At 69.6% G+C, this 57,245-nt stretch carries 13 protein-coding genes and 1 pseudogene; 6 read left to right on the plus strand and 8 right to left on the minus strand.

Features of this window, described 5'->3' with window-relative positions; translation table 11 throughout:
* Both ACFV4K_RS06905 and ACFV4K_RS06910 read right to left on the minus strand, forming a co-directional pair.
* The coding region (locus tag ACFV4K_RS06905; protein ID WP_379272731.1) for a type I polyketide synthase at positions 1-6,061 on the minus strand (6,061 nt) is incomplete at its 3' end.
* A gap of 9 nt (positions 6,062-6,070) precedes the next feature.
* Positions 6,071-6,250, minus strand: a pseudogene (locus ACFV4K_RS06910) (hypothetical protein); the annotation flags it as partial.
* Here ACFV4K_RS06910 and ACFV4K_RS06915 point away from each other — a divergent pair.
* Positions 6,237-7,661: an RNA-guided endonuclease TnpB family protein gene (locus ACFV4K_RS06915; protein ID WP_379272712.1), complete on the plus strand. Its 1,425-nt coding sequence runs from the start codon at positions 6,237-6,239 to the stop codon at positions 7,659-7,661. The pseudogene ACFV4K_RS06910 and the gene ACFV4K_RS06915 overlap by 14 nt on opposite strands.
* Before the next feature lie 50 nt (positions 7,662-7,711).
* On the opposite strand, the gene ACFV4K_RS06920 is transcribed toward ACFV4K_RS06915, so the two are convergent.
* Genes ACFV4K_RS06920 through ACFV4K_RS06930 form a run of 3 tightly spaced genes read right to left on the minus strand, consistent with a single transcriptional unit; the run spans position 7,712 to position 47,883 of the window.
* Positions 7,712-23,542 carry a type I polyketide synthase gene (locus ACFV4K_RS06920; RefSeq protein WP_379272713.1) on the minus strand — a complete coding sequence of 5,277 codons (15,831 nt, stop codon included), beginning with the start codon at positions 23,540-23,542 and terminating at the stop codon, positions 7,712-7,714.
* Positions 23,539-34,311, minus strand: a complete 10,773-nt coding sequence (locus tag ACFV4K_RS06925) for an SDR family NAD(P)-dependent oxidoreductase (RefSeq protein ID WP_379272715.1) — start codon at positions 34,309-34,311, stop codon at positions 23,539-23,541. Before ACFV4K_RS06925 ends, ACFV4K_RS06920 begins: the two co-directional genes overlap by 4 nt.
* A gap of 24 nt (positions 34,312-34,335) precedes the next feature.
* A complete protein-coding gene (locus ACFV4K_RS06930) occupies positions 34,336-47,883 on the minus strand; it encodes an SDR family NAD(P)-dependent oxidoreductase (RefSeq protein WP_379272717.1) in 13,548 nt (4,515 codons plus the stop codon).
* Positions 47,884-48,737: 854 nt separating this feature from the next.
* Here ACFV4K_RS06930 and ACFV4K_RS06935 point away from each other — a divergent pair.
* From ACFV4K_RS06935 to ACFV4K_RS06955, 5 genes are all read left to right on the plus strand, one after another.
* Positions 48,738-50,117: an FAD-dependent oxidoreductase gene (locus ACFV4K_RS06935; protein WP_379272718.1), complete on the plus strand. Its 1,380-nt coding sequence runs from the start codon at positions 48,738-48,740 to the stop codon at positions 50,115-50,117.
* 66 nt (positions 50,118-50,183) lie between these two features.
* Positions 50,184-50,570, plus strand: a complete 387-nt coding sequence (locus ACFV4K_RS06940; RefSeq protein ID WP_379272720.1) for a hypothetical protein — start codon at positions 50,184-50,186, stop codon at positions 50,568-50,570.
* A 166-nt stretch (positions 50,571-50,736) separates the two neighbouring features.
* On the plus strand, positions 50,737-51,393 hold the full coding sequence (locus tag ACFV4K_RS06945) for a TetR/AcrR family transcriptional regulator (RefSeq protein WP_379272721.1): 657 nt from the start codon (positions 50,737-50,739) through the stop codon (positions 51,391-51,393).
* The gene (locus tag ACFV4K_RS06950; RefSeq protein WP_379272723.1) at positions 51,390-52,295 is read left to right on the plus strand and encodes an SDR family NAD(P)-dependent oxidoreductase; all 906 of its coding nucleotides are present in this window, start codon (positions 51,390-51,392) and stop codon (positions 52,293-52,295) included. The genes ACFV4K_RS06945 and ACFV4K_RS06950 overlap by 4 nt, the downstream gene beginning before the upstream one ends.
* The gene (locus tag ACFV4K_RS06955) at positions 52,292-53,911 is read left to right on the plus strand and encodes an AMP-binding protein (protein ID WP_379272725.1); all 1,620 of its coding nucleotides are present in this window, start codon (positions 52,292-52,294) and stop codon (positions 53,909-53,911) included. The genes ACFV4K_RS06950 and ACFV4K_RS06955 overlap by 4 nt, the downstream gene beginning before the upstream one ends.
* A 25-nt stretch (positions 53,912-53,936) precedes the next feature.
* Here ACFV4K_RS06955 and ACFV4K_RS06960 read toward each other — a convergent pair whose 3' ends face one another.
* The 3 genes from ACFV4K_RS06960 to ACFV4K_RS06970 all read right to left on the minus strand — a co-directional run bounded on the left by ACFV4K_RS06960 (position 53,937) and on the right by ACFV4K_RS06970 (position 56,691).
* Complete coding sequence (locus tag ACFV4K_RS06960) at positions 53,937-54,827, minus strand: DUF5995 family protein (protein WP_379272726.1); 891 nt, start codon at positions 54,825-54,827, stop codon at positions 53,937-53,939.
* 66 nt (positions 54,828-54,893) lie between these two features.
* The gene (locus ACFV4K_RS06965; RefSeq protein ID WP_379272728.1) at positions 54,894-55,778 is read right to left on the minus strand and encodes a helix-turn-helix domain-containing protein; all 885 of its coding nucleotides are present in this window, start codon (positions 55,776-55,778) and stop codon (positions 54,894-54,896) included.
* A gap of 244 nt (positions 55,779-56,022) precedes the next feature.
* Positions 56,023-56,691, minus strand: coding sequence for a hypothetical protein (locus tag ACFV4K_RS06970; RefSeq protein WP_379272730.1), 669 nt, complete (start codon positions 56,689-56,691; stop codon positions 56,023-56,025).
* Positions 56,692-57,245: the final 554 nt, after the last annotated feature.

Raw genomic sequence — 57,245 nt, forward strand, 5'->3', positions numbered from 1 at the left:
CTTCCAGCCAATCGTCGACCGCCGCGGCGACCTGATCCGAGCCCTCGTGCAGCATGGCGAAGTGGTTGGCATCCACCTGGACCACGTGATGGCTCTCGTCCCACGGCTGGGCCTGCCACGCCATGAAGTCCTCGGGGACTCCGGGAATCCGCTGTGCGCACTGGAGGAACAGGGTGGGCGCGGTGATCTTCCCGGGCGCGATTCCGCGGAGCACCTGAATGTACTGGCCCATGGCGGTCAACCGGGCGGGGTCGAATCGATCGAAGGCGGCCTCGTTGGTCACCATGTTCTCGGCGACCGGCTTGAGAATCCACTCACTGCCTTCGCCCTCGCCCACCCGGTAGCTGTCCACCAGCACCACTCCCATCGGCGCGGGTCCGCCGAGAGCTTCCAGCCGTTCGGCGACGCTGTAGGCCAGGACCCCGCCGGAGGAATATCCGAACAGGATGAACGGCCGGCCCTCGGCGGCGTCGAGGATGGGCTGGAGCAACGCCTTGGTGGCCGCGGCGTAGTCGGTGGGCACCGGCTGGCCCGCATGGGACCCCATCGGTGCGAGGCCGACCACGTCGCGGGCGGTCCGCAGTTTGCTTGCCATTCTGGCGTATTGGCGCACACCGCCGGCCGCCATCGGCGGGGCGATGCAGATGATGCGCGGCGTGGCGGCGCCGTCGGTCAATCGGATGAGCTCCGGTTCGACGTCCAGCTCGTCGTTGGCGGTGAACTGGTCACGCATCTGCGCCGCCAGGTGCAGGAGCAGGAAGGCGACCGAATACTGTTCCCGCCCCACCGCGGTGCGGAACATTCCGTACAGCGAGTCGTCGGCGACACCCTCCTGGCGATCTCGTTCGGCGGCCGCGTTGACAGCGTTCGCGAGGGCGCCGGCGCCTTCCGCCAATTTCTCGTCCAGTTGTTTGGCGAGAATCTGGGGCGTCGGATAGTCGAAGACGAGGGTGCCGGGCAACTGCACGCCGGTAGCGTCGCGGAGCGCGTTTCGGAATTCGACCGCGGTGATCGAGTCGAATCCCATTTCGCCGAACACATTGTCGACCTCGATGAGGTCGACATCCGCGTAGCCGAGCGTCGCGGCAGCCTGCTTGCGCACGAACTCCACGAGCAGCGGAAGCCGCTCGGCGGACGGCAGGCCGACCAGATCCAGCAGCGGTGACGGCTTCTCGCGCTGTGCCGAGATCGGTACCAGCCCGCGGACCAGGGCGGGTACGTGCTCGGCGCGCGTGCGGAGCACGGCTCGGTCGACAGGTAGCGCGGCCAGCTGGGCGATGCCGGAGGTAACGGCGGCATCGAACAGCGCCAGTCCGTCGGATTCGGACAGCGCCGGAAAGCCCTGTCGCCGCATCCGTTCGAAATCCTCGTCCGACAGTTCCGTGCCCAGACCGGTCGATCGTTCCCACAGGCTGTAATCGATCGACGTGGCCGTCCACCCGGCCGCCCGGCGATAGGTGGCGAGGGCGTCGAGGTACACGTTGGCCGCCGCGTAGTTGGCCTGCCCGGCGGCCAGCACCAACCCACCGGCGGAGGACACCAGGACGAACAGCGACAGCGGCTGGTCACTCGTGAGCTCGTGCAGATGCCACGCGGCGTCGGCTTTGGGCGCGAACACGGCATCGATGCGGCCGCTCGTCATCGATTCGATCAGGCCGTTGTCGGCGACGCCCGCCGCGTGCACGACACCGGTCAGCGGGTGTTCGGACCCGATCTCGTCGAGCAGTGCTTTCAGCGCGTCTCGATCGGAGACGTCGCAGGCGGCGACAGTCACCTGCGCACCGAGTTCGGTCAATTGGGCGCACAACGCGTCGGCGCCGGGAGCTTGCGGCCCCCGCCGGGACGTCAGCACCAGCCGCCGCGCACCGTATTCGGTGACCAGGTGCCGGGCGAACAGCGCCCCCAGCCCACCGGTGCCGCCGGTGATCAGCACGGTGCCGGTGTCCAAGGGCTCGACCGGCTCGCGGCTCGTCTCGGTGAGCTGATGCGGAACCAGGCGCGGCACCAGGATTTTCGCGCCGCGCCGCGCGCCCTCCGGCTCCGTCGCCAGGGCCGCGGCGGCGGTGACGACGGCGGCCGGATCGTGGTCGGCGGCACCATCGAGGTCCAAGAGCTGGAACCGGTGCGGATGTTCGGCCTGGGCCGCGCGCACCAAACCCCAGACCGGCGCCTGCGCCGGGCGCACCTGCTCGTACTCGCTGGTGGTTACCGCGTCGCTGGTCAGGATCACCAGGCGGGCCTCGGCGAATCGGGGGTCTCCCAGCCACTGTTGGACGGTGGCCAGCACACCGTTCAATGCCTCGCGGGCGGCGTACGACGACGCGTCGCCGGTATCGGCGCAATGGAGCAATACGAGCTCGGGGACAACAGCTTCGGCGGCCGCGTCGAGTTCGGCGATCAGCGTCGTGAGATCGGGGTAGCCGGGTACCTCCGCCGAACCCGGCGCACCGATGACCGCTGTGCGGGCCGGGGCGGCCGAACCGGCGGCGGCCGACGTCGCGGCGATCCACTCCACCGTGAACAAGGCATCGGCCGCCCGGTCGGCGCGCAGCCGGTCCGCGGACACCTGACGGGTGTCCAGCGAGTCGACCGACAACACCGGGCTGCCGGTGCTGTCGGCCAGCCACAGCGTGAAACGGTTGTCGTGCACCCGGATTCGGACCCGGGCGGCACTGCATCCGGCCGCGTGCAGTGCGACGCCACGCCAGCTGAACGGCAGTGCGGGCGCGTCGTTGCCGCCAGCGCGCATGCGATCCACGATGAGGGCGTGCATCGCCGCGTCGAACAGTGCGGGGTGGAGGCCATAGCCTTCGGCGGCCTCCGGATCCGGCAGGGCCACCTCGGCGAACAGCTCGTGACCATCGGCGCCGTGCTCGCCGCGTCGCCACATCGCCCGCATGCCCTGGAAAACGGGGCCGTATCCGTACCCGGCATCCAGCATCTCGGTGTACGCGTCGGCGACGTCGATCGCCTCGGCGTCGACCGGAGGCCAGACGGCGAGATCGAAATCGGGCCGGACGTCGTCGGCGGTGAGGTCGCCCTCCGCGTGCAACGTCCATGCGACGGCATCCGGCTGGCGCGAGTGAATCGTGATGCGCCGTCGACCGGAATCATTCGCCGCGCCGACCACCACCTGCACCGAAACTCCGTCGTGGGTGGGCAGTGTCAACGGCGCGTGCAGGATCAGCTCGTCCACTCGCGCGTGACCGAGCAATCCGCCCACATGGGTCGCCAACTCGACGAAACCGGTGCCCGGCAGCAGTGCCGTACCGAGCACGCTGTGATCGGCCAACCATCCGATCGAGTCCACCGACCATCGGCCGACGAAGCTCACCCCACCCGAATCGGGCTGCGGGACAACAACTCCCAGTAGAGGATGGGAGACGGGATCCAATCCTGCGGCATCGGCTTCGGCGGCCAGCCACGTCGTCGACAGATACCGCTTCGCATCGAGCCAGAACCGCTCGCGTTGAAACGCGTAGGTGGGCAGGTCGATCGGTTGCGCGCCGGGATGGAACGCGGGCCAATCCGCCTCCGCGCCCGACACGAACAACTTCGCGACCGCGGCCGTCACCGTGGCGGTCGAGGCCTCCTCACGGCGCGCCACCGCGACCGCGACGGCGCCTTCGGCGTCCACGGTGCCCGCCACCATCGGCGTGAGGACCGCGTCCGGCCCGATCTCGGCGAAGCGCACCACACCCGCGTCCGCCATCGTGGTCACCGCGTCGGCGAACCGCACCGTGGCGCGGACCTGACGCACCCAGTACGCGGGGTCCGACATCTCATCGGTCACCCGAGCGCCGGTCACGGTCGATACCAGCGGAATGGTCGGCCGGGCGAAGCTCAAGCCCTCGACCACCGCGGCGAACTCCGCCGACATCGGATCCATCAATCCGGAATGGAAAGCGTGCGACACCCGTAGACGGCTTGTCCGCCAAGACTTCTCGGCGAACACCTCGATCAGCGCGTCCACCTCGGTCTCGACGCCGGAGACCACCACCGAGGTGGGGCTGTTCACCGCCGCGATCGATACGCCGCCGGTCAACAGTGCGGCCACGGCGGATTCCGGCGCTCCCACCGCGACCATCGCGCCACCCGCGGGGAGCGCCTGCATCAACCGGCCGCGTGCGGCCACCAAGGCACAGGCGTCCGGGAGCGACAGCACTCCGGCGATGTGCGCGGCGGCGATTTCGCCGATCGAGTGGCCCGCCACCAGGTTGGGGCGCAGACCCCACGCCTCGAGCAGGCGATACAGTGCGACCTCGAAGGCGAACAGTCCGGCTTGCGCGAAGACCGTCTGGTTGATCAGATCCGTCGCGGTCAACGCCTCCACGAGCGAAACCGGCTGGTCGAGAAGCGGATTCAGCTCGGCGACGACCTCGTCGAACGTCGCCGCGAAAACCGGGTGCGTACGCAGCTGCTCGGCCATACCGGCCCACTGCGCACCCTGACCCGAGAAGACGAACCCCGTCGAACCCGAAGCCGCGCGTCCCGACACCACACCGGGTACGGAGTCTCCGCGCCCCAATGCCTCGATACCCGACAGCAGTTCGTCGCGATCGGCGCCGAGGACCACCGCTCGATGGCCGAGCGTGGCGCGGGTGGCGGCCAGGGAGTATCCGACATCGTGTGCTGCGACGGCGTTTTCGCGGACATACGACCGCAAGCGAACGGCCTGTTCGCCGAGCGCACGGGCACTGGCGGCGGACAGCACCCAGGGCATGACCGCCCCGGCGGGCTCGGCCGGAGTCGTCGCGGCGGCGGGCGCCTGTTCGAGGGCGGGAGCCTGTTCGAGGATGACGTGTGCGTTGGTGCCGCTGATGCCGAATGACGACACGCCCGCGCGGCGTGGGCGATCGAGCAGCGGCCACGGCACCGGTTCGGTCAGCAGCCGCACCTCACCCGCGGACCAGTCGACCTTGGTCGATGGCCGGTCCACGTGCAGCGTGCGCGGCAGTGTTCCGTGCCGCATCGCCATCACCATCTTGATCACGCCGCCCACGCCCGCGGCGGCCTGCGCGTGTCCGATGTTCGACTTCAGCGACCCGAGCCACAGCGGCCGTTCCGGGCCGCGATCGCGGCCGTAGATGGCCAGCAGCGCCTGCGCCTCGATCGGGTCGCCCAACGTCGTTCCGGTGCCGTGTCCTTCGACCGCGTCGACGTCGGCGGCGGAGATTCCGGCATTGGAAAGTGCCTGCTCGATGACGCGCCGCTGCGCGGGGCCGTTGGGCGCGGTCAGCCCATTGGACGCGCCGTCGGAGTTCACCGCCGAACCGGCCAGCACGGCGAGAATCCGGTGGCCGTTGCGCTGCGCGTCGGACAGTCGTTCCAGCACCAGCACACCGGCGCCCTCCGCCCAGCCGACGCCGTCGGCGCTGTCGGAGAACGACTTACAGCGGCCGTCGATGGCCAGTCCGCGTTGCCGGCTGAACTCCACCAACGTGTCCGGGCCCGCCATCACGGTCACACCGCCCGCCAGGGCCAGCTCGCACTCGCCCGAGCGCAGTGCGGCGGCGGCCGAATGCATGGCCACCAGCGAGGACGAACATGCGGTGTCGACGGTGACCGACGGTCCCTGGAGTCCGAAGGTGTAGGAGATCCGGCCCGACGCCAGCGATCCCGCGTTCGCGTTGGCCGGGTAGTCGTGGTACATCATGCCGACCCAGACGCCGGTCGCGCTGCCGCGCAGGGTCGCCGGGTCGATTCCGGCGCGTTCGAATGCCTCCCAGGAGGTTTCGAGCAGGAGGAACTGCTGCGGATCCATGGTGGCCGCTTCGTTCGGGCTGATCCCGAAGAACGCGGGGTCGAAATCGCCTGCGGTGTGCAGGAATCCGCCGGATCGGGTGTGGGAACGGCCGGGTTGTTCGCCGGTCGGGTCGTAGATGCGTTCGATATCCCAGCCGCGGTTGGCGGGGAGGTCGGTGGTGGCGTCGACGCCGTCGGAGACCAGTCGCCACAGGTCTTCCGGTGACTCGACACCGCCGGGGTATCGGCAGGCCATGCCCACGATCGCGATCGGCTCCCGCAGCGCGGCGTCGAGCTTACGATTGTGCGCCCGCAACCGACTGGTTTCCTTCAGAGAGGCCCGGAGCGCATCAGCGAGTTTTGCGGTGCTGTCGTCGAAATTCGTCATATCGCGTTCAACCTGTCTATGAACTGATCGTTGGTGCTGGCAGGTTCGGGTCGGTGACGGGGTCACCGGTTTCTGTCGGTGGCCTGTGCCACACTCGCCGGTGATGAGCAGGCACATCACCTTCCGCTACTGCCTCGACGCCACTGTCGAGCAGCAACAGGCGCTTACCCGGCACGCCGGGGCAGCGAGATTCGCTTACAACCAGTGCCTGGATATGGTGAAAACCGCGCTGGCACAGAGGAAAATCGAGCCTGCCCATCCGGTGCCGTTCACCGCGTTCAGCCTCATCAACGCCTTCAACGCGTGGAAGAAGTCCGAAGACGCTGGGCGGGTATTCGTCGTCGACCCCGCCGGGGACATCGAGGTGATCGTGACCGGGCTGCGGTGGCGGGACCAGGTCTACCAGCAGGTGTTCGAAGAAGCCGCCGTGAACTGTGGGCGCGGCTTGGCCGCTTGGTCGGACTCGCGGTCCGGGAAACGCACCGGTCCGTGGGTGGGGTTTCCACGGTTCACATCCAAAAGCGGTGCCATCCCATCGTTTCGGCTGCGAAACAGACACCCACGCGGTGGCCGGGCAGCGATCCGTGTCGGTGACGATGCCACGCCCCGGTCGGTGACCCTGCCCGGAATCGGCACGATTCGGGTGCGCGAGGACACCCGCCGCCTGCGGCGGATGCTCGCTGGCGGGCGGGCGAAGATCCTCAATGCCACCATCACCCGGCGGGCGGGTCGCTGGCAGGTCAGCTTGTCGTGTGAGGCCGCCGATCTGCACCCGGCCCGCCAACATCGGACCCGCGCTGTTGATGACCTCGACGGGTGGGTGGGCATCGATCGGGGGTTGTCGGCGTTCGTTGTCGCCGCCACAGCCGACGGCCACGAGGTAGCCCGCATCACCGCACCCACACCGCTGAAGAACGGATTGCCACGCCTGCGGCGGTTGTCGAAAGCGTTGTCCCGTAAGGAGAAAGGATCGGTCAACCGCGCCCGGGCGGCTGCCCGCCTTGGGCGGCATCATCATCGGATCGCCAATACCCGTCGCCATTTTCTGCATGGTGTGGTCAACGAGCTGGTCAAGACCCACGACCGGCTCGTTGTCGAGGACCTGCATGTGGCGGGGATGCTGCGCAACCGTAGGTTGTCGCGGGAGATCAGCGACGCCGGGTGGGGCGAGTTCGCTCGCATCCTGGACTACAAGCTCAGCTGGCGCGGCGGAGAAGTCATCACCGCCGACCGCTGGTTCGCGTCCAGCAAGACCTGTTCGGCGTGCGGCGGCCTCAACACCACGCTCACGCTGGCCGATCGAATCTTCACCTGCGGGTGCGGGTTTCGCGCTGATCGGGATGTGAATGCGGCGATCAACCTCGCCCTGTGGGCGCGCGCACGAGACCCTCATCGATCCCCGGACCCCCAAGCAGGAGGCCGGGCTACCAACGCTCGCCGACGGGAAGGCGCTGGCCGGCACCCTTGTGGTGTCGGTGAAACCGTCCCGGTAGGCGCGGGAACCGACGCTCACGCCCTGGTGGTGTGAGCCGACGACGCCCGAGAAGGGCGCTGTGGGAATATCTGACATGGGTCTACTCACAGGCTGTCGGAGTTGTAAGCCAGATTGATCAAGTCGTCGAGATCGAGTTCATCGATGGACTCGTCCGCGCTGTGCGCTGCTGTCTCGCCGGGGCCGTCGGGCCGCTGCGCGAGTCGCATGAGCGCCTCCAGCAATCCGGCTTCGCGGAGGCGGGTCAGCGAAATCGTCTGGAGCGCACTGCGGATCTCGTCGTCGGACGCGTCTGCCGACGCGTCGGGGTGGTGCTCGTCGATGAACTCTTCGGCCAGGTATTCGGCCAGCGCCTCCGGTGACGGATAGTCGAAGACCAGCGTCGCCGGCAAGGGCAGCCCGGTAGCGGTTTTGAGGGCGTTGCGGAATTCGATGGCGGTGATCGAATCGAAGCCCAGCTCGCTGAAGGCCCGGTCGGCCGCGATGGCCTTCGCGTTCCGGTGCCCCAGCACCGCGGCCACCTGATCGCGAACCAGGTCGACGAGCACACCGAGGCGTTCGCCCGCGGGTGTGTCGGCCAGCCGGGCGCGCAGTGCGGCCGGGGCGGCCGATACCGGGCGAGTGGGGACGAGACCGGACAGCAGGGCCGTCGCGAACCCCGCACCGCGGAGTCCCTCCCGGTCCAGCCTGGCGAGAACAGGTGCCGCCGTGTCGATGTCGGCGGCGGCGTCGAACAACGCCAACCCCTGCTCCGCCGACAGCGGCAGCATCCCCGAACGGGCCATGCGACGCCGGTCGACGTCACCGAGCTCGGCGCCCATGCCGCCGTCGCCGCTCCACAGCCCCCACGCGAGGGACTGCCCGCGCCGCCCGGATGCCCGGCGGTGCGCCGCGACCGCGTCCAGACAGGCATTGGCCGCGGCATAGTTGCCCTGCCCCGGACTGCCGAACGCTCCGGCCACCGAGCTGAACAGCACGAACGCCTTCAGCGGCAGCTCGGCGGTCAGCTCGTGCAGGTGCAGGGCCGCATCGACCTTGGGCCGCAACACCGCATCCATCCGATCCGGGGTCAGCGAGGTGACGGCGCCATCGTCGAGCACACCGGCCGTGTGGAAGACGCCGGTGAGCGGACGGCTCGCGGGGATGGCGGACAGTACCTCGGTGAGCGCGGCACGATCGGCGACATCGCAAGCGACGAAGTCGATGTCGGCGCCGGCACCGCGTAGCTCGGCCGCCAGCTCGGCGGCACTGGGCGCCGACTCGCCACGCCGGCTCAGCAGCAGCAGGTGCCGCACACCGCGGGTGTTCACCAGGTGCCTCGCGAACAATCCGCCCAGGAAGCCACTAGCGCCGGTGATGAGCACGGTCTCGTCCGGACCGAAAGCGACGCTCGGGGCCGACCTGGTCGTCGCCGGGGTCGTCGCTCGGACCAGTCGCGCGCTGTGCACTCGCCCGCCGCGCACGACCACCTGCGGTTCCCCGGAGGCCAGGATTCCGCCCAACGGCTCGGCGACCTCGGAATCGGTGTCCACCAGGATGATTCGCCCCGAACTCTCCGCCTGAGCGGAGCGGACCAGGCCGGCCACCGCGGCACCGGCGAGATTCGTCATGTCCTCCCCGGCAACCGAAACCGCGCCGCCGGTCCGAATCACCAGTGCCGCCTGGCTGGATCGGCGGTCGGCGATCCAGGTTTGCAGCACGTGCAGCACCGCGTGAGTCGCGGTGCGAACGGCGTCGGGATCATTCCCCGCCGGGGCATCCAGTACGACCGCGGCCGGAACCTCGTCACCGAGATCCGCCCACGACACGGTGTGTACCTCGCTGTCGGACACCGACATCGGAGTCCATTCGACCCGGTACAGCGCGTTGTCGACCGTGGATGTCATCGCCGCGAGCTGCGCGGCGTCGATCGGCCGGGCGGCCAGTCGGCGCACCGTCGCCACCGGAGCGCCGGTCGGATCCGTGAGATCCACCCGCACCGTCCGGTCGCCGACGCGGGTCGCGCGAACGCGCAGGGCGCCGGCTCCCGTCGCGTGCACGGTGACCCCGGACCATTCGAACGGCAACGCGGGCCCGGTCTCGTCAGCGCGCCCCGAGTCGCCGATGAGCAGGGCGTGCAGGGCGGAGTCGAGCAGTGCGGGATGGAGTCCGTATTCCGCGGCTTCCCGTGGGTCGGGCAGCGCGACCTCGGCGAACACTTCGTCGCCGCGCTGCCATGCCGCCCGCAAACCCTGGAAGGAGGGCCCGTACTCGTACCCACCGGCGCGGAGGTCGTCATAGACACCGCCGACCGGCAGCGGCTGCGCTCCGATCGGAGGCCACGCCGTGAGGTCGGCGGCCTCGGCCGCGTCACCGGCGGTGAGCGCGCCTTCGGCGTGCAGCGTCCACGACGATGCCGCGTCGCTCTCGCCTTCGGGGCAGGAGTAGATCCGCACCGCGCGATGACCCGTCTCGTCCTCGGCGCCGACGACGCTGCGCACCGCGACCCCGCCCGCTTCCGGCAGTACCAGCGGCGCGTGCAGGACGAAGTCCGCCAGCGTCGAAAGGCCCACCTGGCTGCCGGCTCGCAGGGCGAGTTCGACCAGACCGGCGCCGGGGAACAGCACGGTGCCGAGCACGCCGTGATCGGCCAGCCAGGGATGCGACTGGACCGACAGACGCCCGGTCAGGATCACACCGCCGGTGTCCGGTTGCGCGATCACCGTGGGAACCAGCGGGTGTCCGGTGGTGGCGAGGCCCATCGATCGGGCATCACCCCTACCGGTGGATCCCTCGGGCATCCAATACCGGTGACGCTGAAAGGCATAGGTGGGCAGGGGGATTCGGCGGGCTCCGGTGCCGTCGTACCACGCGGCCCAGTCGAGGTCGGCGCCGGAGACGAACAATCCGGCCGCGCCGTTCGACACCGACACGGCGTCGGCTTTACCGCGGCGCGCCAGCGGCACCACCGTGGCGGCCGGGTGCTCGCCGTCGAGGGTTTGGACGATCATCGGGGTCAATACCGCGTCGGGCCCGATCTCGGCGAACCTGGAAACACCCGAATCCGCCATCGCGGCAACAGCATCCGCGAACCGCACCGTCTCCCGAACCTGACCGACCCAGTACGACGGATCGCACATGTCGTCGCCGACCCGCGCGCCGGTCACCGTCGACACCAAGGCGATACTCGGTTGCTCGAACGTCAAGTTCTCGATCGTCGTGGCGAATTCGGCCAGCATCGGTTCCATCAATGCCGAATGGAACGCATGCGACACCCGCAGACGATTTGTCCGCCAACCCTTCTCGGCGCACACGTCGGCAACGGCCACGACCGCGTCCGCGGCACCGGCGATCACCACCGACGACGGACCGTTCACCGCCGCCACCGACACCTCGCCCGACAGCAACGGCAGCACATCGCTCTCGGCGGCGCCGATCGCGACCATCGCCCCACCGGCGGGCAGGGCTTGCATCAACCGGCCTCGCGCCGCCACCAGCACACACGCGTCGGTCAGCGACAGCACTCCGGCCACATGTGCCGCGGCGACCTCACCGATGGAGTGACCGGCCACCACATCGGCACGCAGACCCCAGGATTCGAGCAGCCGGAACAACGCCACCTCGAACGCGAACAACCCGGCCTGCGCGAACACCGTCCGGTCGACGAGTTCCTCGGACGTCAACGCCGCATCCAGCGAAACCGGCTGTGCCAGCATCGGATTCAGCTCGTCCACGATGGCGTCGAAATGGTCGGCGAACACCGGATACGCCTTGCGCAAGTCGGTCGCCATCGCGGCCCACTGCGCGCCCTGCCCCGAGAACACCATCGCCGTCGAGCCCGCCACCGCGCGGCCCGCCACCACGCCGGGCGCGTCCGTGCCCGCGGCCAGTGCGCGCACGCCCGCCGTCAGGTCCGCACGGCCCTCGGCCAGTACGACGGCCCGATGGGTGAACACGCTGCGCGTCGAAGCCAGCGAGAAGCCGACATCGATCGGATCATGCTCTGTCACCGGCGATGTCGGACCATCTACCTGCGCGGAGAGCCGGGCCGCCTGGCCGGCCAGTGCCGTGCCACCGCGCGCCGAGAGCACCCACGGCAGCAGTCCACCCGCCGGAATCGCCCGCGCCGGGGGCTGTTCCGCCGCGGGTTCGGGCTTCGGAGCCTGTTCGATGATGACGTGCGCATTGGTGCCGCTGATGCCGAACGACGACACGCCCGCACGCCGCGCCCGACCGGCCTCCGGCCACGGCACCGCCTGGGTCAGCAACCGCACGTGGCCCTCGGTCCAGTCGACCTTGGTGCTGGGGTGATCCGCGTGCAGCGTCCGCGGCAGCAGCCCGTGCCGCATCGCCATCACCATCTTGATCACGCCGCCCACACCCGCCGCGGCCTGAGCGTGACCGATGTTCGACTTCAGCGATCCCAACCACAGCGGACGGTCCGCGGCGCGCTCCTGTCCGTAAGTGGCCAGCAGCGCTTGGGCTTCGATCGGATCGCCCAGCGTGGTGCCGGTGCCGTGCGCCTCCACCGCGTCGACGTCGACGGGTGCGAGACCGGCATTGGCCAGGGCTTGGCGGATCACCCGCCGCTGCGACGGACCGTTCGGCGCGGCCAGACCATTCGACGCGCCATCCTGGTTCACCGCCGAACCGGCGATGACCGCGAGGACTTCATGACCGTTGCGGCGGGCATCGGACAACCGCTCCAGCACCAGGACGCCGACGCCTTCGGCCCAGCCCACCCCGTCGGCATCGTCGGAGAACGACTTACACCGCCCATCCGGCGACAACCCGCGCTGGCGACCGAACTCGAGGAACATATCCGGCGTCCCCATGACCGCGGCGCCACCGGCCAGGGCCAGATCGCACTCGCCCGTGCGCAGGGACTGCCCGGCCAGGTGCAGGGCCACCAGCGACGACGAACACGCGGTGTCCACGGTGACCGACGGCCCCTCCAGACCGAACACATACGACACCCGGCCCGAGACCAGACTGCCCGCGGAGCCGCTGCCGGTCCCGGTGGCCCGCGCGTAGTCGTGATACATCAGACCGGTGAACACGCCCGTCGAGCTGCCGCGCAGCGCCGCCGGATCCAGGCCGGCGCGTTCGAACGCCTCCCAGGAGACCTCCAGCAGCAACCGCTGCTGGGGGTCCATCATCGTGGCCTCGTTCGGGCTGATCCCGAAGAAGTCGGCATCGAATTCCGCTGCGGAGTACAGGAATCCACCGCTGCGCGTATAGGTCTTACCCGCCCTGCCGGGTTCGGGATCGTAGATGCCCTCGAGGTCCCAGCCTCGATCCACCGGCATGTCCCCGGTGGTGTCGCCGCCCTCGAGGACCAGTTGCCACAGGTCCTCCGGCGACGCGACCCCGCCCGGATAACGGCAGGCCATCGCCACCACGGCGATCGGCTCGTCGTCGGCGCGAACGTGGCGCACCGCCCGTTGCTCGACAGCGCCGGTGCCGAGGAGTTGTGCGCCGATGAATTCGGCGACGGCCTGTGGGGTCGGGTAATCGAAGATCAGCGTGGCCGGGAGTTGCAGTCCGGTCGCGGTATTGAGCTTGTTGCGGAACTCGATGGCGCTCAACGAGTCGAACCCGAGCTGCTGGAAGGCCTGCTGCGGTGCGACGGCCTCGGGGGAGGCGTGGCCGAGGATCCCGGCCGCCACGGCGCGGACGAAGTCGACCAGCGCGCTGTCGCGATCGGCTGCCGAGAGGCCCGCCAGCCGTTGCAGGAGTGCCTGACTCGCCGGGGTCCGGTCGACCCGGCGCGCCGGTGCCGGGACGAGGCCCCGGACCAGGGACGGAATCTGCTCGCCCCGGGTGCGCAGCACCGCCGGATCGATCCGCAACGCCACCACTTGCGGACGCTCGGCAGCCACCGCCGCGTCGAACAGTGCCAGCCCCTCGGACTCGGACAGCGGGGGGAAGCCCTGCCTGCGCATCCGATCGAAGTCATCCTCGGACAGCTCCGCACCGAGTCCGCTCGACCGCTCCCACATGCCGTAGTCGAGAGCGGTCGCGGGCAATCCCAGGGCGTGCCGATGCGCGGCGAGGGCGTCCAGGAAGACGTTCGCCGCCGCGTAATTCGCCTGCCCCGCGGCCAGTACCAGCCCGCCCGCGGAGGACAACAGCACGAACAACGACAGCGACTTGTCCCGCGTGAGCTCGTGCAGATGCCAGGCGGCATCCACCTTGGGGCGGAACACGGTGTCGATGCGATCCGCCGACATCGATGCGATCACGCCGTTATCGGCGATTCCCGCCGCGTGCACCACGCCGACCAATGGGTGCTCATCGGAGATGCCCGCCAGCAGAGCCGTCAACGCCGACCGATCCGACACGTCGCACGCCGCCACGGTGACCTCGGCGCCGAGCTCGGTCAGTTCGTCACGCAATGCGGCGGCGCCGGGAGCCTGCAGGCCACGCCGGGACGTCAGAAGCAGTTGGCGCACGCCGTATTCGGTCACCAGATGGCGGGCGATCACCGCACCGAGACCGCCGGTGCCACCGGTCACCAGCACCGTGCCGGGCTCGATCGGCCCGGTACTCGTGCCCGGTGTCCGGCGGGTCAACCGCGGCACCAGCACGGTCGAGCCGCGCAACGCGGCCTCGGGTTCCCCGGCCAGGGCCGCCACGGTGTCCGCGGCGACAGCGCCGCCGCCCTGCTCCACATCCACTAGCTGGAATCGACCCGGATATTCGGCCTGCGCGGCACGCAGCAGACCCCATGCCGGCGCTTGTTCCAGGCCGACGAGCTCGGAATCGTCGACTGCCACAGCTCGTTCGGTGATCACTACCAAACGTGAGCTGGCGAAGCGGGTTTCGATTACCCACCGTTGCACGGTGTCGAGCACGCCGCGCAGCACCTCCCGCGCCGCGTCTGTCGGCGAGCCGTCGTGGCGCGGGCATTCGAGCAGCACGAGATCGGGAACGACCGGATTCGTGGCCTCGTCCAGATCGGTGATCAAGGCCGCGAGGTCGCGGTCGGCACCGAGAATCGCGATGCGGTCCGGTTCGACCCTGTCCGACGACAACGGCGCCGCAACCCATTCCACGGTGAACAAGGCGTCCGGCACCCTGCCTGCGTTCAGGCGTTCGACCGGCACCGGCCGAGATACCAACGCGCCCACCGACACGACGGGTCGACCCTGCTCATCGGCGATCTGCACGCCGAAGTCCTCGCCCACGGGAACGCTGCGCACCCGCACGGTGGCGGCGCCGGTCGAGTGCAGCACCACCCGGTTCCAGGCGAACGGCAACACCGCCTCACCGGCCTTGCGGCCGTGCAGGATCCCGGCATGCAGGGCCGCGTCGAACAGCGCGGGATGGATCCCGAACCCACTGGCGTCCTGCGGATCCGGCAGCGCGACCTCGGCGAACAGTTCATCGCCGCGTCGCCACGCCGCCCGCAGCCCCTGGAAGAACGGACCGTACCCGTAGCCGAGTGCGAGCAGCTCGTCATAGGCGCCGTCGACGTCCAGCGGCTGCGCGCCGACCGGAGGCCAGGTGGCCAGGTCGACATCGGCGGCCACGTCATGAGATACCGCGTCCACGGCGAGGACGCCCTCGGCGTGCAGCAGCCACGGACCCTCGGCCGCCTGTCGGGAATGCACGCGCAGCCGTCGCCGACCGGCGTCGTCCGCGTCGGCCACCACGACCTGCACCGCGACGCTGCCCTCGCCCGGCAGGGTCAGCGGGGTGTGCAGGACGAGTTCGTCGACGACGTCACAGCCCAGCAGGCCGCCGACGTGGGCGGCCAGTTCGACGAATCCGGTACCCGGCAGCAGCACCGTGCCGTGCACGCTGTGATCGGCCAGCCATTCCACCGAGTCCAGCGACCACCGGCCGGTGAAGCTCACCTGACCCGAATCCGGATGCGGCACGACAGCGCCCAGCAGCGGATGGTCCACCGTGTCCAGTCCGGCGTCGGTCAGTCCGCCCAGCTCGGCGCCCATCCACGACTGCGCGAGCAGTTTCCGGGCATCGAGCCAGTACCTCTCGTACTGGAAGGCATAGGTGGGCAGGTCGATTCGCTGCGCGGAGGTACCGGCATAGAACCCGGCCCAGTCCACCTCGGCACCGGACACGAACAATCCCGCCACTCCGGTCAGCAGGGTGGCCGAATCGGCACGGTCTCGCCGTACCAGCGCCACCGCGACCTCCGCGACCTGCGCGACCATCGGGGTCAGTACCGCGTCGGGACCGACCTCGGCGAACCTCGACACACCCGAATCCACCATCGCGGCAACAGCATCGGCGAACCGCACCGTGTCGCGGACTTGACCCACCCAGTACCGGGGATCGGTCATCTCGCCGGTGACGGCCGCACCGGTCACGGTCGACACCAGTGGAATCATCGGCTTCGCGAAGGTCAAACCCTCGATCGCCGAGGCGAATTCGGCCAGCATGGGCTCCATCAGCGCCGAATGGAAGGCGTGCGAGACCCGCAAGCGATGTGCGCGCCAGCCACGTTCGACGCACGTCTCGACGACGGCGAGGACCTCGTCCTCGATACCGGAGAGCACCACCGACGACGGTCCGTTCACCGCCGCGACCGCGACCCCTGCGGTCAGCAGGGGCGCCACATCAGCCCGCGAGGCACCGACGGCGACCATCGCGCCTCCGCCGGACAGGTCCTGCATCAACCGGCCGCGCGCGGCCACCAGCACACACGCGTCGGTCAGCGACAGCACCCCCGCCACATGCGCGGCGGCCACCTCACCGATCGAGTGGCCCGCGACCATATCGGGCCGCACGCCCCACGATTCGAGCAATCGGTAGAGCGCGACCTCGAAGGCGAACAACCCGGCCTGCGCGTACACCGTCCGATCGACGAGGTCCTCGGATGTCAGCGCGACTTTCAACGAATCCGGCTGCCCCAGTAGCGGATCGATGTCGGCGACGATCGCATCGAAATGGTCGGCGAACACCGGATACGCCTGACACAACTCGGTCGCCATCCCGGCCCACTGCGCACCCTGACCGGAGAACACCAGCCCGGTCGAACCCGGAACCACGCGACCGGACACCACACCCGCGGACTGCGCGCCCTCGGCGAGCGCCCGTGTCCCCGACAGCAGCGCACTTCGGTCGTCCCCGAGGACGACAGCGCGATGCTCGAAGACGCCGCGCGTGGCGGCCAGCGAGAAACCGACATCCGCCGGATCCCGATCGTGCTCGACCACAGCCGAGACCAGCCGTCCGGCCTGACCGGCGAGCGCCGCACCGCTGCGCGCCGAGACCACCCACGGCAGCACCTCGCCGACCGGAACGGCCTCGCCTCGGCCCGAGGTCCGAGCCGGTTCCGTCGCCTGTTCGATGACGACGTGCGCATTGGTGCCGCTGATGCCGAAGGACGACACCCCGGCCCGCCGTGGCCGATCCACGTCCGGCCACGCCACCGGCTCGGTCAGCAATTCGACCCGCCCCGCGGACCAATCCACCTTGCTCGACGGCCGGTCCACATGCAGCGTCCGCGGCAGTACCCCGTGCCGCATCGCCATCACCATCTTGATGACGCCACCCACACCCGCCGCGGCCTGCGCGTGCCCGATATTGGATTTCAACGACCCCAACCACAACGGCCGGTCCGCGGCGCGCTCCTGACCGTAGGTGTCCAGCAGCGCTTGGGCCTCGATCGGGTCACCCAGCGTGGTGCCGGTGCCGTGCGCCTCCACCGCGTCGACGTCGCTCGGCGCGATCCCCGCATTCGCGAGCGCCTGCCGGATCACCCGCCGCTGCGAGGGACCGTTCGGCGCCGTCAGACCATTCGACGCACCATCCTGATTCACCGCCGAACCGGTGATCACCGCGAGCACTTCGTGCCCGTTGCGCCGGGCGTCGGACAACCGCTCCAACACCAGCACACCAGCGCCCTCGGACCATGCCACACCGTCGGCGGCGTCGGCGAACGACTTGCTCCGCCCGTCCGGGGCCAACCCCCGCTGGCGACTGAATTCCACGAAGACCTCCGGCGTCGCCATCACGGCCACACCGCCCGCCAGGGCCAGGTCGGACTCGCCCGACCGCAGGGACTGCCCGGCCAGGTGCATGGCCACCAGCGACGACGAACACGCCGTGTCCACGGTGACCGACGGCCCTTCCAGCCCGAGCACATACGAAACTCGGCCGGAGGCAATGGATCCCGAGTTCGCATTCGCCGGATAGTCGTGATACATCATGCCCGCGAACACTCCGGTGGCACTGCCCCGCAGCACGCCCGGATCGATGCCGGCCCGTTCGAGGGCCTCCCATGAGGTCTCCAGCAGCAGGAACTGCTGCGGGTCCATCGACGCGGCCTCATTGGGGCTGATCCCGAAGAACGCCGGATCGAATTCGCCCGCGGAGTGCAGGAATCCACCCGCACGGGTGTAGGTGGTGTTGGGCCGCTCGCCGGTGGGATCGTAGATCCGCTCGGTGTCCCACCCACGATTACCCGGGAACTGCGAGGTCGCGTCGACGCCGTCGAAGACCAATGTCCAGAGGTCTTCGGGCGAGGTGACGCCACCGGGGTACCGGCACGCCATGCCGACGATCGCGATCGGCTCGTCGGCGACGACTTTCGCGGTGACCGCGATGTCCTTCGCCGTGCCGGTCAACTCGTCGGCCAGGTGCTCGGCGAGCGCCTGCGGTGTGGGGTAGTCGAAGATGACGGCGGCGGGCAGCGACAGTCCGGTGGCGGACTTGAGACGATTACGCAGTTCGACGGCGCTCAGCGAGTCGAAACCCAGGTCCTGGAACGTGCGGCCGGGCTCGATCGCGGACGCGCCGTCGCTGCCGCGCACGGCCGCGATCTGGGTGCGCACGGTATCGAAGACCAGCTGCCGCTGCCGCTCGATCTCCAGTCCCGAAAGTCGCTGCCGCAGACCGGAAACCGGCGACGATACCACTGCGCGGTGGCGGGCCGCCGGAGCCAGTTCCCGCAGCACGGCGGGTAGCAGCCCGGTGTCGGCCCGAGCGCGGAGCGCGGCGGTGTCGAGGGTCGCGATCACCGTGTGCGGCGCGCCCCGTCGCAGTGCCGCCGCCCAACCGCCCAACGCCTGCTCGTCGGTGAGCGCGGTGAATCCGCCCCGGCTCATCCGCGCCACGTCGGACTCCTGCAGGTGCGCGGTCATGCCGCGAGACCGGGCCCACGGGCCCCACGCCAGGGATTGACCGGCGAGCCCGCGGGCACGGCGGTGGGCCGCCAGCGCGTCGAGGAAGGTATTCGCGGCCGCGTAATTGCCCTGCCCGGGACCACCTAGGGTGCCCGATACCGACGAGAACAATACGAAAGCAGCGAGATTCAAGTCCGCGGTCGCTTCGTGCAGATACCAGGCGGCGTCGGCCTTCGGCGCCAGCACCGCATTCATCCGCCGCGGAGTCAAGGACGCGATGGTCCCGTCGTCCAGCACACCCGCGGCATGGACGACACCGGTCAGGGGCCACTGGGCCGGTACTTCGTCGATCAGCTCGGCTACCGCCGCGGCGTCCGCGACGTCACAGGCCACGACGGTCACCTGGGCGCCCAGCTGCTCGAGTTCGGCGCGCAGGGCTGCCGCTCCCTCGGCCCGCGGGCCGCTGCGACTGGCCAGCAGCAACGACCGCACGCCGTGCTCGACCACCACGTGCCGGGCCAGCACCGCGCCCAAACCGCCGGTGCCGCCGGTGATCAACACCGTCCCCGCGCCGAACGCGGCCACCTCGTCGGTGCTGTCCGTGCGTTCATCCGCGGGCCGAACCAGGCGAGCGGTGTGGATGATGCCGCCGCGTACAACCACCTGCGGTTCGCCCACCGCCACGACGGCGGACGCGAGGTGCTCGTCGATGCCGGTGTCGTTGTCCACCAGGATGATTCGGCCCGGTTCCTCGGCCTGGGCGGCACGTGCCAAACCCCACACCGCCGCACCGGGGAGGTCGGTGAGCTCCTCATCGGGCAGGGCGACCGCGCCGCGGGTGGCGATCAGCAGCGTGCTGGCCGCGAACCGGTCCTGGGCCGTCCATTCCTGCAATACCGCGAGGACTCGCGCGATTTCGTCGTGGGTGGCGGTCACTACGTCGGCGCCGTCGGTGTCGTTCCGCCCGGCACCGGCTTCGAGGAGCACCACCGGAGGTACCTGCGCAGCGCCATCCAGCTGGTCCCAGAGCCCGATCTCGGCGTCTATCGCGGGCTGCTCGGCAGTGGCCGGTGACCACACGAGTTCCAGGACCGGGTCGGCCACGCCACCCGACGCGGCCGCGACGAGCTGCTCGAGCGGCATCGGCCGTGCCGCAACCGATCCCGACAGGACCGGTTGCCCGTATTCGTCGGCCACCCGCACCGATACCGAGGATCCGGCCGGGGTCAGCCGCACCCGCAGCACGGCGGCTTCCGCGGCGTGCAGTTCCACCGAGTCCCACGCGAACGGCAGTGCGACCTGCCCGGCCGGGACCGTGAACGGCGACTCCGGCTGTCCCGCATCCCCTTCGAGCGCACCGGCCAGGTACCCGGCGTGCAAGGCGGCGTCCAGCAGCGCCGGATGGATTCCGAAACCTTCGACGCGCACCCTGGTGTCGGCGTCGGCCGCGATCTCGGCGAACACCTCATCGCCACGCCGCCACAGCGCCCGCACACGCTGAAAGGCCGGGCCGTACTCGTAACCACGGGCGAACAAGCTCGAATACGCCGCGGCGACCTCGATTTCGGTCGCCAAGGTCGGCGGCCACGCCTCGATCGGAGGTTCGGCCGCACCGTCGGCGACGGTCAGCGCGCCTCGCGCATGCAATACCCACTCGTCGTCATGGTCGTGTTCACCACGGGAGTAGACGGCTACCGGCCGTTGCCCCTGCTCGTGCCCGCCGACGACGACCTGGATCTGCACGCCGCCCGCCGCGGGCAGCAGCAGCGGAGCCTGCAGGGTCAGCTCCTCGATCACCGGGCAGCCGACCTCGATTCCGGCCCGTAGCACCAGCTCCGCGAAACCGGTTCCCGGCAATAGTGCCGCGCCACCGATCACGTGATCGGCGAGCCACGGCTGGGTCGCGAGCGACAGCCGCCCGGTCAACAGGACCTCACCCGACTCCGGTGCCGACACCACCGCGCCCAGCAGCGGATGCTCGACCGTACCCAAACCCGCGGCTTCGACCCCGGCGTTACCTGCGACCGGGTCGACCCAGTAGCGGCGACGCTGGAACGCATAGGTGGGCAACGGGACTCGCGCGACCGGGCGTCCAGTGAACAGCGCCGTCCATTCGACATCGACGCCGACGGCATGCGCCTGCGCGAGGCAGGTCACGAACTGCTCGACCTCGGCCCGCCCGCGGCGGGCTCCGGCCAGCACCGCCGCCTGTGCTTCGACCTTCTCCGGCAGACACTGCCGGGTCATCGCGGTCAGCACGGCGTCGGGGCCGATCTCGAGGAATCGGCGCATCCCCGCGGCCACCAGGGTGTCCACGCCGCGAGCGAACCGAACGGCCTCGCGTACCTGCCGGACCCAGTAGGCGGGCTCGAGCACCTCATCACCGGCGATTCGGCCGGAAAGGTTCGATGCCAGTGGAATGCTCGGGCGTCGATAGGTCAACGACCTTGCGACGGCGGTGAATTCGGCCAGCATCGGATCCATCAGGTGGGAATGGAACGCATGCGACACCCGCAGCCGCGAGGTCTGCCAGCCACGCTCCGCACACCGCTGCGCGAGCGCCGTCACCGCCTCCTCGTCGCCCGAGACAACCACGGCCACCGGCGAATTCACGGCGGCGATGGCCAACCCCTCGTCAGCGAGCAGCGGGGAGACCGCGTCTTCACTCGCCGCTATCGCGAGCATCGCGCCCCCGGCCGGCAGCCTGCCCATGAGCCGACCGCGCGCCGCGACCAGGCGGCACGCGTCCGGCAGCGACCACACACCGGCGAGGTGCGCTGCGGCCAGTTCGCCGATCGAATGCCCGATCAGCGCGTCCGGCGTCACCCCGAAGGATTCGAGGAGCCGGTACAGCGCGACTTCATACGCGAACAGCGCGGGCTGGGTGAACTCCGTCCGGTGGAGGGTCTCCGCGTCCTCGGGAGCGTCGCCGACCGCTCGGCCGGTGAACATCAGCTGCCCCAGCGAAGTGCCCAGCAGCGGGTCGAACTGCGCGCAGATCTCGTCCAGCGCGGCCGCGAACACCGGAAACGCCTCGTACAGTTCACGACCCATACCGGCCCGCTGCGCGCCCTGTCCGGTGCACAGGAAGGCGGTCTTGCGCGTCACCGCCCGGCCCGTGACGACATCGCGTGCCGATCCGTGCTCCGCGAGCTCCGCCAGTCCGGCGAGCATGGCGTCCCGGCCGCTTGCCACCACAGCGGCCCGCCATTCCAATCGGGCGCGGCCGGTGACGAGTGAATAGCCGATATCGCCGATCGTCAGGTCGGGACGTTCGCGCACCCACTCCAGCAGTTTGGCCGCCTGTGCACGCACACCGTCCTCGGTCTTCGAGGAGAGCGGCAACGCGGCGATCCCGGAGACAACCGGTGCGATCTCGGCGACCACCGCACGCGCACCGGCCTCGTTCGCCGGAGCGGCCGTGGCCTCCACCGGTGCGGGCGCCTCTTCCAAGATCACGTGAGTATTGGTGCCGCTGGCGCCGAAGGACGACACACCGGCCCGCCGCACCCGCTCGCCCGCCGGCCACGGCTCGGCCGAGGTCAGTAGCCGCACGTTGCCCGCGGACCAGTCCACGTGTGGTGTCGGGGTATCGACATGCAGTGTGGCGGGCAGTGTTTCGTGCCGCATGGCCTGCACCATCTTGATCACGCCACCGACGCCGGCCGCGGCGGAGGTGTGCCCGATGTTCGATTTGAGCGATCCGATCCGCAACGGCTCGCCGCCGCGATCGCGACCGTAGGTGGCGATCAATGCCCGCGCCTCGATCGGGTCGCCGAGCTGGGTGCCGGTGCCGTGTGCCTCGACCGCGTCGATATCGGCGGGGGTCAGACCGGCATTGGCGAGCGCCTGCGCGATCACCTTCTCCTGCGAGGGGCCGTTCGGCGCGGTCAGCCGACTGCTGGTGCCGTCCTGGTTCACCGCGCTGCCGCGCACCACCGCGAGGACGGGGTGGCCGAGTCGGTGTGCGTCCGACAGCCGTTCGACCACGAGCATGCCGAGACCATCGGAGAAGCCGGTCCCGTTGGCCGCCGCCCCGAACGCCCGGCACCGGCCGTCCGGGGACAGCGCGCGCTGCCGTGCGAAGCTGATGAGCTGGGCGGGATCCGACATCACGGTGACACCGCCGACCAGGGCGAGCGACGTCTCGCCCTGGCGCAGGGCCTGGCAGGCGAGATGCAGGGCCACCAGCGACGACGAGCACGCGGTGTCCACCGACAGCGCCGGACCCTTGAAACCGAGGCTGAACGACACCCGCCCGGACAGGATGCTGGCCGAAACACCCGGGTGCGCATTGCCTTCGGATTCGGCGCTGTGACCGGGCGCGCCGACGCGGCGGCCGTAGTCGAAGTGCATCACACCGGCGTAGACACCGGTATCGCTGTCGCGCAACGACTCCGGATCGATGCCGGCGTTTTCCAAAGCCTCCCAGGACGCTTCGAGGAACAGTCGCTGCTGTGGATCCATCGCCTCCGCCGTGCGGGGTCCGAGGCCGAAGAACCCGGCATCGAAATCACCTGCGCCGTCGAGGAATCCGCCCTCCCGGGTATACACGGTCCCGGGCACGTCCGGGTCGGTGTCGAAAAGCCGTTCGAGATCCCAGCCGCGGTCGGTGGGGAACGGGCCGATCGCGTCGGTACCGGAGGCGACCAATTCCCACAGCCGGTCCGGAGTGTCGACACCGCCCGGGTACCGGCAGCTCATGCCGACGATCGCGAGTGGCTCGCCGGCCTTTTCCTCCAGCTGCTGGATTCGCTTGTTGGCGGTGCGGAGATCCCCGGTGACCTTCCGCAGATACCGGCTGAGGCGTTCCTCGTTGCTGCTGCTCGGATTGGTCATGCTGGGCCGAACTCCTCGTCGATCAGATTAAAAAGTTCATCGTCGGAATGGGATTCGAGGTCGTCGTAGACCTCGGTGTCCCCGTAGACCTCGAGGTCCTGGTAGTCGCTGTCGGACCACGCGTCACCCAGATGGGCGTGCAGACGGTCGGTGATGCCCCGCAATGCCGCGATGGTCGCGTCGGTGTTGCCGCCGTAGGCGATGATCCGCTCGACCATCGCCTCGAGTTGTGCGACTTCGGGCGGCGCCGCGGCCGATGGCGTGGGTGCGGCCGCCGGCGCGGGTGTCTCCGCCAGGGCCTGCTCCAGCAGGTAGCCCGCCAGATCTCGCGCGGTGGGGTAGTCGAACACCAGGGTCGAGGGCAGCGACAGCCCCACGACCTTCGACAGCCGGTTGCGGAACTCGACGCCGCCGAGCGAATCGAAGCCCAGTTCGTCGAAGCCGCGATCGGAACCTATGTCGTCGAGCGACTCGTAACCCAGCACCGTGGCCGCGTGTTCGCGCACCAGGTCGAGGACGACGCCGTGACGCTTGGCCTCCGCCACCCCGTGCAGTCGCTCCCCGAGCGAGGGTCCGTCACTCACCCGCGCAACAGTCCGGCCGCCCGCGCGCACGAATCCGCGCAGCACCGCCGGAACCGACCCGGTGTGTGCTTCGACGCGCAGCTTGTCGGTGTCGAGATGCAGCAGCGCCGGCACGGGCTCGGCCATGGTCAAGGATTCGTCGAACATCCGCAGGCCGTCTTCGTGGTCCAACGGCGTCAGGCCCAGTCGGTCCAATCGGCTCATGGCGGTGCGATCCAAGGTGCCGGTCATGCCGAGGTCCTGTCGCCACGGACCCCAGGCGAGCGCGAGCCCCGGCAGTTCTTCGGCACGGCGGCGCAGCGCGAGCGCGTCCAGGAAGCCGTTGGCGGCGACGTAATTCGCCTGTCCGGCCGAACCGATCATGCCCGCGATCGAGGAGAACAGGACGAACGCCGACAGGTTCATCTCCCGGGTGAGCACGTGCAGGTGCCACGCCGCCTCGGCCTTCGGAGCGAACACCTGGTCGATCCGGTCGGTCGTGAGGCCGTCGAAGGTGCCGTCCGCGAGCACACCGGCGGCGTGCACGACGGCGGTGAGCGGGCGCTCGTCCGGCAGGTCAGCCAGCAGTTCCCGCAGGGCGTCGCGGTCGGTGACATCGCAGGCGGCGATACGCACGTGTGCGCCGTGCCCGGACAGTTCCGCCGCGAGTTCTGGTGCACCGTCGGCGCGTTCACCGCGACGCGAGACCAGCAGCAGCCGATCGACACCGTGCGCGGTGACCAGGTGCCGGGCCAGCAGCGCACCCAATCCACCGGTTCCGCCCGTGATCAGGACGGTCCCGGTGCCGAAGGAAATCGGTTCACCCGCAGCGGATGTCACCGGCTCCAGCCGCGGCGCCAGGACGCTGTCGCCCCGCACCGCCACCTGTGGCTCGCCGACCGCGAGAGCGGCTCGAATCACGTCGGCCGAAAGTTGGCGCATACCAACGGATCGGTCCACGTCGAGCAGCACGATTCGATCCGGATATTCGGCCTGAGCGCTGCGGATCATCCCCGAGACGGCGGCAGCCGCCGGATCCGGTCCGGAATCGGGCAAGGTCGCCCCGCCTTCGGTCACCACAACCAGCTGCGATCGTCCGAACCGTTCATCGGTCAGCCAGCCCCGGACCAGATCCCATGCGGCATGGACGCGAGCACGCGCGGACTGCGGGGAAGCACCCTGTAGTCCGGCGGATTCGGGCCAGACCACGAGGTCCGGAACGGTCGGGGTGGCGGCCAGCGCCGCCAGATCCGGGTACCGCTCCTCGATTCCGGTCACGACCGCCGCTCCGAGCACGGCCGCGCTCCCGATCGCGGCGGGTGTGTCCGGTATGTCGACCGGCGCCCAACGTAACCCGTACCGGCCCGCGCCTCCTCCCGACAGTGTGGCGCGGAACTGGTCGACGTCGTAGGAACGCATGACGACTTCGTCGATGGACACCACCGGGTTGCCATCCTGGTCCACGGCCACGACGGCGATCGCCTCGCTGTTGCGCCGTACGGCCATCACCCGCATCGAGGTGACCGGGGAAGTCGTGTGGAATTGCGTGGCACCCCAGCGGAACAGGAGTTTGCCCTCGGCCGGGTTGCTGTCGAGGTCCGACCAGATCAAGCTGACCAGCCCGGCATGCATCACCATGTCGAACAGGCCCGGATGCAGCTGGAACCCGTCGCCGGGCACCTCCGGGTTCAGGGTGATCTCGGAGAACGCCGTGTCATCGCTGTGCCAGGCGGCGCCGATTCCGCGGAACGAAGGTCCGTACGCCAGCCCGGCGACCCGCGTCGCATGGCCCGGAATCCATTCGGTGTCAACCGGTTCGGCGCCGACCGGCGGCCATGGCGTACTGCGCAGCATCTCCATCAGGCCGAGGTCGATCAGCTGTCGACCACTCAGTACCCCGCTGGCGTTTCGCGCCCACTCGCCGTCGGGGAGGCGGTAGTGGAACGTGAAGGACCGGCGTCCCGCGGTATCCGGTTCCCGCACCAGCACTTGGAGCTCGACCTCGCCGTCCGCCGGCGGCAGGATCGGCCGTTCGAGGATGAGTTCGTCGACGACGTCGCAGCCGATGCGCCGACCGGCGACCAGCAGCATCTCCATCAGCGCGGCGCTGGGGACGACCACCACACCGTAGGTGGTGTGGTCGGTGATCCACGGGTGCGTGCGCAGCGAGAATCGACCCGTGAACATCCACTCGTCCCGATCGGCCACCCGCACCACATCGGTGAGCAGGGGGTGCTCCGAGGCGTCGGACCGCCGCTCCCCGAGACCGGGTTCGAGCCAATAGCGCTGGTGTTGGAACGCGTAGGTGGGCAGGGCGATGCGTGGCGCCGGGCGGTCGCCGAACAACGGCGTCCAGTCGACGGTCACGCCCGCTGTGTGTGCCTGGGCGAGCATCGTCACGAATTGCTCGACCTCGTCGTGGTCCCGGCGGGCGGCCGCCGCGACCACCGCACGCGACTCGATATCGGTCGGCAGGGTCTGCCGGGTCATGGCCGCCAGGACGGCGTCCGGCCCGATTTCGAGGAAGCGGCGCACGCCCGAGGCCACCAGCGTCTGTACGCCGGGTGCGTAACGCACCGCGGCGCGCACCTGCGCCACCCAGTAATCCGGTTTCAGGATCTCGTCACCGGCGATCTCGCCGGAGACATTGGATACCAAGGGAATCCGCGGGGCGTGGAAGGTTGCCGCGGCAGCGACGGTCTCGAACTCGCCCAGCATGGGCTCCATCAGATGCGAATGGAAGGCGTGTGACACCCGCAGCCGGTTCGTCCGGCGGCCCCGCTCGGAGAAAAGCCGGTCGAGGGTGTCGACGGCATCGGCGTCACCGGAGACGACCACGGCGGCGGGCGCGTTCACCGCCGCGATCGAGATCCGATCACGGTATTCGGCGATCGCGGCTGCGACTTCGTCCTCGGGTGCGGCGACCGCGAGCATCGCACCGCCCTCGGGCAGTGCCTCCATCAGGCGGCCGCGGGCCGCGACCAGCGCGCAGGCATCCTCCAGGGACCAGACGCCGGCCAGGTACGCCGCGGTCAGTTCGCCGATCGAATGGCCCATCAGGACATCGGGTGTCACGCCGAAGGACTCCAGCAGCCGGTACAGCGCCACCTCGAACGCGAACAGCGCGGGCTGGGTGAAGCGGGTGCGATCGAGCATCGCCGCTTGTCCGGTGAACATCGTTTGCCGCAGCGAACATTCGAGCAGCGGATCGAACCGCGCGCACACCTCGTCGAGCGCGGCGGCGAAGACGGGGAAGGCCGCGGCGAGTCCCGCGCCCATCCCGACCCGCTGCGCGCCCTGGCCGGTGCACAGGAAGGCGGTCTTCCCGGCGCCGACGGTGCCGGAGACCACTCCGGCAGTCGCAGGTCCGGCGGCCAGTTGCGCCAGCCGGGCGAGCAGTTCGTCGCGATCGGCGCCCAGTACCGCCGCCCGTGCCTCGTGCTGGGCGCGGGTGGTGGCGAGCGCGTGCGCGACCTGCGCCGGATCGGCGCCGGGGTGCTCGATCAGCCACCGCTGGAGTTTCGCCGCCTGCGCCCGAAGCGCGATGTCGTTCTTGGCCGACAGCAGCCAGGGCACCGTACCGAGCGGGTGGCTATCGGCTTCCGCCGCGCTGACGGGACGGGGTGCCTCTTCGAGGATGGCGTGTGCGTTGGTACCGCTGACACCGAACGACGACACGCCCGCGCGACGCGGCCGGTCACCGGCCGGCCACGGGTGCGGCTCGGTCAGCAGCGCGACGTCCGCGGCGGACCAGTCCACGTGCGGGCTCGGGGCGTCGACATGCAGTGTCTTGGGCAGGGTTTCGTGCCGCAGCGCCTGCACCATCTTGATGACGCCGCCGACACCCGCGGCGGCGACGGTGTGGCCGATATTCGACTTGAGCGAGCCGATCCGCAGCGGGCGTTGCGCGCGGTCGCGACCGTAGACCGCCATCAGCGCCTGCGCCTCGATCGGATCACCCAGCGTGGTGCCGGTGCCGTGCGCCTCGACCGCGTCGATATCCGACGGCGACAGGCCGGCATTCGCCAGCGCCGCGGTGATCACCCGTTCCTGGGACGGGCCGTTCGGCGCGGTGAGGCCGTTGCTCGCCCCGTCGGAGTTGATCGCCGTGCCGCGCACGAGGGCGAGAACATTGTGCCCCAGGCGTTTCGCGTCGGAGAGCCGCTCGAGCACCAGCACCCCGGCGCCCTCGGAGAAGGCGACGCCGTCGGCCGCCGCGGAGAACGCCTTGCACCGGCCGTCCGGCGACAGTCCGCGCTGCCGCGCGAAATCGACGGACAGATACGGGCTGGCCGCGACCGTCACGCCGCTCGCCAGCACGAGGGAGCTCTCCCCACTGCGCAGCGCCTGAGCGGCCAGGTGCAGCGAGACCAGCGACGAGGAGCAGGCGGTGTCCACGGTGAGAGTCGGACCCTCCAGCCCCAGCGCGTAGGCCACCCGCCCCGACATCACGCTGCTCGTGGTGCCGGTGAGCCGATAGCCCTCCAGATCACCGCCCACCAGGTCGACGTAACCGGATGCGCCCGCGCCGACGAACACCCCGGTGTCGGTGCCCCGCAACGAGTCGGGGTCGATACCGGCGTCCTCGAGCGCCTCCCAGGACGTTTCGAGGAGCAGGCGCTGCTGCGGGTCCATCGCGGACGCCTCCCGAGGACCGATCCCGAAGAATCCCGGATCGAAATCACCCGCCTTGTCGAGGAATCCGGCGCGTCGCGCGTAGACGGTCCCGGGCTTGTCCGGATCCGCGTCGAACAGTCGCTCCAGATCCCAGCCTCGATCGGTCGGGAAATCGCCGGTCGCGTCGATCCCGGCAGCGACGAGATCCCAGAGGTCATCCGGCGATTCGACGCCACCGGGGAACCGGCACGCCATGCCGACGATGGCGATCGGCTCATCCGCCCGAACCCGGCGCGCCGCCTGCTTGACGGGTTCGCCCGCCGTCGGCTCGACGCGGGACAGCACCAGCTTCGCCACCGCCGCCGGGGTCGGATGATCGAACACCAGCGTCGACGGCAGTTGCAGACCGGTGGTCTTCCCCAGCCGGTTGCGGAACTCCACGCCGCCGAGCGAATCGAAACCGATCTCGTCGAAACGCTGATCCGACCGGATGTCGGCTGCGGAGTCGTGACCCAGGACCGCCGCGGCTTCGGACAGCACGGTCTCCAGCACCACGTCGCCGCGCCGTGCCGCGGGTATTTCGGCCAGGCGGGCGCCGAGCGTCCCGGCCGCCGCGACGGCGGTCGGCGTGACGGCACGCGCGCGGCGGGGGAGGAACCCGCGCAGGACCTCGGGCACCGCGGACTCGTCGGCGGTGCGCAGTGCACCGGCATCGAACCGAATCGGCGACAGTCGCGCCGAGCCGTGTGCGAGTGCCTCGTCGAAGAGGCGCACGCCCTCGGCGTCGGCGAGTGGGCTCAGCCCCAGCCGTTCCCAGCGCGCCAGCGCGCCACGATCCAGTGCGCCGGTCATCCCGCTGGACTGATTCCACGGACCCCACGCCAGCGAGGTCGCCGCCAGACCGGCGTCGCGGCGGCGCTGGGCCAGGGCGTCCAGTGCGGCGTTGGCCGCGGCGTAGTTCGCCTGGCCCGAGGTGCCGAGGACGGCCGCGATCGAGGAGAACACCACGAAAGCGCGGACATCTCTGCCCCGGGTCAGTTCGTCCAGATGCCAAGCGCCGTCGACCTTCGGCGCGAGTACCCGGTCGACCTGTGCGTCGGTCAGTGTCGCGACGGTTCCGTCATCGAGCACGCCGGCGGTGTGCACCACCGCGATCGGGGTGTCGCCGATGTCGGCGAGCAGCTCGCGCACCGCATCGCGATCGGCCACATCGCACGCGACGACCCGGGCTCGCGCCCCCAGCCGCGCCAACTCCGCGACCACCTCGGCGGCTCCCGCCGCATCCGGACCACGTCGTGAGGTCAGAACCAGTTCGCGCACACCGTATTCGGCGACCAGATGCCGGGCGAACAGCGAGCCGAGGCCGCCGGTGCCGCCGGTGATCAGCACCGTCGCTCCGTCGAAGATCGCGGCGGCGACGACGGGTTCCGTTGCGGCGCCGCTCGTTTCGATGGCGGGTCGGAGCCGGGGAACCAGAACACGGTCGCCACGCAGCGCCACCTGTGGTGCGCGCGTAGCCAGCGCGGCGGTTATCCGGTCGGGGTTCACGGGCACGGCGGGATCCTCGTCGATCAGAACGAATCGATCGGGATGCTCCGACTGCGCGCTGCGCAGCAGCCCCCACACCGCGGCCGCTGTCGGATCAGGAGTTTCCCCGGGGATTCCGGCCCCACCCGACGTCACCACTACCAGCCGGGAGTCGGCCGGTCGTTGCTGGGTGAGCCACGAGCGCAGGTGCGTCAGGGTCGAGTGAACCCGTGCTCGTATCTCCTGCGGTTCGCCGGAAGCCGTTCCGTCCGTAGACGATCCGGCACGGAAGATCACGGCCTGGGGAAGTTCCTCGGCGGCGATGAGATCGCGCGGGTGCGGATCCTCCTCCCAGCGCACCTCGTACAGCGCGGCGTCGTCGGCGGACAGCGCACTGCGGAATTCCTTGACGTCGTACGGCCGCATCACCACGGCATCGACCGAGACAACGGGATTGCCATCCGAGTCGACGGCCGCGACCGCCACGGCCTCCGGCCCCTGGGCGACCGCGATGACCCGCAGTGCGGACACCTCGGCGAGCCGACCACCCTGGGTCGCCGAGCGGTGGAACCGAGCCCCGCCCCAGCGGAAGAGCAGTTTGCCGGTGTTCGGATCCGGGTTCCCGTCACGCCAGATCAGCCGGGAGAACGCCGCGTGCATGACCATATCGAGCAGCGCGGGATGCAGAGTATGGCGTCCCGAATACGTCGCGGCCGTACTGATGTCCGAGTTCAGGGCGATCTCGGAGAAGACGGCGTCGTCGCGCTCCCACACCTGCTGTACCCCGAGGAACGCCGGTCCGTATTCGAGTCCCGCGTCCGCGGCGATCTGCGCGGGCAGTGCGGCACTGTCGAGGTGTCGTGCGTCGGCGGGCGGCCACGATTCCGCCCGCAGCCGGGAGAGTACTTCCGGTTCGCGCCCGACGGACGTGGCGAGCGAACCCGTCGCGTTGTGGATCCATTCGTCGGAAGTCGATGTACGGAAATAGAATTCGAACGCGCGATGCCCGGTCGAATCGGGGGCCTGCACCAGTACCTGGAGTTCGATCTCAGCGCCGTCGGAGGGCACGATCGGCGCTTGCAGGGTGAGTTCTTCGACTGCCTCGCAACCGATGCGGCCACCGGCGACGAGGAGGAACTCGATCAGCGTGGCGCTCGGCAGGACCATCACGCCGTACGACAGGTGGTCGGCGATCCACGGATGCGTCGCCGCCGACAGTCGGCCGGTGAAGAGCCACTCGTCCGAACCGGCCAATCCGAGTACGCCGGTCAGGATCGGATGGTCCGACATGTCCGCGGCCGCACCGTGGTCGGGGTTCAGCCAGTAGCGGCGACGTTGAAAAGCGTATTTGGGCAGGGTGATAGGAGCCGTGCCGCGCTCGGTGAAGGTCGAGCGCCAGTCGACGCGCGCGCCCGTCGCCTGCAGCTGCGCCAGGGCGGCGACGAACTGCCCGACTTCTTCGGACGACCGTCGCGCCAGGGCCACTGTCGCCGGGGTGGCCGCGAGATCGGTGTTCTCGCCCAGGCATTCGCGGGTCATCGCGGTCAGTACCGCGTCGGGGCCGACTTCGACGAAGCGGCGGACCCCGTCGGCGCGCAGGGTGCCGATCGCGGGCGCGAAGCGAACGGTGGCGCGGACCTGCTGCACCCAGTACTCGGGATCGGTCACCGAATCACCGGCCGACTCTCCGGTGACGGTCGAGACGATCGGCAGCTTGGGGGTGCGGTAGTCGAGTTTCTCCGCGACCGAGCGGAACTTCTCGAGCATCGGCGCCATCCGCGCCGAATGGAAGGCATGGCTCACCCGGAGCCGCTTGGTCTGGATGCCCGCGGCGGTGAGTTCGCGCTCCAGGCTCTCGATCGCCTCGGCATCGCCGGACAGAACCGTCGAGGTGGGACCGTTCGCCGCGGCCACCGAGACTCGATCGGCCACTGCCGCGATCAGTTCGGACGCGCGCGCCGCATCGATTGCCGCGGCGAGCATCGCGCCGCCCTCGGGCAATGCGCCCATCAGGCGGCCGCGGGCCGCCACCAGCGCGCAGGCGTGCGGCAGCGACAGCACTCCGGCGACATGTGCCGCCGCCAGCGCGCCGATCGAGTGGCCGACCAGCACATCCGGTGTGACACCGAAGGATTCCAGCAGCCGGAACAGTGCCACCTCGAAGGCGAACAGCGCGGGCTGTGTCCATTCGGTGCGGTCCAGCAGGCCTTCGGGGTCGGTGAACATCACCTCCCGCAGCGACCGTCCCAGTGGCCGATCCAGTACCGCGCACACCTCGTCCAGTGCCGTGGCGAACGCGGGGTACGCACTGTAGAGCCCGGCGCCCATCCCGACGCGTTGCGCACCCTGACCGGTGAACAGGAACGCGGTGGCACCGGAATCAGCCTTCGCCACGATCGCGTTCGGCCCGTCCGTGGCCAGATCCGCCAAACCGCTCAGCACTTCGGCGCGGTCACGCCCGGTGACCGCGCCACGCCAATCGAGCAGCGCCCGCGAGCTCGCCAGGGCATGTGCCACCTCGCGCACATCCGTGTCGGGGCGCTCGGCCAGCCACTGCCGCAGCCGATCCGCCTGTGCACGAAGCGCGGCTTCGGATTTGGCCGAGACAACGAGCGCGACGCTGTCGGCCGAGACGCGCGGCGAGGGATCCGCCTCGGCCGCGGCCCCCGCCGGGGCAGGGGCTTCCTCGAGAATGAGGTGCGCATTGGTGCCGCTGGCGCCGAAGGAGGACACGCCCGCCCGGCGCACGCGTTCCCCCTGCGGCCACGGGTGGCTGTCCTGAAGCAGGCGAACCGTGCCGGCCGACCAATCCACGTGCGGCGTGGGTTCATCCACATGCAGGGTCCGCGGCAGCACACCGTGGCGCATGGCCTGCACCATCTTGATCACGCCGCCGACACCCGCGGCGGCCGAGGTGTGACCGATATTGGATTTCAGCGAGCCCAGATGTAGCGGCTCACCCTGGCGTCCCGCGCCGTACACGCCGATGAGCGCCTGCGCCTCGATCGGATCGCCGAGCATCGTGCCCGTTCCGTGCGCCTCGACCGCGTCGACGTCGGCGGGTTCCAGTCCGGCATTGCCCAGTGCCTGGGCGATGACCCGCTCCTGGGACGGGCCGTTCGGCGCGGTGAGGCCGTTGCTCGCACCGTCCTGATTGACCGCGCTTCCCCGAATGACGGCCAGCACGGTGTGGCCCGCGCGCTGGGCGTCCGAGAGTCGTTCCAGCACCAGCATTCCGAGTCCCTCGGAGAAGCCGGTGCCATCGGCGGCGGCCGCGAACGCCTTGCACCGGGCGTCGCTGGACAATGCCCGCTGCCGGGCGAAAGCGATCAGGAGCGACGGGTCCGACATCACGGTGACGCCACCGGCCAGCGCCACGTCCGTATCGCCCTGACGCAAGGCCTGGCAGGCCAGATGTATGGCCACCAGTGAGGACGAACACGCGGTGTCGACCGCGATCGCCGGGCCGGTGAAGCCGAAGGTGTAGGCGATCCGTCCGGCCAGGACGCTGTTCGAAACACCCAGGTAGGCATGGCCTTCGGTCTCCGCGCCGATGGTCGTGGAACCGATGCGGGGGCCGTAGTGCTGATGGATGACACCGGCGAAGACACCGGTGTCGCTGCCCCGCAGCGCCGCCGGGTCGATACCCGCGTCCTCGAGGGCCTCCCAGGAGGCCTCCAGCATGAGCCGCTGCTGCGGATCCATCGCCGCCGCCTCGCGGGGGCCGATGCCGAAGAAGGCGGCATCGAAATCACCGATGTCGTCGAGGAATCCACCGTCGCGCGTATAGATGGTGCCCGCCGCGTCGGGGTCCGGGTCGAACAGCCGCTCGAGGTCCCAGCCTCGATCGGTCGGATAGCCGCCGATGGCGTCGACGCCGTCCGCGGTCAGCTGCCACAGCTGCTCGGGAGAGCGCACGCCGCCCGGGTACCGGCACGCCATACCGACAATGGCGATCGGTTCCCGCGTTCGATCGGTGAGCGTGCGCAGCTGCTGCTTGGTCTCGTACAGCTCCTTGGCCGTCTTCTTGAGGTACCGGCGCAGTTCGTCGTCGTCAGCCATCAGAGAATCTCCTGGTCCATCAGCTCAGAGGCTGTCGATGAATTCGAAAAGCTCGTCGTCGTCGGCGGATTCGAGATCGCCGGCGTCGTTCACCCTTGGTGGGTGCAGCGGGCCGCGATCGGTTCGATCGGCCGCTACGTCCTCGAGCTTGCGTAGTAGCGCGGACAACTTCTCGGCCAGGTCGGAACGTTCCGACCTGGTCAGTTCCGCCTCGGCGAAACTTTCGGTGAGCGAGTCGACTTCGGCGGCGAGCGCCCGCGCGGCCGCGTCGGCGGGCACCAACTCCTGACGGAGGAACTCGGCCAGGGCCGCCGGGGTCGGGTGATCGAACATCGCGGTCGCCGACAACTGCACTCCCGCAGCCGATTTCAACCTGTTGCGGAATTCCATCACCCCGAGCGAGTCGAACCCGATCGCGCTGAACGGTTTATCCGGCTCCAACGTGTCGGCGCCGGTGTGCCCGAGCACGGCCGCCGCGTGCACGCCGATCACGCCGAGCAGGACCCGCTTCTGCTCCTCGGCCGAACGACCGAGCAGGCGGGTGACCAGCTGTCCCGAATCGGCGGCGATCTCCGCCGTCGCCGGTTCGGTCACCGCCCCCCGCTGCTTCAGCACTGTCGCCGAGGTGGCCGCCGGCCTGGACAGTGCCCGCATGATCGGGCGGACACCGGCCGGGTCGCCCGCGCCGAGCGCGTCGCGGTCCATGCGGACCGCCACGGAGGTGGGACGGCCGGTGGTCGTCGCCGCATCGAAAAGGTCCATGCCCTCGTCCGCATTCAACGGGAGCAGGCCCTCCCGTCGCAGTCGTGCCAGATCGGCTTCGGTCAGATCGCCGGTCATTCCGCTGCTCTGCTGCCACGGCCCCCATGCGATGGAGGTCGCGGGGAGTCCCTCGGCGTGCCGCAGGTGCGCCAGTGCGTCGAGGAAGGTGTTGGCGGCGGCGTAGTTGGCCTGGCCCGCCGTGCCGAGCACCCCCGCGATCGAGGAATAGAGCACGAAGGCCGAGAGGTCCATACCCGCGGTGGCCTCGTGCAGATTCCACGCGGCGTCGACCTTGGGACGCAGGACCCGTGCGATCTGCTCGTCGGTCATGGTGGCGAGCAGGCCGTCGGCCAGCACACCTGCCGCGTGCACGACCATGGTCAGCGGGTGCCGTGCGGGGATCGTGGCGAGCAGCCGGTCGAGCGCCGCCCGATCGGCCGCATCGCACGCGACGACGTCCACATGCGCGCCGAGTGCGGTGAGTTCGGCGACCGCTTCCGCCGCACCGGGCGTCTCCATGCCGCGTCGGCTCACGAGCACGAGCCTGCGCGCACCGTGGTCGGTGATGAGGTGGCGCGCGGCCACCACCCCCAAACCGCCGGTGCCGCCGGTGATCAGCACGGTTCCGTCGGTGCGCGGCGGTGTCGGGACGGTCAGCACGTTCTTGCCGACACCCCGGGCCTGGCTGAGGTGGCGGAAGGCGTCAGGGGCGCGCCGCAGATCCCATGCGGTGATCGGATACGGCGTGAGCTCGCCGCGGTCGAACAGTGCCACGAGGGCTGCCAGAATCTCCCGCAGCCGCTCGGGTCCCGCCTCCATCAGCATGAAACTGGCGTAGCGGACGCCGGGGTGTGTCGCTCCGACCTCGACCGAGTCGCGACGGTCGATCATCCCCATCTCGACGAATCGGCCGCCGCGGGGGAGCAGGCGCAGCGAGGCGTCCACGAAGTCGCCTGCCAGCGAATCGAGCACGATGTCCACGCCGGCGCCGCCGGTGCGCTCCAGGAATCTCCGTTCGAAATCGAGGGTTCGGGAATCGGCGATATCCGGATCGTCGAAACCCATGTCGCGCAGTACGTTCCACTTGGGTTTGCTCGCCGTGGCCAGGACGCGCAGCCCCAGGTGCCGGGCGAGTTGCACCGCCGCCATGCCGACGCCGCCAGTCGCCGCGTGCAGCAGCACCGTCTCACCGGACCGGGCGTCGGCGAGGTCGACCAGACCGTAGTAGGCGGTCGCGTACACGATCGGAACGGCGGCGGCCTGTGCGAACGACCAGCCCCGTGGCATCGGTGCGAGCAGTCGCCGATCCACCACGACAACCGAACCCATACCGGGGGTGAAACCGAAAACGCGATCACCGACGGCGAAGTCGGTGACGTCGGCCCCGACTTCCAGCACGACGCCCGCGCCCTCGCCGCCGATGCGGCCGAGCGGATCCGGGTAGGTGCCCAACGCCATGAGCACATCGCGGAAGTTCAGGCCCACCGTCCGCATACTCACCCGGACCTGGCCCGGCTCGAGCGCGGTTGTCGCGCCCGCGGTTTCGTCGAGTCCGAAGTTCTCCATGGCCAGGGTTCCCCGGTCACGGAGGGTCAGCGCAAAGGCCGCACCGTCGGGAGCGGTCAGGGCGCCGGAGTCGCGGGTGACTCGCGGGACGTACACCGCCGAACCCCGCACCGCCAGCTGGGATTCGTCGGCGATCGTCGACGCCGACTCCACGCCTGCGCGCAGGGCGCCGTCCCCGCCGATGTCCACGAGCCTGATCCGGTCCGGGTTCTCGCTCTGCGCGGTGCGGAGCAGGCCCCACACGGCGGCGCTCGCCGGATCGATGCGCTCGCCGGCCTCGGCCGCGACCGCCCGGCGGGTGACCACCACGACGGGATCATCGCCGTCCAACAGTCGCCGCACTCGCGTGGCGACGTCGATGACCGTCCGGCGCACCGATTCCGGCACGGATCCGGTCGTGGTCGCCGGTTCGATCGATGCGACCACATGTCTGCGCTCGCCGATCGTGGCGATCTCGTAGTCCCCGTCCGGTGCGGTGCCGGCCCAGACGACATCCACTGTCCCGCCGTCCGGTTGCGGCCGGGCCACCCAATCGACGTGGTAGCCGAGGCGGTCGCGCCGGGATTCGGTGAGTGCGCCCGCCGCGATGGCACGCAGGGTCAGTGCCCCCACCTCACCGACCGGCGAGCCGGCCTGGTCGGTGAAGGTCAAGCTGATGCGCTCGCCCCCGGAGTCGGAAACCCTCGCGTGCACCCGAAGGGCGTTCGATCCGATTCCACGCAGGCCGACGTGTTCCCAGGAGAACGGAACGGCGACCGAACCATTCGGCGGCGCGGGAATCAGCCCGCCCAGCAGGATCGCGTGCAGCGCCGAATCCAGGAGGGCGGGGTGGATCCCGAACTCCCCGGCCTGGTCGCGGACCGAATCCGGCAGTGCGATCTCGGCGAACGCCTCACCGGCACGCGCCCACAACGAGCGCACGCCTCGGAAGGCCGGCCCGTATCGGTAGCCGCGTTCCGCCAGTGCCGCGTAGCCGTCTTCGACGGCGATCGCCGCGGCGTCCGCGGGCGGCCAATCGTGCGATCCGCCCGGGTTCGACGGTGCGAACGCGTCGTCGGTGAGGGTCGCGGAGGCGTGGCGCGTCCACTGCGATTCGCCGTCGGGTCCGGCGTTCTCGACTCGTGAATAGAACTGTGCCGTCACGCCGTTCGACTCGTCGGGTTCGCCCACCACCAGGCGCAGCTGGACCCCCGCATCCGCCGGAATCGGCAGCGGCGCCTCGATCACCAGTTCGGTCAGACGCGGCCGCCCGGTGACCGCACCGGTATGCAGCGCGAGCTCCGCCAGGGCGGCGCCGGGCAAGAGCACCGTGCCCGCGACCGCGTGGTCTTCGAGCCAGGGCTGCGCGCTTCGCGACAGCCGGCCGGTGAACACCACCTGCTCCGAGCCCGGCAGCCGGACGATCGCGCCGAGCAGCGGATGCCCGGCGTCTTCGAGTCCCGAACGCCGGACATCGTTCGCCACGACGGGCCGGGCCCAATAGCGCTGACGCTGGAACGCGTAGGTGGGCAGGGCGACACGGACAGCAGGCCGGTCATGAGCCTGCGACCAGTCGACGGGAATACCGGCGGCGTCCGCCCGCGCCAATGCGGTGACGAACGCGGTCGGCTCGTCCATCGACCGCCGCGACACCGCCACCGCCAGGGCTTTCGACTCCACCTCGGGGTGCTGCGCCAGACAGGCCGACGTCATGGCGGTGAGCACCGCATCCGGGCCGACTTCGAGGAACTTCCGCACACCGCTCGCGATCAGGGTGTCCACTCCCGGCGCGAAACGGACACAGCCACGCACCTGCGCCACCCAGTACTCCGGGTCGCGGACGGCGTCGCCCGCCTCGGTGCCGGTGACGTTCGAAACGATCGGCAGCAGCGGCTGCCGATAGGTCAATCCCTCAGCCACAGTGCGGAATTCGCCCAGCATCGGGTCCATACGCGCCGAATGGAACGCGTGGCTGACCCGCAGCCGACTCGTCCGGACACCGCGCTGCTCGAACAGCTGGTCGACCTCGGCGACGGCGTCCTCATCGCCCGAGAGCACCACGGCGGCGGGCCCATTGACCGCCGCTACCGAGAGGCGATCGGAATAGTCGGCCACCACCGCTGCCGCGTCCGCCTCGGAGACGGCCACCGCGAGCATCGCGCCGCCTTCGGGCAGCCCACCCATCAGCCGTCCGCGTGCCGCCACCAGTGCGCACGCGTCCGGCAGCGACCACACGCCCGCGACATACGCCGCGGCGAGCTCACCGATGGAATGTCCGGCGACCACGTCCGGTATCACGCCGAAGGACTCCAGCAGCCGGAACAGCGCCACTTCGAAGGCGAACAGCGCGGGCTGCGTGAATTCGGTTCGGTTCAGCCCGTTTTCGGGCGCATCGAACATCACCGCGCGCAGCGATCCGCCGAGACGGCCGTCGAATTCGGCGCACACTTCGTCGAGGGCGCTCGCGAAGGCCGGGTAGTCGCGGTAGAGCCCGGCACCCATGCCGCGGCGCTGCGCGCCCTGCCCGGTGAACAGGAACGCCACTCGCCCCGGTGTCGCCGTGCCCGCGACGGCGGTCGTGGTGGCCTGCCCGTCGGCGAGGGCCGCCAAGCCGGCGAGCAGTTCGTCACGGTCGCGACCGATGACCCCGCCGCGCCAGTCCAGTCGCGCCCGGGTGCCGACCAGGGCCGAGGCGACATCGCGCGCGGCGAGTTCCGGGCGCTCGATCATCCACTGCCGCAACCGATCCGCCTGATCGAGCAGGGCCGCCTCGGACCGCCCCGAGATCATCAGGGCGGCGACGCTCGGATGCGCCGGGACGACGGCGGGTTCGGCCGCGGTCGCGGGCGGCTCCTCGAGGATGACGTGGGCGTTCGTCCCGCTGATGCCGAAGGACGAGACGCCGGCGCGGCGCAGCCGGTCACCGCCGGGCCACGGCTCGGCGTCGGTGAGCACCCGCACGGCTCCCGATGACCAATCGACATGCGGTGAAAGCTCGTCCGCGTGCAGGGTGCGCGGTAGCACGTGATGGTGCATGGCCTGAACCATCTTGATGATTCCGCCGACGCCCGCGGCCGCTTGCGCATGCCCGATATTGGATTTGAGCGAGCCGATCCGCAGGGGTTCCCGGTCGCCGCGAGCTTGCCCATAGGTGGCGATCAGCGCGTGCGCCTCGATCGGGTCGCCCAGGGTGGTGCCGGTGCCGTGCGCCTCGACGGCGTCCACGTCCGCTGCCGTCAAACCGGCGGCGGCCAGCGCCTCGGCGATCACCCGCTCCTGCGCCGGTCCGTTGGGTGCGGTCAGACCATTGCTGGCGCCGTCCTGATTGACCGCGCTGCCGCGGACGACCGCGAGCACGGTGTGGCCGAGCCGCTGTGCGTCCGAGAGCCGTTCGACGACCAGCACGGCCGCACCTTCCGACCACGCCACGCCGTCGGCGGCCGCGGAGAACGATTTGCAGCGCCCGTCCGAGGCGAGACCGCGCTGGCGGGAGAAGTCGAGGAAGACCGCGGGCGTGGCCATGACCGTGGCCCCGCCGACCAGCGCCAGGGAGCTTTCCCCCTGCCGCAGCGCACGGCACGCCAGATGCAGCGCCACCAGCGAGGACGAGCACGCGGTGTCCACCGTCAGCGCGGGGCCTTCCAGTCCCAGGGCGTAGCCGATCCGCCCCGAGACCACGCTGCCCAGCGATCCGGTGAGCGCGTAACCCTCGACCTCCGGACCCGCGTTGCGGGTCAGCGACTCGTAGTCCTGGTACATCACGCCCGAATAGACGCCGGTATCGCTGCCGCGCAATGAGGTCGGGTCGATTCCCGCGTGTTCGAGCGCCTCCCAGGACACTTCGAGCAGCAACCGCTGCTGCGGATCCATGGCGACCGCCTCACGGGGACCGATTCCGAAGAAGCCCGCGTCGAAATCGGCGGCGCCGGTGATGAATCCACCACGACCCGAATAGGTGGTGCCCGGGTTGTCGGGGTCCGGGTCGATCAGCCGGTCCAGCTCCCAGCCGCGGTCGGACGGGAATTCGCTGGTCGCGTCCCTTCCCGCGAACACCAGATCCCATAGCGCGTCGGGGGATTCGACGCCTCCCGGGTAGCGGCAGGCCATGCCGACGATCGCGATCGGCTCATCGGTGCGTGCGGCGTTCGACGCCACCGGCTTCGCCGCCGGTGTCGCCGCCGGCGCGACTCTCGACTGGACCAGCTTCGCCACCGCCGCGGGCGTCGGATAATCGAAGACCAGGGTCGAGGGCAGAGACAGACCGGTGGCCTTACCGAGCCGATTCCGCAGCTCCACTCCGCCCAATGAATCGAGGCCCAGTTCCCGGAACGGCGTCTCGGCATCGATCGAGTCACCGGAATCATGTCCGAGGACGGCGGCCACCTGGGCGCGCACCGTCTCCAGGGTCAGGTCGGCACTGCGGTCCGAACCCGCCTCGGCCAGCCTCGCAGCCAATGTCTCCACCGCACCAACGGATTTCACGGACTCGGCGGGACGCCGTACGAACCCGCGCAGGACCGGCGGCAGCGCGCGACCGTCGGATCCGCGACGCAGTGCGGTGGCATCGAAACGCAGCGGAACCAGGCGCGCGGCACGATGCGCGAGTGCGTCATCGAACAGGCGCAGTCCCACGGCGCGTTCGATCTGCCCGAGCCCGAGGCGATCCCACCGGGCGACGGCGACGCGGTCCAACTCGCCCGTCATTCCGCCCGCCTCGCCCCACGGTCCCCAGGCCAAGGACGTCGCAGCCAGTCCGGCAGCGCGTCGCCGCTCGGCCAGCGCGTCCAGGAAGCTGTTCGCGGCGGCATAGTTGCCCTGCCCGGCCGAACCGATCACTCCCGCGACCGAGGAGAACAGCACGAATGCGGAGAGGTCGATGCCCTCGGTCGCTTCGTGCAGATTCCACGCGCCCGCGACCTTCGGCGCCAAGACCCGGTCGACCTGCTCGGCGGTCAGGGAGCCGATGGTGCCGTCGTCGAGGACACCCGCGGCGTGGATCACCGCGCTCGGTTCCAGACCGCTCACCAGCTGTCGTACTGATTCACGGTCGGCTATGTCGCAGGCGATGATCCGAGCCTGGGCGCCCAGGGTTGCCAATTCTTCGACCAGGGCCGCCGCACCGGGAGCGTCGGGGCCGCGGCGGGAGGTCAACGCCAGGTTCCGGACGCCGTACTCGGTCACGAGATGCCGGGCGAACAACGCGCCCAATCCGCCTGTGCCGCCGGTGATCAGCACCGTTCCGGTTCCGAACGGGGTGCGGTCGACATCGGCGTCGTCGGTCTCGGCGCGAACCAATCGTGGTACGAGCACCTCGGAACCGCGAATCGCGACCTGCGGTTGCCCCGTACGCATCACGGCGACCAGCGCTTCGGCATCCAACGGCGCCGCCGGGTCCTCGTCGACGAGGACGAAGCGATCCGGATTCTCCGACTGCGCGGTGCGCACCACACCCCACACCGCGGCCGCGATGAGATCGGGGGTTTCGTCGGCGACTCCTATTGCGCCGGCGGTGATGACGACCAGCTGTGCATCCGATTGCCGTTCGTCCAGCAGCCACGAATTCAGCCGGGCAAGCGTCTCGTTCACGGCCCGTCGGGCCGCCGAACGGATATCGGCTGGTTCGCCCAGGAGCTCCGGACGGTACGCCACCGCTGTCGGATTTCGCTCCTCGTCGCCGACGACCTCGCCGCCCGCGCGCTCCCAACGCACCTGATACAGATCGGCCGTGTTCTCGGACAGTCCTTCGAAGAACCGTCGCACGTCGTACGGGCGCATGACGACGGCATCCACCGAAACGATCGGCCGGCCAAAGGAATCGACCGCGCCGACGGAGATGGTCTCCGGCCCCGTCGCGACGGCGGCGACTCGAAGCGATGTCGGCTGCGCCGATCGGTCGGCCATCGGCCGGTGGAATCGCGCACCGCCCCAGCGGAACAACAATTTCCCCGAGCCCGGTTCGTGATCGACTCCGCGCCACAGCAATTCGGCGAGTCCGGCATGCACCGTCATATCCAGCAGCGTGGGATGCAGACCGAAAGCACGGGCCGCGTCACCCACCTCGGCGCGCAGGGAGATCTCGGAGAAGACAGCGTCCGCCTGTCGCCACACGGCATGGACGCCACCGAACGCCGGGCCGTATTCGAGCCCGGAGCCCTGTGTCATCAGGCTCGGAATCCGCGTCGCGTCGAGCGCTTCCGCATTGGCGGGCGGCCACGCCTGGCCGAGCGACCGCAATGCCTCCGAGTCGCTCGAATGTTCTTGCGCGAGTGCGCCGGTCGCATTGAGTACCCACGGAGCATCCGCGGACTTCCGGAAGTAGAAGTCGAAAGGCCGACGCCCGGACTCGGGCGCCCGAACAGCGACCTGGAGTTCGATCTCATCGTCGTCGGCGGGCACGATCGGAACCTGCAGCGTGAGCTCGTCGAGCACATCGCAGTCGATTCGCATGCCCGCGATGAGCAGGAATTCCACCAGGACCGCACTCGGGACGACCACGACGCCGTGCGCCGCATGGTCGGTGATCCACGGGTGTTCGCGCATGGACAGTCGGCCGGTGAACAACCATTCATCGGTGCCCGCGACCCCGACGACACCGGTCAGAATCGGGTGATGACCGGACGTGCCTGCGGCGAGACTCGGACGCAGCCAGAAGCGTTGATGCTGGAATGCATAGGTCGGCAACGGGATTCGTCGATCCGAGGCGGGCAGCAGTGGCCGCCAGTCGACGGGGTCACCGGTGACATGGAGCTGCGCCAGGGCGGAGAGCAGCTGCGGTACCTGATCATTCGACCGTCGTGAAGTGGCCACGACCGAGGTCGACGACTCGATGGCCGGGTCCATCGCCAGGTACCGGTTGGTCGCCGCGCTGAGAATGGCATCCGGTCCCACTTCGACGAATCGCCGCACTCCGCTCGCGAGCAGGGTGGCGATCGCGGGTGCGAAGCGGACGGCGTCCCGCACCTGCCGCACCCAGTAGTCGGGGGTGGCGATGGTCTCGCCCGCCAGGTCTGCGATGACGGTGGAAACGATGGGCACCCGGGGCGGGTGATAGGTGAGGCTCTCCGCGATCGTGCGGAATCCCGCCAGCATCGGATCCATTCGTGCCGAATGGAAAGCGTGGCTGACGCGCAGCCGGGTGGTCTGTATTCCCTCGGCGGCCATGTCTCGTTCGACCGCGTCGATCGCGTCGGAGTCACCGGAGAGCACCGTCGCGGCCGGGGCATTGACCGCGGCGAGCGAGAGGAGGCCATCGTGTCCGGCGATGATGCCGTTAGCTCGTGCCTCGTCGACGGCGACGGCGAGCATCGCCCCGCCCTCGGGGAGTTCGCCCATCAACCGGCCGCGGGCCGCCACGAGTGCGCAGGCGTCGGGCAGCGACAGCACTCCGGCCACGTGGGCGGCCGACAGTTCGCCGATGGAGTGGCCCGCGAGGACGTCCGGCGCCGTTCCGAACGATTCCAGCAGCCGGTACAGCGCGACTTCGAAGGCGAAGAGCGCGGGTTGCGTCCATTCGGTGCGATCGAGCACGCCGGTGGCATCGGTGAACATCACCTCACGCAGTGACCGCCCGAGGAGCGGATCGAGGTGTGCGCACACCTCGTCCAGTGCGGTCGCGAAGGCAGGGAAAGCGCTGTAGAGGTCGGCGCCCATGCCGACTCGCTGGGCACCCTGTCCGGTGAACAGAAACGCGGTCTGGCCCGCGACGAGGGTTCCGGTGACAATGTCTGCGCCACTGCCCGCATCGGCGACGGCCCGCAACCGCTCGAGCAGCTCGTCCCGGTCGCGTCCGAACACCACCGCGCGCGAATCGAGTTGCGCCCGAGTCGAAGTCAGCGCACCGGCGACCTCGGCGACATCCAGCTGCGGACGTTCCGACAACCACAGTCGCAAGCGGGCGGCCTGTGCGCGCAGCGCCGCGTCGCTCTTCCCCGAGACGACCAGCGGCACCGCGCTCGTGTTCGGGAGATCCGAGCCGCCGCGCGCAGTGTCCGATGTCGCCGCGTCGACGGGCGCTTCCTCGAGGATCACATGCGCGTTCGTTCCGCTGATCCCGAACGACGACACCCCCGCCCGGCGCGGCCGCTCCCCGCGCTCCCACGGTTCGGCCTCGGCCAGCAGCCGTACCGCACCCGCATTCCAATCCACATGCGGGGACGGCGTTTCCGCATGCAGGGTGCGCGGCAGTCGTCCATGCCGCATCGATTGGACGGTCTTGATCACACCGGCGACGCCGGCGGCGGCGACGGTATGGCCGATATTCGATTTGAGCGAACCGATCCGCAGGGGTTCCCGGTCGCCGCGAGCCTGTCCGTAGACGGCGATCAGCGCCTGTGCCTCGATCGGATCGCCCAGTCTAGTACCGGTGCCGTGCGCCTCGACGGCGTCCACATCGGCCGCCGAGATACCGGCGTCGGCGAGGGCCTGTTCGATCACGCGTTGCTGCGACGGCCCATTGGGTGCGGTGAGCCCATTGCTCGCACCGTCCTGGTTGACCGCGCTACCACGCACCACCGCCAGGACGTCGTGTCCCAGCCGGCGAGCGTCGGAGAGCCGCTCCAGAACGAGCACCCCCGATCCCTCGGACCAGCCGACACCGTCGGCAGCGGCGGAGAAGGCCTTGCAGCGGCCGTCGCGCGACAGCCCGCGCTGCCGAGAGAAATCGACATACAGGTCGGGAGTCGCGGCGATGGTCACGCCTCCGGCGAGAACCAGAGAGCTCTCGCCCCTGCGCAATGCCTGGCACGCCGAGTGCAGCGCCACCAGCGAGGAGGAGCACGCGGTGTCCACCGTCACCGCCGGCCCCTCCAGGCCGAGGATGTAGGCGAGCCGCCCCGAGATGACGCTGTGCGAGGTGCCGGTCAGCCGGAAGCCTTCCAGCTCGCCGGTGACGAGACCGGAATACCCTGACGCGCAGGCTCCCACGAAGACACCGGTATCACTGCCGCGCAGTGTGGTCGGGTCGATTCCGGCGTCTTCGAGGGCTTCCCACGCGGTTTCGAGGAACACCCGCTGCTGCGGATCCATCGCCAGTGCCTCGCGCGGGCTGATCCCGAAGAAGCCGGGATCGAAATCACCTGCGCCGCTGAGGAAGCCACCTCGTCGCGTGTAGACGGTGCCCGCCTTGTCGGCGTCGGGATCGTAGAGGCGATCGAGATCCCAACCGCGATCGGCGGGGAAATCACCGATCGCGTCGCGCCCCGCCGCGACCAGGTCCCACAGGTCCTCGGCGGAGGAGATACCACCGGGGAACCGCGCACCCATGCCGACGATCGCGATCGGCTCGTCCGAGGAGGTTCGCCGCGTGACCCGGCCGCGCTTCTCACCGGACGCGGTGGCGCGTGACCTCAGCAGGTCGGCCACCGAGGTGGCGGTGGGGTGATCGAAGACGAGCGAGGGCGGCAATTCCACACCCGTCGCCCGGGTCAGGCGTTTTTGCAGTTCCACGCCACTGAGCGAGTCGAACCCGAGATCGGTGAACGGCAGGTCGCCGCGAATCGACTCGGCCGATTCGTACCCGAGGACCGCGGCGGCCTGCTCGCGGACCACGGCGAGAACCGCGGCGCGGTGCTGATATTCGGGCATCGCTCGCAGCTGGTGCGCGAGGACCGTCGGGGCGGGCGCTACCGGCGGCGAATCGACGGATTCGAGCTCGGTGGAGTTCTCCCGGCGGTGAAATGCATACGGCGGCAGGTCTACCCGGACACCGGTCGCCCCAGCCGTGAAGTCCACCGGCAGTCCGGTGCGGTCCGAACCGCCGCCGTGCTCGGCGAGCGTTCCCAGCACGACCAGTAGCTGCTCGCTGCTCGACACGGAAAATTCTGCCCGCCAAGGCATCTGGGCGCGGGCGGTGAGCAGTGAATACGCCACGTCGACAAGGGCGAGTTCCGGGTGACGCACCAGCCAGTCACGGAGCCGACTCGCTTGCGCGCGGAGGCCGACCTCATCGCGCGCGGAGAGCATGATGGGCACCTCGGCGGCGTCTTCGGGCTTGCTGGTTGTTGTCGCGATGTCCGCGATCGGAGCCTCGTCGAGGATCAAGTGAACGTTCGAACCGCCCATACCGAATGCGGAGACGCCCGCCCGCCGAATGGCGGTCGCAGCCCACTGCTCCGGTTCGCTGACCACACGCAAGCACAGATCATCCAGGGGAATAGCCGGATTGGGCCGCTCGAAATTGAGGCTGGCCACGAGTTCGCGGTGGCGCAGACACAGCGCGGTCTTGATGAGGCCGATGATCCCGGCGGCGCCCTCCAGGTGGCCTACATTCGTTTTGACCGACCCCACCGCCAGCGGCGAATTCGGTTCGCGATCGGAGCCATATGTCGCGCCGAGTGCGGCGGCCTCGACCGGGTCGCCCGCCGGTGTTCCCGTGCCGTGCAATTCGACGTACTGCACGGAATCGGCGGGCACATCGGCCGCCTCGAGCGCGGAGCGAATCGCGGCGACCTGCGCTTCGCGACTCGGCGCGCTCAACACCCGCCGCTCATTGCCGGTATTGACCGCGCTACCACGGATTACGGCGTGAATCCGGTCGCCGTCGTCGATCGCCTGTGCCAGCGGCTTCAGCACGATCACGCCACCGCCTTCGCCGCGCACGAATCCGTCCGCGCGCGAGTCGAAGGTATAGCACCGGCCCTGTGCCGACTGCGCGCCGAAGTGTTCGATCCGTTCACCACTGGTCGGCGAGAGGATCAGATTGACGCCACCGGCCAATGCGATATCGGTTTCACCCGCCCGCAGGCTCTCGCACGCCAGGTGCACCGCGACCAGTGAGGAGGCCTGGGCGCTGTCGACCAACAGGCTGGGGCCGGTGAAACCGAAATAGTTGGAAACCCGGTTGGCGATGATTCCGCGCGTCGCGCCCCACAGGGAGTGGCGCGTGATGCCGGGCCCTTCGGCGGCGTTGACGAGTTCCGCGAAGTCACCGCTGGTACAACCGAGAAACACCCCGCCCCGGCGCGATTCGCGGGCCACATCGGCCAGCCCCGCGTCTTCGAGGGCTTCCCAGCTCAGCTCCAGCGCGAGCAATTGCTGTGGATCGATCGATCGGGCCTCATGGGGGGCGATGCCGAAGAACTCCGCGTCGAAATCGCTCACGGAATCCAGGAAACTCGCGCGTTCGCTGAGATTCGCGCGCGCCGCCGGGGCGGCGCCGACGGTGGCGCGTCCCTCGCCGAGTAGCCGCCAGAAGTCGTCGAGATCAGCAACTCCCGGCAGCCGGCACGCCATTCCAACGACAGCTACGGGGAAATCTGATCGGGTCACTACTCGAGATCCTTCCTCACGACGAGCACGCACCTGCGCGCAACGGCACCGCGCGCATGTGTGAAATGTCTACTACACCAAGAGTTTTAGAGATTGTTCGAGGTTGCCCGATCGGGCGGAGGTCGACGCAGCCGGGATCGAATTCCCAGGAGCGGCAAGCCGGAAAGGCTGCGCTCGGGGATATTCACGGCAGTGGCAATGCCAGACACAGAGTCTCCTCGGTAGCTCGAGTCCCCCCCGAGAAGTGATGTGCGGGATCGAGCCCCGCGCGTTGCTAGGATGTGATGCCCCGCATCGATTCGCGCGCAACGACATTCGAGTTCAGCCCGGTGCGGCCCATCGATATCACGCCGCACCGCACGGCGAATGGCAATCTCAGCCCTCTGATCAACACCTGCACCTACCCTGCCTCGCTGCGCCCGACCTCCCCGTCGGACCGTCCATCGAGCCCACGCTGGACCGTAACCTGAATCGAATACTGGCGAGTAGCTTACCTGAGGGCAGAACCGGACGCTTGGCTAATTCTGTGCCGTATCGCATTTCGGCTTGCCATTGATTTGCGGCAGGTCATCACCTAAGCTGCCGCGTCGGCAAGCTGTTGCCGCCCAAGGCAATTGACTCGGGCCGCCCAAGGGGCATTGCCGCACCAGCGCATCGGTACCGGCGTCAAGCCCGGTAAATTGCCGTGTTGTGCGCTGCCGGTGGCAGCGGTGGCCGTCGGAGTGGATACGGGGGAGCGCGGCGGCGCGGAACCGTCAGCGAGGGCGTCCTGCGCTGGGCCTCCGACGGCCGCGCCCCGCGGCGGAACAGGTTGGTCCCGGTTTCGTGGGCCGTGACCTCGTACGGTGTCAGTCATGAGCGAACGCGTGGTGATCATCGGTGGGGACGCGGCGGGGATGGCGGCGGCTTCGCAGGCGCGCAGGCTGAAGAGCGTGCGGGAGTTGGAGATCGTCGTCTTCGAGCGGGGGCATTTCACCTCGTATTCGGCGTGCGGGATTCCGTATTGGGTCGGTGGGGAAGTCGGTGGGCCGGATGAGCTCGTCGCGCGGACGCCGGAGCAGCATCGGGCGCGGGATATCGATCTGCGGCTGCGGACCGAGGTGGTGGAGATCGATGTGGCCGGGCGGCGGGTGCGGTTCCGTGCGCTCGACGCGGGGCAGGAAGGCTGGATCGGTTACGACAAGCTCGTGATCGCCACCGGTGCGACGCCGATCCGGCCCGAGCTGCCCGGTATCGACGCCGACGGGGTGCATGGTGTGCAGACCCTCGATGACGGTCAGCGGCTCATCGACACCCTCGAATCGATTCCGGGGCGGCGCGCGGTGGTGGTGGGCGCGGGATACATCGGGGTGGAAATGGCGGAGGCGATGATCCATCGCGGATTCCAGGTCACCATGATCAACCGGGGCGCCGAGCCGATGTCCACCCTCGATCCCGATATGGGCGCGCTGATCCGGAAATCGATGCAGGGCATGGGTATCGACGTCATCGGTGACACCGAGATGACCGCCGTCCGGACCGACGAACGGGGGCGCGTCACCGCCGTCGCCACCGCCGACGCCGAATATCCCGCCGACGTCGTGATTCTCGGCATCGGTGTCCGCCCCGCCACCGGCGTCGCCCGCGCGGCGGGTCTCCCGCTGGGGGAGTCCGGGGGTCTGCTCACCGATCTCGCCATGCGGGTGCGCGGGCACGAGAACATCTGGGCGGGAGGCGATTGCGTGGAGGTGCTCGACCTCGTCTCCGGCTCCGAACGCCACATCCCCCTGGGCACCCACGCCAACAAGCACGGCCAGATCATCGGTTCCGGCGTGGGCGGTGACTACGCCACCTTCCCGGGCGTGGTGGGCACCGCGGTCAGCAAGGTGTGCGATCTGGAGGTCGCTCGAACGGGTCTGCGCGAGAGCGACGCCCTCGCCGCCGGCCTGCAATTCGTCACTGTCACCATCGAATCCACCAGCCGCTCCGGCTATTACCCGGGAGCAGCCCCCATGACCGTGAAGATGCTCGCCGAACGCCGCACCGGCCGCCTCCTCGGCGCACAGATCGTCGGCCGCGAGGGCGCGGGCAAACGCATCGACATCGTCGCCGTCGCCCTGACCGCGCGTCTCACCGTCGACCAGATCGTCGCCCTGGACCTCGGCTACGCGCCACCCTTCTCCCCGGTCTGGGACCCGGTCCAGGTCGCCGCCCGCAAGGCCGTCACCGCGGTCCGCCACGACGCCACCCGATAGCGCTCCCGACCTGCGCCGCGACGCCGACCCGCGACGCCGGTTCGCTCACGCGCATAGACTGCCGTCATGACCGCGGCGCGTGAGATCCCCGATCCCTGGTCGGTAGGGCGCCTGACTCCGCACTGGGTCCCGTCGCGGGGCTTGAGCAACGGACTCGACGCGCGAGGGTGGGGAATCCTCGCCGACCTCGACGAGTCCCACGTCTATCGAGTGCTTTTCGCGCTCTCCGATATCGGCATCGCCGCCTACGTCCTCCCGGTCCGTGTCACCGTGCTGGAGGCCGGGGACCCGGAGGTCCTCTGGCGGCTGTGGGTCGACATCCCGCACTATCGCGCGGCGGAGGATCTGCTCATGATCCTGCTGCGCCACGGCCGCAAGCCCCGCCGCTCCGCGCAGCCGGCCCCGGCCCGTCGCCGTCGTCGGCGGGTGGCTCTGGTTCGCAAATCGCGCTGAGGGGCCCGTCGCCCCTCCCGCACTCGGGGAGCCTCTCGCTGCGCTGCCTCTGTGCGCGCACTCCCGTTCCGGGACAGCGCTTCTCCTAGTCAGGTGTTGACACCTGGTTACACCTACTGCATTCTGAACCGTGTTCAATATGAACCGTGTTCAGAATGGCAGGTAGATGGCCGCGAAGTGGGGTGACCGCGAGGCTCGTCGGGGCGACATCCTCGACGCCGGACGAGGGTTGCTGACCGAGCAGGGCTACGCCGCGCTGCAGATGCGCGATGTGGCCAAAGGGGCGGGCATCAGTCCGGGCACCGTGTACACGTACTTCGCGACCAAGGAAGCGCTGTACGCGGCCCTGTACGCCGAGCGACTCGGGGAATTCGTCGCGAAGATCGAGCCGCTGTGCGAGAGCCTCGCGGACCCCGAGGACCTGTTCGTGGCGATCGCCACGGAATACGCCGAGATGTACCGGGTGTATGGGCGGGAGCTCGATATCTGGGCGGTCCTGGCGGGAGAGGTGGACGTCGATCACGAGGTGGGCGGTCAGCTGGTGCTCGCGGCCGCGCGCGCCTACGACCTGATTCTGCGAACCGTCGAGCGGATGCGGATTCCGGGCCTCGGCGCGCAGATCGACACCGGGACCGTGGTGGCGACGCTGTGGTCGGTGATCACCGGTCTGGCCGACAACTTCACCAGTGTGCGGCACCACCTGCACGCCCGCGGCTGGGACGAGACCGTGCGATTGGCCGCGCGGATACAGATCGCCGGTTTACGGACCCTCGAGGCGGTCGCCGGGGCGGGGACCCTCGAGGCGGAAAAGGAAGAGCGATGACGAACAGTGAGAACCCGGTCGTGCGCGCGGCCCGGATGACGTTGGACCGGGCGGTCAACCCGCCGCGGTCCTCCGATCGGAAAGCGTTGCGGCGGGCGGTGTCCGGCAAGACCGTGCTCGTCACGGGCGCGTCCTTCGGGCTGGGCGAGGCGGTGGCTCGCGAGCTGGCCGCCGCCGACGCGACCGTGCTGCTGGTGGCGCGGACCGCGGAGCGCTTGGAAGCCCTTGCCGCGGAGTTGAATTCGAAGGGCGGGCGCGCCTTCTCCTATCCGGCGGACCTGACGGACGAGGTCGCGGCCGGGGAGCTGGCCAAGACCATTACCGAGCGGCACGGCGCGCTGGATGTGATCGTGAACAACGCGGGCAAGTCGATGCGGCGGTCGTTGCACCTGCAGTACGACCGCTTCCACGACTTCGAACGCACCATGGGCATCAACTATCTGGGCCCGATCCGGCTGCTGCTGGGTCTGCTGCCGCCCATGCGGGAGGCGGGCCGCGGCCAGATCATCAATATCTCCACCGTCGGCGTGCGAATCGCGCCCGGCCCGCGCTGGGGCGCCTACCAGGCGTCCAAAGGGGCCTTCGACGTCTGGTTGCGCAGTGTCACACCGGAATTGCGGGCCGACGGCCTCACCGTCACCACCGCTTACATGGCCTTGATGTACACCCGGATGAGCGCGCCGACCCCGATCATGCGGGTGCTGCCCGGACTGTATCCGGAGGAGGCGGCCGAGATCGTCGCCCGCGCCATCGTGCGGCGTCCGCGCGCCCTTGCCCCCTGGTGGGTGTGGCCCGCCGACGTGATGTCCACCGCCCTGCCGGGCCCGATGGCCGCGTTCATGCGGGTGTGGGCGCGGGCCACCCGCGACACCGAGGCCGCGAGTGCGGGGGGACAGCGATGAGTCGGATCAAGCTGGCGCGCAACGGGATAGCGCTGGGAGTGGCGCTGACCGAGGCGCAGGTGCTGCGCCCGGTCGGGGTCGGGGCGGCGGTGCGCATGAGCTGCGCGCTGGCCGGCCACCGCACGAACCCCCCGGTCCTGCCGTCCCTGTCCGCGGCCCGGTGGCCGAATCGGACCGCGGTGGTCGACGACCGCGGCACGGTCACCTACGCGGAACTGTCGGCGACCGTCGACGCCGTGGCGGGCGGACTGCAGCGCGTGATCGGCGCCGGCACCGGCGACGGGGTGGCGGTGATGTGCCGCAACAGCCGGTATTTCGTCGCCGGGCTGTTCGGGGTGCTGGCCACCGGCGCGGACGCGCTGCTGCTCAATACCGATTTCCACGCCGAGGCGCTGAGTCGCACGCTCGACCGCCATCACCCGGCGGCGGTGCTCTGCGATGCCGAGTTCGTGCCCGTCCTGCGGTCGGCGGGCTACACCGGACCGCTGGTGATCTGCTTCGGGTCGGCCGGATCCATAGCCCCGAGCGTCGACGCCTGGCTGCGGATGGGCGTCGCGGCCCCCGCGCGAAAGGCGTCGGGCCGCTTGGTGATCCTGACCTCCGGCACGACGGGCATCCCCAAGGGGGTGCCGCGCGAACCGGGGGTGTCGATGATCGCGGGCACCGCCGCGAGCGTGATCCATCGCACCGGATTGCGCGCGGGCGCGGTGATCGCCGTCGGCATCCCCATGTTCCACGGCTTCGGCCTCGGCATCGCCCTGCTCGGGATCACCCTGGGCGGAAAACTGGTGCTGCGCAGGCGATTCGACGCCGAGAACGCGCTGGCGACGATCGCCGCCCACCGGGTCGAGATGTTCGCCGGAGTGCCTGTGATGCTGCAACGCATCCTGGCCGTGCCCGCCGAGAAGCGCGCCGACCACGACCTGGCGTCGCTGCGCGTGGTGCTGTCCGGGGGCGCGCCGCTGGCGCCCGCCGTGGCCGAGGCGTTCATCGCGACCTTCGGCGACGTGCTCTACAACGGTTACGGCTCTTCGGAAGTCGGCATCGGCACCTTGGCCACACCGGCCGATCTGCGTGTCGCGCTCGGCACCGTGGGCCGCCCGGTCAGCGGCACCGACGTGCGCATCCTCGGCGTGGACGGGTCCCGGTTGCCCGCATGGGCGGTCGGGCAGATCTACGTCGGCAGCGCGTTGGGTTTCGCGGGGTATTCCGGTGGCGGCGACAAGGCCCGCACCGACGGTCTGATCAGCACCGGCGACCTCGGGTACCTCGACCCGGGCGGGCGGCTGTTCATCGCGGGCCGGGCCGACGACATGATCGTCTCGGGTGGGGAGAACGTGTATCCGCAGGAAGTGGAGAACGTGCTCGCGACCCACCCGGCGGTGTGCGACGCCGCGGTGATCGGGATCGAGGATGCCGACTACGGGCAGCGGCTGGTCGCCTACGCCGTCGTGGCGCCGGGGCAGGACATCGGTCCCGAAGAGCTTCGAGCATTCCTGCACGACCGGGTGTCCCGGTTCCAGCGGCCCCGCGAGATCGCCGTCGTGCCGGAGATCCCGCGCAATCCCACCGGAAAGATCGACCGGAAGGCGCTGCGGGCATCCGGAGCCTCGTGACAGCCGGCCGGAAAATGCGAGCCGGTCAGATGGCGTCGAATTGGGCCAGCACGTCGAACGCGGACTCCGCGGTGCGGCGTTCCAGCTCGATCTCCGCCTCCACGGCCGGTGCGAGCGACGGATTCTCGAGCGCGAGACCATTGGCGAAGATGGTGGTGTTGGCCGCCAGATCGGCGAACACCAGCATCGGCTTGGTCGCCACCCCCTGACCGAGCGCGGCGTCGAGACCCTCGCCGAGGAAGTAGAAGCGCCACAGCGGGGCCAGCGTCGCGCGGTAGATCCGGTCGGTGCGCTCGGTGATGACATCGCCGATGCTCGCGATCCCCGCGACGATCGTGAAGTAGTCGCCCGCATCGGCCGGAGTGGAGCCCGCCGCGGCCACGGCCCGGGGTAGGTCGACCACCAGGTGCGCGTTGTACCCGGCCAGCGCGACGCGGGCGGGGGAGGCCGAGCAGTCGGCGGCCAGGGCGAAATAGCTGCGCCAGTGCGGTTCCGGAGTGCCGCCGCTGAATTCCGCGTGCACATTGTCGAGGAACCGGCGCAGCAGATCGAAGCTGACCCGATGGGCGTATTCCGGATCGGCGAACGCCCGCGGAGTGTGCTGGAGCGGCATCACGGCGAGCTGCTCCACCGTGTCCAGGCCGGTCGCGAAGGTGCCGCGCCGGTCGGTGTGGCGTTCGAGGATCTCGGTGAGGCCGTGATCGCGGGCCACCGCGTCGTCGAGCCGCGCGAGCTGGTCATCACCGGCGAGGGCGCCGGTATCGGAGAGCCGCACGATCTCGTCGATCTCGGTGGGGGACAGGGTGGGAGCGCAGTCCGACGGTTCGACCGGCGCGGCGAACGCGGTCGCGGGGGTGACGATCGCGGCGGCGGTGACGGACAGTGCGGCCAGGGAACGCGCAAATGCATTGAGCACGATGGATTTCTAGCAGGAGTCCTCGCGCGAGTACAGCCTGACACTCATGCGCGGCGGGCCGATCTGTCAGGCGAGGCCGGGCAGATGCTCGAGCGGTTCACCCTGCGGGTCGCTGATCCGGTCGGCCGGTGGCGTCGGGTCGGACCGGTTTTCGGCGGGTGGGGCGTTCGTGGGGCGGATACCGAGGAAGAACTGCATGCGTCCCGGGTAGGTCGGGTCGTCGGTGACACCGTAGAGCTGGGCGTTGATGGTGTACTCGTGGCCGGTCCCGGGGTCGCGCAGGCGCATCGCCGGCTCCGGTCTGCCGTAGCTGGCGGGGGCTTCGTCCCACAGTTCTCTGACGATGTCGAAACGGGAGAGCTCGGCGAGGAATTCGCGGGCCCCGTCGGCGGCGCTGTTGTCGGACAGCAGTCCCCGCAATCCTTGGACGGCGAACCGGATCTCGTTGTCCAGGTCCGGGAGTACCCGGCGGGAATTGTCGTCCGTGAGATACCAGTGCAGCAGATTGACGCCGATATCCAGTCCGGGGAACGCCCGCCGGTAATTCTCGTTACACGCCAGCACGGTGCCCCGGATATCCAGATAGGCGGCCGGATTGGGTTCGTGCAGAACCAGTACCTGCCGCATTTCCGGGCTGACCGCCGCGGTCAGCTCCTCGGCGGTCGGGAACGCGGTCTGGCCGAGTCCGGCGAGGTCCAGCAGGTGCCGTTGCTCGGCCGACGAGATCGGGCTGTGCCGGTCCAGGTATCTGACGATCGCCTCGACCACCTCGATGCCGGGATGGGTGCGGTACCCCTTCTCCAAATGCACGATGTAACTGGCGCTGGTCCCGATCCCGAATGCCAGCCGCTCCCGCGAGATTCTTCGAGCCCGCCGCAATCTGCTCAGCAGCGCCCCGAACGAGGGCGGTCGTACCCGGGGTTCGTCGAGCGCCGGATTCACCTGCAGCATTGCGCCATCCCACCGTGTCGGATCAGCGCGGCAACCTATCCGAATGACCCACATGTCACCAAGCCGATCGAATATGCAAATCCGCCCGAACGTAACACCCGGGAAAGGACTTACGGATATTCGACACGGCCCGAAACCTCATGGTTCGTCAGTGGGTTGCCGTGGCAACAGTTTTCGCCGCCTCAGCAAATATCAGACATAGGGGACATTGGAAACAATTACCCCACAACGGTATCTATCGGGCTCAGCGCAGCGAGTAGACGTAGCGGCTGGTGGGGATGACGTCGATGTCACGGTCGGCGCCGAAGCGGGAGGTGCTGTCGAGCATATTGGAGAGGCGGCGTTCCAGTTCGGCGTCGTCGCCGCCGCTGCCCCAGTAGGCATGTGGGTCGGACATGGCCTCCATGGGGAAGAGTTCCTCGACGATGGCGTCGGCGCGGGCGCCGGCGGTCATGGGGGCCAGGACCGGATTCTGGATGTAACCGACGGCGGCCTGATTCTCCAGCGAGACCCGGGTGTGGTCCCCGATCCAGGCTCGCAGCCACTCGTCGCGGGGCATACCCGGGGGAATGCGCAGGATCGCGATGCGCGCCAAGGCTTCCGCGCGGGCACCGCTGTCGGTGCGAGGCGGGGCCACCGGGGTGTACTCGTCGACCAGGAAGCCCTCGAGGCGGTCGGCGAGCGGTCGCAGCAGCGAGGTGACGAAGTCCGCGTCCTCGACACCGCGCATGGTCACCACGGCGTCGACGGGAGTGTCGTAGGTGCAGAACCAGAGTTCCGCTGCGGCGACGTACTCGTCGCGGATGTTGATCTGCAGTTCGCTGACTCCGGAGCGGGCCAGGGTTCGCCGCAGGTCACGGTCGTGCAGATTGGTCTTCAGTTCGGCCCCCCACAACAGATACGTCAGTTTCATAGCTTCACTTACTGTTGTGTGATGTGGATCATCCTGCGTACTGGACAGTAACCCAGACATTCCGCCGATGACCAGGTGATCTCGGTCACTGGGACTGCTGACCGGCGCGGGGGGTGAGCAGGGGAAACGCTTCCCGGCCGGTGTCGTCCGCGACGCGGCGAGGCGGAACCGCCGGACTCGGCAGTCGGAGACGATGGGCCAGATCGTGCCGACATTGGACCGCGAGACCCAGCCCTTGTGGCCCGCGCTGTTCTTCTTCTCGGTGCACACCGCCGCCAGCAGAGGTCTCGCCTTCATCAGAGTTCCTTTCCCTTCCCGGGCACGACATTCCGTGCGCGAGTCGGGAGAACGTAAGTGGCGGAGATCCTTTGGCTCAACGGTATCGGGCTGGCAACTTGTTGCCTCTAGTCGGGGTCGTCCTCGCCCAGCAGCTCGTCCTGGACAACCTCGAGCATGCAAGTGTTGTTGTCGAGCAACCCCAGCAGCTCGTCCAGCCGGTCGTTCTTCATCCGGCAATCGTCCCGCGCCCGGCTCTTGGAGACAAGGGAAGGGGC

The sequence above is a fragment of the Nocardia sp. NPDC059764 genome, from assembly GCF_042732555.1.
GTDB lineage: Bacteria > Actinomycetota > Actinomycetes > Mycobacteriales > Mycobacteriaceae > Nocardia.

Bases quoted from the DNA above. Each gene is read 5' to 3' on its own strand.
- ACFV4K_RS06915 (WP_379272712.1), top strand. From the start codon at position 6,237: ATGAGCAGGCACATCACCTTCCGCTACTGCCTCGACGCCACTGTCGAG.
- ACFV4K_RS06920 (WP_379272713.1), bottom strand. From the start codon at position 23,542: ATGACCAATCCGAGCAGCAGCAACGAGGAACGCCTCAGCCGGTATCTG.
- ACFV4K_RS06925 (WP_379272715.1), bottom strand. From the start codon at position 34,311: ATGGCTGACGACGACGAACTGCGCCGGTACCTCAAGAAGACGGCCAAG.
- ACFV4K_RS06935 (WP_379272718.1), top strand. From the start codon at position 48,738: ATGAGCGAACGCGTGGTGATCATCGGTGGGGACGCGGCGGGGATGGCG.
- ACFV4K_RS06940 (WP_379272720.1), top strand. From the start codon at position 50,184: ATGACCGCGGCGCGTGAGATCCCCGATCCCTGGTCGGTAGGGCGCCTG.
- ACFV4K_RS06945 (WP_379272721.1), top strand. From the start codon at position 50,737: ATGGCCGCGAAGTGGGGTGACCGCGAGGCTCGTCGGGGCGACATCCTC.
- ACFV4K_RS06950 (WP_379272723.1), top strand. From the start codon at position 51,390: ATGACGAACAGTGAGAACCCGGTCGTGCGCGCGGCCCGGATGACGTTG.
- ACFV4K_RS06955 (WP_379272725.1), top strand. From the start codon at position 52,292: ATGAGTCGGATCAAGCTGGCGCGCAACGGGATAGCGCTGGGAGTGGCG.
- ACFV4K_RS06965 (WP_379272728.1), bottom strand. From the start codon at position 55,778: ATGCTGCAGGTGAATCCGGCGCTCGACGAACCCCGGGTACGACCGCCC.
- ACFV4K_RS06970 (WP_379272730.1), bottom strand. From the start codon at position 56,691: ATGAAACTGACGTATCTGTTGTGGGGGGCCGAACTGAAGACCAATCTG.